The 46475-nt window shown below is 37.8% G+C and carries 44 protein-coding genes and 1 pseudogene (1 of these 45 only partly in view); 35 read left to right on the top strand and 10 right to left on the bottom strand.

The features are described from left to right. Positions 1 to 655, bottom strand: a 655-nt coding sequence (locus L652_RS0120865; RefSeq protein WP_024603628.1) for a M20/M25/M40 family metallo-hydrolase, incomplete at its 3' end; no start/stop codon positions are given. 408 nt (positions 656 to 1063) lie between these two features. On the opposite strand from L652_RS0120865, the gene L652_RS0120860 reads away from it, so the two are divergent. The 3 genes from L652_RS0120860 (at position 1064) to L652_RS0120850 (ending at position 2418) form a co-directional block, all read left to right on the top strand. Then, the gene (locus L652_RS0120860; protein ID WP_024597446.1) at positions 1064 to 1423 is read left to right on the top strand and encodes a hypothetical protein; all 360 of its coding nucleotides are present in this window, start codon (positions 1064 to 1066) and stop codon (positions 1421 to 1423) included. A gap of 255 nt (positions 1424 to 1678) precedes the next feature. Beyond that, positions 1679 to 2200 carry a hypothetical protein gene (locus L652_RS0120855; RefSeq protein ID WP_024597445.1) on the top strand — a complete coding sequence of 174 codons (522 nt, stop codon included), beginning with the start codon at positions 1679 to 1681 and terminating at the stop codon, positions 2198 to 2200. Next, positions 2197 to 2418: a hypothetical protein gene (locus L652_RS0120850; RefSeq protein WP_024597444.1), complete on the top strand. Its 222-nt coding sequence runs from the start codon at positions 2197 to 2199 to the stop codon at positions 2416 to 2418. Before L652_RS0120855 ends, L652_RS0120850 begins: the two co-directional genes overlap by 4 nt. A gap of 122 nt (positions 2419 to 2540) precedes the next feature. Here L652_RS0120850 and L652_RS0120845 read toward each other — a convergent pair whose 3' ends face one another. Together L652_RS0120845 and L652_RS0120840 are read right to left on the bottom strand one after the other, a co-directional pair. After that, entirely contained in the window at positions 2541 to 3221 is a 681-nt protein-coding gene (locus L652_RS0120845; protein ID WP_024597443.1) for an SDR family oxidoreductase, read from the bottom strand. Positions 3222 to 3269: 48 nt separating this feature from the next. Further along, complete coding sequence (locus L652_RS0120840; protein WP_024597442.1) at positions 3270 to 3950, bottom strand: SDR family oxidoreductase; 681 nt, start codon at positions 3948 to 3950, stop codon at positions 3270 to 3272. Between the two features lie 274 nt (positions 3951 to 4224). On the opposite strand from L652_RS0120840, the gene L652_RS0120835 reads away from it, so the two are divergent. Further along, positions 4225 to 5079, top strand: a complete 855-nt coding sequence (locus L652_RS0120835; RefSeq protein ID WP_007586226.1) for a mechanosensitive ion channel domain-containing protein — start codon at positions 4225 to 4227, stop codon at positions 5077 to 5079. Positions 5080 to 5160: 81 nt separating this feature from the next. On the opposite strand, the gene astB is transcribed toward L652_RS0120835, so the two are convergent. The 3 genes and pseudogenes from astB to L652_RS0120815 all read right to left on the bottom strand — a co-directional run bounded on the left by astB (position 5161) and on the right by L652_RS0120815 (position 8720). Further along, positions 5161 to 6507, bottom strand: a complete 1347-nt coding sequence (gene astB / locus L652_RS0120830) for an N-succinylarginine dihydrolase (RefSeq protein ID WP_024603627.1) — start codon at positions 6505 to 6507, stop codon at positions 5161 to 5163. A gap of 637 nt (positions 6508 to 7144) precedes the next feature. Beyond that, positions 7145 to 8240, bottom strand: a pseudogene (locus tag L652_RS01000000124240) (L-dopachrome tautomerase-related protein). A gap of 45 nt (positions 8241 to 8285) precedes the next feature. Continuing rightward, complete coding sequence (locus L652_RS0120815; RefSeq protein ID WP_024595413.1) at positions 8286 to 8720, bottom strand: MarR family transcriptional regulator; 435 nt, start codon at positions 8718 to 8720, stop codon at positions 8286 to 8288. 123 nt (positions 8721 to 8843) lie between these two features. On the opposite strand from L652_RS0120815, the gene L652_RS0120810 reads away from it, so the two are divergent. From L652_RS0120810 to L652_RS0120790, 5 genes are all read left to right on the top strand, one after another. After that, complete coding sequence (locus tag L652_RS0120810; protein WP_024595412.1) at positions 8844 to 9272, top strand: organic hydroperoxide resistance protein; 429 nt, start codon at positions 8844 to 8846, stop codon at positions 9270 to 9272. 176 nt (positions 9273 to 9448) lie between these two features. Continuing rightward, positions 9449 to 9805, top strand: a complete 357-nt coding sequence (locus tag L652_RS0120805; protein WP_024595411.1) for a metalloregulator ArsR/SmtB family transcription factor — start codon at positions 9449 to 9451, stop codon at positions 9803 to 9805. Positions 9806 to 9825: 20 nt separating this feature from the next. Continuing rightward, entirely contained in the window at positions 9826 to 10836 is a 1011-nt protein-coding gene (locus tag L652_RS0120800; RefSeq protein ID WP_024595410.1) for an ArsJ-associated glyceraldehyde-3-phosphate dehydrogenase, read from the top strand. Between the two features lie 24 nt (positions 10837 to 10860). Then, on the top strand, positions 10861 to 12078 hold the full coding sequence (gene arsJ, locus L652_RS0120795; RefSeq protein ID WP_024595409.1) for an organoarsenical effux MFS transporter ArsJ: 1218 nt from the start codon (positions 10861 to 10863) through the stop codon (positions 12076 to 12078). A 106-nt stretch (positions 12079 to 12184) separates the two neighbouring features. Further along, a complete protein-coding gene (locus L652_RS0120790; protein WP_024595408.1) occupies positions 12185 to 14305 on the top strand; it encodes a methyl-accepting chemotaxis protein in 2121 nt (706 codons plus the stop codon). Positions 14306 to 14409: 104 nt separating this feature from the next. On the opposite strand, the gene L652_RS0120785 is transcribed toward L652_RS0120790, so the two are convergent. After that, positions 14410 to 14997 (bottom strand): TetR/AcrR family transcriptional regulator, encoded by a 588-nt coding sequence (locus L652_RS0120785; protein ID WP_024595407.1) that lies wholly within the window; start codon positions 14995 to 14997, stop codon positions 14410 to 14412. A gap of 112 nt (positions 14998 to 15109) precedes the next feature. Between L652_RS0120785 and L652_RS0120780 the strand changes: the two genes are divergently transcribed. Next, positions 15110 to 15652 carry a carboxymuconolactone decarboxylase family protein gene (locus L652_RS0120780; RefSeq protein WP_024595406.1) on the top strand — a complete coding sequence of 181 codons (543 nt, stop codon included), beginning with the start codon at positions 15110 to 15112 and terminating at the stop codon, positions 15650 to 15652. 62 nt (positions 15653 to 15714) lie between these two features. On the opposite strand, the gene L652_RS0120775 is transcribed toward L652_RS0120780, so the two are convergent. Then, positions 15715 to 16245 (bottom strand): hypothetical protein, encoded by a 531-nt coding sequence (locus L652_RS0120775; RefSeq protein WP_024595405.1) that lies wholly within the window; start codon positions 16243 to 16245, stop codon positions 15715 to 15717. Positions 16246 to 16292: 47 nt separating this feature from the next. On the opposite strand from L652_RS0120775, the gene L652_RS0120770 reads away from it, so the two are divergent. Then, positions 16293 to 16664: a DUF1294 domain-containing protein gene (locus L652_RS0120770; RefSeq protein WP_024595404.1), complete on the top strand. Its 372-nt coding sequence runs from the start codon at positions 16293 to 16295 to the stop codon at positions 16662 to 16664. Positions 16665 to 16728: 64 nt separating this feature from the next. Here the strand turns inward: L652_RS0120770 and L652_RS0120765 are convergent, their stop codons facing one another. After that, on the bottom strand, positions 16729 to 17085 hold the full coding sequence (locus tag L652_RS0120765; protein WP_024595403.1) for a PEGA domain-containing protein: 357 nt from the start codon (positions 17083 to 17085) through the stop codon (positions 16729 to 16731). Positions 17086 to 17255: 170 nt separating this feature from the next. After that, a complete protein-coding gene (locus L652_RS0120760; RefSeq protein ID WP_024595402.1) occupies positions 17256 to 19229 on the bottom strand; it encodes a serine/threonine-protein kinase in 1974 nt (657 codons plus the stop codon). 476 nt (positions 19230 to 19705) lie between these two features. Between L652_RS0120760 and tagH the strand changes: the two genes are divergently transcribed. From tagH to L652_RS0120645, 24 genes are all read left to right on the top strand, one after another. Beyond that, on the top strand, positions 19706 to 21034 hold the full coding sequence (gene tagH / locus L652_RS0120755) for a type VI secretion system-associated FHA domain protein TagH (RefSeq protein WP_240915844.1): 1329 nt from the start codon (positions 19706 to 19708) through the stop codon (positions 21032 to 21034). 15 nt (positions 21035 to 21049) lie between these two features. Beyond that, positions 21050 to 21514 (top strand): type VI secretion system lipoprotein TssJ, encoded by a 465-nt coding sequence (gene tssJ, locus L652_RS0120750; RefSeq protein ID WP_024595400.1) that lies wholly within the window; start codon positions 21050 to 21052, stop codon positions 21512 to 21514. Positions 21515 to 21529: 15 nt separating this feature from the next. Continuing rightward, complete coding sequence (gene tssK, locus L652_RS0120745) at positions 21530 to 22858, top strand: type VI secretion system baseplate subunit TssK (RefSeq protein ID WP_024595399.1); 1329 nt, start codon at positions 21530 to 21532, stop codon at positions 22856 to 22858. 21 nt (positions 22859 to 22879) lie between these two features. Continuing rightward, positions 22880 to 24160, top strand: coding sequence for a type VI secretion system protein TssL, long form (gene tssL, locus L652_RS0120740; RefSeq protein WP_024603626.1), 1281 nt, complete (start codon positions 22880 to 22882; stop codon positions 24158 to 24160). 9 nt (positions 24161 to 24169) lie between these two features. Then, positions 24170 to 27682 carry a type VI secretion system membrane subunit TssM gene (gene tssM / locus L652_RS0120735; protein WP_024595079.1) on the top strand — a complete coding sequence of 1171 codons (3513 nt, stop codon included), beginning with the start codon at positions 24170 to 24172 and terminating at the stop codon, positions 27680 to 27682. Further along, positions 27664 to 28392, top strand: a complete 729-nt coding sequence (gene tagF, locus L652_RS0120730; protein ID WP_024595080.1) for a type VI secretion system-associated protein TagF — start codon at positions 27664 to 27666, stop codon at positions 28390 to 28392. Before tssM ends, tagF begins: the two co-directional genes overlap by 19 nt. Next, positions 28385 to 29182, top strand: coding sequence for a protein phosphatase 2C domain-containing protein (locus L652_RS0120725; RefSeq protein ID WP_024595081.1), 798 nt, complete (start codon positions 28385 to 28387; stop codon positions 29180 to 29182). Before tagF ends, L652_RS0120725 begins: the two co-directional genes overlap by 8 nt. A gap of 220 nt (positions 29183 to 29402) precedes the next feature. Continuing rightward, positions 29403 to 30137: a type VI secretion system ImpA family N-terminal domain-containing protein gene (locus tag L652_RS01000000124235; protein ID WP_253951861.1), complete on the top strand. Its 735-nt coding sequence runs from the start codon at positions 29403 to 29405 to the stop codon at positions 30135 to 30137. 92 nt (positions 30138 to 30229) lie between these two features. Beyond that, positions 30230 to 30523, top strand: coding sequence for a hypothetical protein (locus L652_RS1000000125565; RefSeq protein WP_253951860.1), 294 nt, complete (start codon positions 30230 to 30232; stop codon positions 30521 to 30523). Between the two features lie 16 nt (positions 30524 to 30539). After that, positions 30540 to 31043, top strand: a complete 504-nt coding sequence (gene tssB, locus L652_RS0120715; RefSeq protein ID WP_024594566.1) for a type VI secretion system contractile sheath small subunit — start codon at positions 30540 to 30542, stop codon at positions 31041 to 31043. Then, positions 31040 to 32530: a type VI secretion system contractile sheath large subunit gene (gene tssC / locus L652_RS0120710; RefSeq protein ID WP_024594567.1), complete on the top strand. Its 1491-nt coding sequence runs from the start codon at positions 31040 to 31042 to the stop codon at positions 32528 to 32530. Before tssB ends, tssC (L652_RS0120710) begins: the two co-directional genes overlap by 4 nt. A 36-nt stretch (positions 32531 to 32566) precedes the next feature. Beyond that, positions 32567 to 34093, top strand: coding sequence for a type VI secretion system contractile sheath large subunit (gene tssC, locus L652_RS0120705; protein ID WP_024594568.1), 1527 nt, complete (start codon positions 32567 to 32569; stop codon positions 34091 to 34093). A gap of 2 nt (positions 34094 to 34095) precedes the next feature. Next, the gene (locus L652_RS0120700; RefSeq protein ID WP_024594569.1) at positions 34096 to 34863 is read left to right on the top strand and encodes a type VI secretion system accessory protein TagJ; all 768 of its coding nucleotides are present in this window, start codon (positions 34096 to 34098) and stop codon (positions 34861 to 34863) included. Between the two features lie 17 nt (positions 34864 to 34880). Next, a complete protein-coding gene (gene tssE / locus L652_RS0120695) occupies positions 34881 to 35366 on the top strand; it encodes a type VI secretion system baseplate subunit TssE (protein ID WP_024594570.1) in 486 nt (161 codons plus the stop codon). Further along, a complete protein-coding gene (tssF, locus tag L652_RS0120690; RefSeq protein WP_024594571.1) occupies positions 35363 to 37189 on the top strand; it encodes a type VI secretion system baseplate subunit TssF in 1827 nt (608 codons plus the stop codon). The genes tssE and tssF overlap by 4 nt, the downstream gene beginning before the upstream one ends. Further along, positions 37186 to 38175: a type VI secretion system baseplate subunit TssG gene (gene tssG / locus L652_RS0120685; RefSeq protein ID WP_024594572.1), complete on the top strand. Its 990-nt coding sequence runs from the start codon at positions 37186 to 37188 to the stop codon at positions 38173 to 38175. The genes tssF and tssG overlap by 4 nt, the downstream gene beginning before the upstream one ends. 22 nt (positions 38176 to 38197) lie before the next feature. After that, positions 38198 to 40801, top strand: a complete 2604-nt coding sequence (tssH, locus tag L652_RS0120680) for a type VI secretion system ATPase TssH (RefSeq protein WP_024594573.1) — start codon at positions 38198 to 38200, stop codon at positions 40799 to 40801. Between the two features lie 250 nt (positions 40802 to 41051). Further along, positions 41052 to 41531 (top strand): type VI secretion system tube protein Hcp, encoded by a 480-nt coding sequence (locus L652_RS0120675; RefSeq protein ID WP_024594574.1) that lies wholly within the window; start codon positions 41052 to 41054, stop codon positions 41529 to 41531. 73 nt (positions 41532 to 41604) lie between these two features. Then, on the top strand, positions 41605 to 43482 hold the full coding sequence (gene tssI / locus L652_RS0120670) for a type VI secretion system tip protein TssI/VgrG (RefSeq protein ID WP_024603625.1): 1878 nt from the start codon (positions 41605 to 41607) through the stop codon (positions 43480 to 43482). A gap of 7 nt (positions 43483 to 43489) precedes the next feature. Continuing rightward, positions 43490 to 43846, top strand: coding sequence for a hypothetical protein (locus L652_RS0120665; RefSeq protein ID WP_024595245.1), 357 nt, complete (start codon positions 43490 to 43492; stop codon positions 43844 to 43846). Positions 43847 to 43881: 35 nt separating this feature from the next. Next, positions 43882 to 44172 (top strand): PAAR domain-containing protein, encoded by a 291-nt coding sequence (locus L652_RS0120660; protein WP_024595244.1) that lies wholly within the window; start codon positions 43882 to 43884, stop codon positions 44170 to 44172. A gap of 2 nt (positions 44173 to 44174) precedes the next feature. Next, a complete protein-coding gene (locus L652_RS0120655; protein ID WP_024595243.1) occupies positions 44175 to 45203 on the top strand; it encodes a hypothetical protein in 1029 nt (342 codons plus the stop codon). Continuing rightward, positions 45200 to 46051, top strand: a complete 852-nt coding sequence (locus L652_RS0120650; protein WP_024595242.1) for a hypothetical protein — start codon at positions 45200 to 45202, stop codon at positions 46049 to 46051. The genes L652_RS0120655 and L652_RS0120650 overlap by 4 nt, the downstream gene beginning before the upstream one ends. Then, positions 46051 to 46475: part of an RHS repeat-associated core domain-containing protein coding region (locus L652_RS0120645; protein WP_024603624.1), annotated on the top strand (this coding region is incomplete at its 3' end). 3728 nt of the annotated region lie beyond the right edge of the window; the window shows 425 of its 4153 annotated nt. The genes L652_RS0120650 and L652_RS0120645, both read left to right, overlap by 1 nt.

The following is a 46475-nucleotide window of genomic DNA, read 5'->3' as shown; positions in this document are numbered from 1 at the left end:
GCGCCGCCATAGCTGTTTTTATATTGTTATCGCCATTTTCATAGCCAAGCGCTACGTCAGCCCAAATTGCTGCATCAACAATAGCTTGTTTAGATAAGCTAAGTGGGCGACCGCTGCTTTCTTCATCGCCAGTCAGCAATACTTTTATGCTTACATTTTCGAGTAAATTAAGGGCTTGTAAGCTTTTAAGTGCGGTAATTATTATCGTGTTACCGCCTTTCATATCGGCAACGCCTGGGCCACTGGCTGTATCGGCATCAAGTTGTTTGTAGGTAGTAAAGTTATCGTTTTTGGCAAATACCGTATCTAGATGGCCGATCATCAGTATTTTTATTGCATCGGGGTTTTTACTCTCATGGGCTGCTAATACATGACCTGCGCGGTTAAACGCACTGCCATCCAGCCATTCTACTTTAAAACCTATGGCTTTAAGCTGCTCGCTTGTCAGCGCACCTACTTTTTTTACACCTTCAATATTAAGCGAACCGCTATTAATATTTACGGCTTGCTCTATTTCTTTAAGTGCTTGGGGAATGTTTTTATCGACCTGTTTTACTATTTCACGCTCGTTTTTATCAAGCGCCGCATGGCTTGTAAGCGGTAAGGTACTAGCAAGTGTGAGGATAAGTGCATGGCTAAATTTTAAAAATGACATAACAGCATAATAAGTGAGAAATAAGAGTATTTAATATGAAGTAAAAATACACAGGATTCAATAGAAGGTGATTGTGATTTTTAACTAATTTTATAAGCAATAACGAGTTACAAGTTTAAGAGTTTTGGGGTGTACGCGTTGTTGGTTTAAACACAGATATTTAAAATATAACCTTTTAACTAACAACCAAGCTGTATAAATAAACAACGATTTGTCTGGTATTACTGATCTCCACCATTTTGGGGTTTTGCTGCATTTAGAAAAGGTAAGGCGAAGCTAACTAACTGTTTACAGTTGTTTATTTTATAGCTAGGATAAAATCATTGTAATATAAAGACATTTGTCGGTTTGTAAAACGACAAATGTCGTAGACTAAATTGTCAGGTGTAAACGGATATCATCAAGTATATGGATATTTTCAAAGGTATAGATTTCAATGATTCGTTTGTTCTCGGTTGGAGTTCAAATACAACTGAAATCACATTCAAAATTGAGGCTAGCATTTGGCCTGATTCACCTCATTATCTAAATCCAAAACCTGATGAATATACTTGCTACCGTAAATGTGAAATTCAATTTACGGGTTTTACTTCATATTCAGGGCTTGTTGAACAAAGTAGTGTTAAACCAAACAATGATATAGATGGTTCATTTGATTATGGCAATATAGACTCGTTAATTGAAACAAATCAGGGCTTTAAGGTTGTAGGTGAGTTTGGTAACTTAGAAATTATAAACGGCAAAGTTCAGTTAAAAATTTACACATAACAAGAGAATGAATAGTGATTCACTTTAGTTTGTCATTTTTAGTTGCAAACGACGCAATAAAACGGCCAAACTAGCTCACACATTATTCAGGCGTTGAGGCTGTAGAATTACTATTTTTCAAGAAAAACAGCCTCGTTTATGGGCTCCAAATGTATTACCTAATGCTTTAAAAACGCTTATAGTTAATTGCAGGAGCTAGTTTTTTAATTGAATTTGGCTGTTGGAGTTATTCTACAGTCTAGTTATAGGTTCAAGATGACTTCACACAGAGATTTAAATCCCACACATGAAATTGCTGTTCTAGATTCATATAAGAATCTCCTTTCATCACAAGGTAAAGTACTTGAATTAATTAACAGACCAGATCCGCCTGATGCAATTGTAAAGATTGATGGCGTAGATACTTGGATAGAAATAACAGATGCACATTTTAGCCAAGAGACTGCAATCAGCATAACTTCTCATGCCGCAGATGATAAAGTTCACATATCGTCAAAAGGCGATTTAGTTGGAGATTTTGATTCAATTACTAATGGAAGAGTTGAGTCAGCAATTAAAGCTAAGTTACAGAAGAAAACAATGCAAAGCATTGCTACATTAAATAAACCAGGGATATTACTTGTTGGGTTATATGGGCCATTCTTTGACATACTTCAGGTTGAAAGTAATTTTTCTGATGAATTTAAAGCTGAGTTAAAGACCCAGAATATTTTTAGTTCTATTTATGTTTATCAAACCTGTAACCAAAACACTCATGCGTGCCATAAAATCAAATGAAGCAATACTCTGTCGTAAAAGTGATATCTCTTAATAAAAAATTTATCCATTCAGAAAAAAGCTTTGGCTCTAGAGTTCCTCAGGTCGGTGATATTGGAACAATAGTTGAAGTTTATGATGGAGCCTTTGATATTGAATGTAGCGATGAAAATGGTGTTACCATTTGGCTTGAAGTATTTGAACCTAGTGATGGAGGTTTAGAGTTACTGTATATATAACAAGCTTTTATTAATGCTGAATATTTTCCCTTCATTCTATCTAGCCGGTATTTAGAATTAACAACCATCAGGTTTAATACCATTAGCATTAAACCTGACAGCTCAAACTCAACCAATCAACGTTAATTAGTCGGCATTAAATAAATCTCACGTACGCTGTTGCGCTGGTTTGCTTCAATGGCAAAGAGTACGGCGTCGGCTACATCTTGTGGGTCGAGTTTGTCGGGTTTAGCTTCATCAAAAAATGGGGTGTTTACCATGCCTGGTGCTATGGTTGTGCAGCGGCCATTCCATTCGCTCATTTCCTCAGCTAAGTTTTGTCCAAAGCCATAAGCAAACCATTTAGTTGCACCGTAAATAGAGCCACCAATTGGCTTACGGCCAGCGGCAGAGCTGGTTAATATAAAGTGACCTTTATTTTGGCGTAAATGCGGCAGTGTTAGTTTTGCAGTCCATAGCAGCGCTTTAATGTTTATGTCGATCATGGTTGACCACTCATCTGGGTCACCTTTTTCGGTGCCAGCGGTTGAAACACCCATGCCTGCGTTAGCAAAGGCTACATCCAATCGGCCAAACTTTTCAATGCCTTTTGTTACTACGTTTTCAAGTGCGGTAAAGTCTGTGGCATCTGCAGCTACGCTAAGTGCGTTATTTGAGCCTAATGATTCAACTAATTTAGTTAATTTGTCTTCGCTTCTGGCGGTTAAAATGACTTTGTGGCCATTGTTAACCAGCGTTTTTGCGGTTGCTTCGCCAATACCGCTTGAAGCACCTGTAATGAGGACTATTTTTTCTTTCGCCATGATTATTTCTCCTATGTTTACATATTCAAAATTATGAGAATAGTTTTACTAATGAGTGGGTCTTAAATGTATTTCTCTGATGTTATTACGCTGATTTGCCTCAATGGCAAATAGCACAGCATCGGCAACATCTTGCGGGTATAACTTGTCAGGTCTTGCTTCATCAGTAAAAGGGGTATTTACAGCGCCAGGGGTGATGGTTGTACAACGCCCATCCCATTCACTAATTTCTTGTGCTAGGTTTTGAGAAAAACCATAAGTAAACCATTTGCTTGCACCGTATATAGAGCCTTTAACAGCTCTGCGACCAGTTGCTGAGCTAGTAATAATAAAGTGTCCTTTGCTTTGGCGTAAATGCGGCATTGTTAGTTTTGCAGTCCACAGTAGGGCTTTAATGTTTATGTCGATCATGGTTGACCACTCATTGGGGTCGCCTTCTTCAACCCCTAAAGTGTCTAGCCCTTTACCTGCATTAGCAAAGGCAACATCTAAACGACCAAATTTTTCAATGCCTTTAGCAACTACGTTTTCAAGCGCGGTAAAGTCGGTTGCATCTGCGGCTACGCTAATGGCGTTATCTGAGCCCAATGACTCTACTAATTCAGTTAATTTATCTTCGCGTCTAGCGGTAAGTATTACTTTATGACCATTGTTAACCAGCATTTTTGCGGTTGCTTCGCCAATACCACTTGAAGCGCCGGTTATGAGTACTATTTTCTCTTTTCCCATAGATAACCTCTTTTGTGAACATTGTAAGCTTAAAATAACCATACCAATAAACGATTAACCTATATTGAATAGGCGCTATAAATTAGCCGTAAATAGGTGGGCTCTACGTATCAAAAACCATAGTTTTAACGGTATTTTTAAAGTTGAAATAAGTGATTAAAAAAGATAGGTTTAAATTTTTTATTCTATATACTCGCGCCACTTCTTTTGAAGTCGGTTTTATTAGATTTAACCATTATTTTGCTGAGTGTCAGCAATATTTATCGGAACAAACATGAAAGATAAACTTTTAGCGTTTTGGCAAAGCCATTCAGAAACAATCATCACTTTAGGGTACAAAGTGATTTTAGCGTTGGTGATTTTAGTTGCGAGTGCCTTAATTGCACGCTCGGTTAAAAAAGCGATTAAAAACTCTAAATCGCCATTAAAAAGAGTAGATAGTACGCTACTCCCGCTTTTATCGAGTATTGCTGGTTATTTAGTTTATATAATTGGCGGGCTATTTATTTTAGATATTTTTGGCGTTAATACGGCAAGCTTAATTGCGCTAATGGGCGCTGCGGGTTTAGCGATTGGTTTAGCCCTTAAAAATACGCTGAGCAATATTGCTGCGGGTATTATGCTGCTAATACTCAGACCTTTTAAAATAGGCGACTTTGTTGATGCCAGTGGCACACTTGGTACTGTGAGTGAAATAAACCTATTTACCACTATTTTTAAAACCACCGACGGTCTTTATATAGCATCACCTAACGGCAAAGTGTGGGGTGGTAATATTAAAAACTTTACCCGTAATGGCAAAAGACGAATGGACATAGTGGTGGGTATTTCGTATGCCGACTCTATTGATGTTGGCTTAAATGTACTCAAAGAATTAGCTGCATCAGAGAGCCGATTACTCGCAGAGCCTGCACCTAAAGTAATGGTGACATCAATAGGCGAAAGCGCAGTAAACATTCAATTACGTGCGTGGGCTGTTAATGGTGATTATTGGCAAACTGTGTGGGATTTAAATAAACGTGTTAAAGAAGCTATTGAAGGCGCAGGGCTGAGTATTCCGTTTCCGCAGCGTACGCTGCATATATCTGAGTCTATGGCATCGGCCATAACTGTTAACAAAGATGCTTAAGTATGTATTAACATAAACATAAATAAAAATAGCGAGCCTTGGCTCGCTATTTTTGTATTAGCCTTTGTGTAGGCTGAGGTATTAACCTTCTAATTGAAAGTCGTACACTGAGCCTAAATTAAGTAGTTGTGTAAGCTCATCAAGTGCTTGGTAGCTTTCGGTGAGTAGGGCTAAATCTGCAAAGTCACTTGCGCCTAATTTGTCGCGGTAGTTACGTTTTGCCCAGTCACACAGTTGTGTGTATTTAGTATCAGTTAAAATAACCTCAGGGTTTACTGCAGCAAGTTCTTGCTCGTTAAGGGCTACACGTAAACGCAAGCAAGCTGGGCCGCCACCATTTTGCATACTTTGGCGTAAATCAAAAAACTGCACTTGGTTTACTGGGTTATCAGCCATAATCATTTCTTCAATGTAGGCGTTAACCGCGCTGTTGCGTTTACACTCTTGTGGTGCCACTAACAGCATTGAACCATCTTCAAGGCTCACTAACTGGCTATTAAATAAGTAACTACTTACAGCATCGGAAATACTTACTTTGTCGGTAGGTACTTCAATAATGTAAAATTCTTTATTGCCTACATACGCTTCGCGAATATCTTGCAGTGCCAGTGCTTGGTTTAAAAATGCTTGCTGGTGGCACAGTAATACGTTGGCGTTACCTACTGCAATTACATCGTTATGAAACACGCCTTGATCTATTACGTCTGGATTTTGCTGTAGTAAAATTTGGCTTGAATCTTTTAAGTTATGTAAACGGCAAATTGCTTCTGAGGCTTCGAGTGTTTGCCTTGCAGGAAATTTAGCTGGTTTTGGTAATTGGCTGTTAAACGCGCTGGCACCAAATACAAACATTTCAAGGCCTTGCTCGCCGTGGCTGTCACAAAAACGAGTATGGTTTGCTGCACCTTCGTCGCCAAAAAAGCCTTGGTCTGGTAAATGGGTATGGTGCGCAAAGTATTTGTCGTTATTAAACATCGCTTTTAATAAGCGCGTAGTGGTTGCAGGCTCTAATGAACGATGAAACTTATTATTTAAATTAGCTGAAGTAAAATGTACTTTGCCGTCGGTTGTATCAGGAGATGGCGATACCGTAGCGGCATTGGCTGTCCACATTGCTGACGCTGAATAACACGCGCGTAATAAAATAGGATCTGCTTTAAATGCTTTGTGAATTACTTGTGCATCATTACCGGTAAAGCCTAAGCGGCGCAGTACGTTTAAGTCGGGGCGCGCATGAGGGGCAAATACACCTTGAGTTAGGCCTTTGTCGTGCATGGCTTTCATCTTTTCAAGGCCTTGAAGCACAGCCTCTTGAGGATTTGAAAAGCTTGCTGCGTTATTTAACGAGGCAACATTACCATACGATAAACCAGCGTAGTTGTGAGTAGGACCAACTAAGCCATCAAAATTAACTTCCAAAGCGTGCATACACGTTCCAACTAAAAATTTTCAATAGGATGCAACAATACAACGCAATAGGGCTGCTTGCAAAGTTATAAACGCAGTGTTTTTACTAATTTTTTCGATGTTTTTAAATGTGGAGTTTATTACAAGGGGGTTGTTTTTATATTGAACGATTAATTTGAAGTTTAATTAAAATGTACACATAAATTTCATAGTGTGCAAAAGCTTAGCCTAAAGTAGGTTTTTACATTTAAGCTTTATGCCAAGCCTTTACACAATACGATGTTACTTAACATAAACGCGCTCTTTGTCAGCGGTGGTATGGGTATTTGTTGGATCATTAACTTGCCAAACGCTAATATCTAAACGCCATAAAAGGTAAAGGGTATGGTATAAGTTGAACATGGTTTTTCCTTGGTATTTTCACTGAACACATCAGTTTATTGGAAGAAGTATGCCAACATTAACTTGAATATTTTATGAATATAAATCAGGTATTTAGTATTTAAGTGTAAATACGTACTAAAGGATTAGCACCAAAGCGGTGAAGTATTTTTAAAATATGCACCAGTGTGGTGTGTTTTTAACAAAAAGCCCTGCAACTATTAGGTCACTTAAATGTGCAAGGCTTTTTAAAAAATACAGTCACTCAAAAAGCAAATTAGCGGCCTACTTTTCCTTTTACTAAAGGCTCGAACGACATTACTTTAAACTTACCGTGGCTTTGATTTTTGCCATTATTAAGTACAGGCGAATTATGTAAGTCGTCAACGGTAAAGTATATTTTATGATCGGGTCCGTAGCTAAAGCCATCAGGCCAGCTCAAACGTTCGTCTTTAAATAATACTTCGTAGTCGCCAGTGGGTTTAACTACGCCAATTGCGCCATTGGTTATGTCGGTTNCCGCCGCCATCAACAATAATACCATCTGAAATTGGCTTAGTGCCGTAACGCGTAACTTTGTCTTCAAGCGCTTTACCCGAAAGGCTCTCGTTATTTATATCGCTGGTGGCAATGCGGTAAACCGACGTACCCGACATTGAGCCAAAGTAAAGCCAGTCTTCGTTAGGGTCAAGCGTAATAGGGTTAACACCTAAGCGGGCTGGTTGTCCGCCAAGGCTCATTATGCGCCCATCAATAACCATATCGATATTTTCGGCGGTGGTGTAATGGCTATTTTGTAACACTCTGCGTGCGACACCTGTTTTAAGGTTTACCGTAATAATAGCGGCTTGGCTGCCTTGGGCTGTGTCGGCAATGTATACAACGCCATGTTTATTATCGATGACTAAATCGTTTAAAAACGAGGTGTCGGTAATGGTTGGTTTAGCCAGATAAATGATTTTATGTAGTTGCTCTTTGTTTGTATCCCAACCTACTAAGCGCCCAGCGTGATCGGGCCCTGAAGTGTCGAGCATCCATAATACACCATCGCTTGATACGTTTATGCCAAGTACGTCGTAAAAACCTTTACCGTTATTGTACGCGTATGCCCACTCTTCATTAGGATAGGGCTTAGTTGTACCATCGCTTAAAAGCTCCATAATTTTTTGCTTTTGGCCAAAAAAGCCATGCACAGATAAAAACTTTCTGCCCGATGGGGTAATAGCAATGTTGCCCGGAGGGTGCTGCGCATCAAATGTGGCTACTGTTTTTAAATCAGCATTTTGATTATCGGTATTAGCAGATACGGCGTTGCTACCTAAAAGAGCCGTGCTACACGCCGCTGCTAATAGTAGTTTTTTAATATGAGTCATTTTTAAAACCTTTTAAAATACGTTTATTGTTTAAAAATTAAGAGCCTAATCGGCTAAGTCGTTTACTACTAAATCGAGCAGCTGCATCAACTGTTTCGCTTGTGTTGCATCTACACTATCAAATTTACATAAAATATTTTTAGGAATATCGGCTGCTTTTAACTTAAGTGATTGGCCATGCTTGGTTAGCTGAACTAGGCGTTTGCGTTTGTCGTGCTCATCTTTAATAACAGCCAGTAATGATTTGTCGCTCATTTTTTTGAGTATTTGGGTCATTGCACCGCCATCTATCGCGGTTTTATCTATTAGCTCTGCAATTGTTATTTCGTCTTGCTCCCACAGCGCCATCATTACTACGTATTGCGGATAAGTTAAATTTAGCTCGTTTAAAGGCTCGCGATACGCACGCGCAATGCTGTTAGATGCCATATATAACCGATGACATAACTGATTTTTTAACTTTAATTGCTCAAACGGCATAACGTTATCCTTTATTTCGATACATGGCATTTTAATTTGCATGCAAAGTATTTGCAATCTCTAATTACTTGTTCTATTATTTTGCATACAAACTAAATTAATTACTAAACTTTGGAGTTCATTATGAATGTATTACAAAACGTAGCTTATACAGCAAAAGCAACTGCAACTGGCGGCCGCGAAGGCGTAGCTAAATCTGATGATGGTCGTTTAGATGTAAATTTATCAACACCTAAAGGTTTAGGCGGAGACGACGGTCAAGGTACTAACCCTGAGCAATTATTTGCCGCAGGTTATGCCGCGTGTTTTATTGGCGCACTAAAATTTGTAGCAGGTAGCGAAAAAATAGATTTACCAAGCGACACACATATTGACTCACAAGTATCTATTGGCGCGATTGAAGGCGGTTTTGGTATTGCAGTAAAACTTGCTGTATCACTAGGTGATATGGATAAAGCTGCAGCGCAGGAGCTTGTAGATAAAGCGCACCAAGTATGTCCATATTCAAACGCAACACGTGGCAATATTGAAGTAGAGCTTTCAGTTATTTAATTAATTGCTAAGTTAACTAATACTGTAATAGCCCAGTGGTTTTGCCACTGGGCTTTTTTGTGCGTGGAGTTTAATAAAAATGAGTCGTTAAATAAACATACAAAAAATCATATATTCACTATTCCATATATTCTGTTTTTGTTTTATTGTATGTGCAATAAAACTGCGAGGACAATATGGAACAATTCAACCCACTTCAATTTTATAAATGCCTAGCGGACGATACGCGTTTAAAAGCAATGCTGCTCATTAGCCATCAAGAAGAGCTATGTGTATGCGAACTGGTTACTGCACTTGAGCTAAGCCAGCCTAAAGTGTCTCGCCATTTAGCGCAGTTAAGACAATGCGGATTGTTGAGCGACCGTAAACAAAATCAATGGGTTTATTACAGTATTAATAAAGCCCTACCAGAGTGGGCTAAAAATGTATTAACGCAAACGCTTACTGCTAACCCTTCATTTTATGAAAACGATTTAACGCGCTTAAATGTTATGGGTAATCGCCCTGAACGTATTACTAGCTGCTGTAACTAACTTATTAAAGGTATTTAATTATGACTATTAAAGTAGGTATTAACGGTTTTGGCCGTATGGGACGTTTAACTCTGCGTGCAGCAGTTGATTGGCCAGAAATAGAGTTTATTAAAGTAAATGATGTAGCGGGCGATGCTAAAACACACGCACATTTAATTGAGTTTGACTCAGTACACGGGCGCTTAGCACAACAGGTTTCTAGTGATGATAATAGCTTTAGTGTGGGTAAGCATACGATTGCAGTTACCAACAACAAAGCCATAAACGAAACTGATTGGTCTGATTGCGATGTAGTAATAGAAGCCAGCGGTAAAATGAAAACCACAGAGCTGTTAAATCAATATTTAGCACAAGGCGTTAAGCGTGTTGTGGTAACCGCACCTGTAAAAGAAGACGGTATTTTAAATGTAGTAATGGGTGTAAACGATGATCTTTATAACCCAAGTGAGCATAAAATTGTTACAGCGGCTTCGTGTACTACTAACTGTTTAGCGCCAATTGTAAAAGTACTGCAAGAAAAAGTGGGCATTAAGCACGGCTCAATGACTACTATTCACGACATTACCAATACCCAAACTATTATTGATGCCCCTCATAAAGATTTACGCCGTGCGCGTTCGTGCGGTACAAGTTTAATTCCTACTACAACCGGTAGTGCAACGGCTATTACGCATATTTTTCCTGAGCTTAAAGGTAAATTAAACGGCCATGCCGTGCGTGTACCTCTTACTAACGCATCAATTACCGATTGTGTTTTTGAGCTTGAGCGAGGTGTTACACAAGACGAAGTAAACACGTGGTTTAAAGACGCTGCAAATAACGAGCTACAAGGTATTTTAGGCTACGAAGAAAAGCCGCTTGTATCTATAGATTACAAAACAGATCCGCGCAGCTGCACTATTGATGCGCTTTCAACCATGGTCATTAACAACACTCAACTTAAACTATACGCTTGGTACGATAACGAGTGGGGTTATGCAAACCGTACTGCTGAGCTAATGCTAAAAGTTGCACAAAGTGATTTGGTTTAATCTCGTTTAAAAAGGTTTAACGCTATGTTTGCGCAGTTGGCTAACTTACCGAGCTCTATAAAACAATATTTAATAATTACTAGTAACTATTGGGCATTTACTTTAACTGATGGTGCGCTACGCATGTTGGTGGTGCTGTATTTTCATCAGTTAGGTTATGGTGCATTTGCAATAGCCATGTTGTTTTTGTTTTATGAAATATTTGGTGTGATCACCAATTTAGTAGGTGGTTGGCTTGGCGCGCATTTAGGGTTGAACAAAACCATGAATGTAGGGCTTGGGCTACAACTTGTCGCTTTAGCCATGCTTTGCGTGCCAGGGGATTGGCTAACCGTTGCCTATGTTATGGCAGCGCAAGCACTGAGTGGCATAGCAAAAGACTTAAATAAAATGAGTGCAAAGAGCGCCATTAAGTATTTAGTACCACAAGACGATGCAGGGCAAAGCCAATTATATAAATGGATTGCCATACTTACCGGCTCTAAAAATGCTTTAAAAGGGGTGGGCTTTTTTTTAGGCGGCTTATTACTAACTGTATTTGGTTTTGTGGGGGCATTAATAAGTCTAATTATTTTACTTAGTGTTGCGTGGGTTATTAGTTTAATTTTTTTAAAAGGCGATATTGGTAAAGCTAAAAACAAACCTAAGTTTAAAGAATTATTTTCTAAATCGCGGGCAATTAACTTACTTAGCGCAGCGCGTTTATGCTTGTTTGCGGCGCGCGATGTATGGTTTGTGGTTGCATTGCCGGTTTACTTAGCCGCTCAGTTTAACTGGGATCACTGGTGGGTCAGCGGCTTTATGGCTTCGTGGGTAATTGCTTATGGATTGGTGCAATCGCAAGCACCGCGAATAACTGGGCAAGGAGATTCAACTTCACATTCGGTCAAAAAAGCATATTGGTGGGTTGCTTTATTAAGTGGCGTAACTGGCATTTTAGCGTTGTTGATGCAATTGGATATAGCGGTACATTTTACGCTTGTAATAGGCTTACTTATTTTTGGTGGAGTATTTGCTGTAAATTCATCGCTGCATAGTTACTTAATAGTAAGTTTTGCAAAAAACGATGGAGTGTCACTCGACGTTGGCTTTTATTATATGGCCAATGCGATAGGGCGTTTGCTTGGTACGGTGCTTTCTGGTTGGTTTTTTCAAGTATATGGGCTTAGTGCGTGTTTATGGGTAAGTGTGTGTTTATTAGTTTTAGCCGCAATTACAACAGCACGGTTAGCTAAACTTTAAAAACCCAACGTATTGTATTAAATTCAATTTGTTTAACGATATTCATAGCTTCATTGATTAGATCTACTAAACTGTATCAGTAGTTTTAATTTAAAGGGTGTAATGAATGCGAGAAATATCGTTAGCAAAAAAGTTACTCTGGCTTAGTGTCGGTAGTATATTTATAACTGTACTAGTGCTATCAGGCATTTTGTGGTGGCAGTTATCATCAAGTAATAAGCAGTTAGCGACTAAATCTGAAGAGTACATTACTGTAGAAGTAGAAGAAAAGCTTAATGCTCATGCAGCTGGATACGGAGAAAAAATTGCAGGCTTTATTAATGAAGCTTACCGCATTCCTTATTCATTAGCGGCTTTATTAGGTGACGCAGCAAAAAGCGAAACCCTTAGCCGCGATACGGTAGTAAGTATAAACCGCTCGATGTTAGAGCAAAATACTTTGCTTTCTTCTATATATTCGCAATTTGAGCCTAATGCTTTTGATGGGCAAGATTCGAGCTTTAAACAAGGTTACAAACATTCGGTTAATGGTAATGGCACCTTAGAGGTGTATATTACTCGCGACCAAAACGGCACTATTGAGCAGCAAAAAGTAGCCAACGCTGCCGATAAATATATTACCTCTTTAAATGAATTTGGTATTCGTGAAGCGCATTGGTATTTGTGTGCAAAAGACACGTTTAAGCCTTGTATTATGGAACCGTATTTATACGAAATCCCATCGGGCGATTCAGTAATGCTAACTTCGTTAACTGTGCCTATTTTAAAGTCAGGTCAGTTTATTGGTTTAGCTGGCGTTGATTTAACGCTCCCAACTTTTCAGGGCTTAACCGAAAAGCTGTCGAGCGAGCTTTACAACGGCCAAGCAAAAGTAACACTTTTAAGTGATATAGGTTTAATTGTAGGCAGCAGTCACTATAAATCTAAATTAGGCCGCCCATTTAAAGAAGCGGTTAGTAGCAACACTTACAGTGAGCTGGTTAAATTTAAAGGCCAACATGGTCTCTTTAAAACGCCTAGCGAGTATTTAGTTAACTACCCAATTAATATAAAACTAGCTAACACTCAGTGGTCATTAATCATAGAAGTACCTACAGAACTAGCACTTGCAGGGCCTGAAGCGCTAGAAAAAAACATGCAAGAAACAGCAACATCACTCAGATTTATTATTTTAATAACAGGCTTAGTAATTGCTGTGGTTGCTTTTGTTATTATGAAATTAGTAATAGCAGGTGTAATAGCGCCGCTACAACAAATTCAACAGCGGGTTGATAACCTCGCAAGTTCTGAAGGTGATTTAACACATACATTGCATGTTGATAGTCACGCAGAGCTTATTGCATTAGCTGGTGGGTTTAATCGATTTTTAGCAAAGCTACGTGATTTAATTTCTGAGCTTAAAACGGTGTCTGATCAAACCAAGCAGCAAGGCGAAATAGCACAACACATAGCTATTGATACAAAGCACAATGTGCAATCTCAATTTCAAGAAATTGAAAGTGTGGTAACGGCTATGAACGAAATGAGCGCAACAGCACTTGAAGTCGCCAGAGCATCAGAGCAATCAGCCCAACAAGCCGATGAAATAAATAGCTTGGTAGTGAGCAGTGAGTCGAGCTTATCTTCAGCGATGACGCAAGTTAAAACGATGTCTGAAGAAATTAAAGAAGCTAACCAAGCCGTTGAAAAAGTCGCTTCGCGTAGTAAAGATATTACGCAAATATTAGATGTAATTCGTACTATTTCAGAACAAACAAATTTACTTGCACTTAACGCTGCTATTGAAGCTGCGCGCGCTGGTGAACATGGGCGCGGCTTTGCTGTTGTTGCCGATGAAGTACGTGCACTTGCTTCTAAAACGCGTTCATCAACAGATGACATAAGCCAACTAATTGATAGTTTATTATCTGAAGTAGGTAACGCATCTACCGTTATTGAAAAAGGCGTAGTACGTGCACAAAATGCCGTTGATGAAACATCAGTAGCTTTTGATGCTCTGCACAGTGTTGTTGTTAAAGTTGATGAAATAACCAACCAAATTACACATATTGCCACCGCTGCTGAAGAGCAAAGTTTAGTGACTGAAGAAATAAACCGTAATTTAACGCTTATATCTGATGCCGCATCGCAACTTGCTGACTTATCTACACAAGCAGGGGATAGCAGCGAAGCGCTTAATGCACTTGTTGCCCAGCAAGATAATGAACTTAACAAGCTTAAAACGTAACTTACAAATTAAGCTTTAAGCACAAAAAAAATGGCCAGTTAATACTGGCCATTTTTATTTAGTAGAATAAATGTAACTTGTTGAGAATGCTCGATAACTGCTATTTATAACTTTTTAATCAACATAAACATTTGGTTGATCATTGGCTCAGCAAATTGCCCTACATTAGGACGATTAAAATAACCGCGTAAACCTGTAAATTGCACTTGAAAAAAGCGCGCATATTCAACAGCGGTCAACGTGTTACGTAACTCACCTTTGTTTATTGCTTGGGTAAATAATTGCGTTAAATAGGCTTCAAATTGAGCCGTTAAATCTAAGCTTAGCTCATACAGGTTTGAGTCTTTTTCTGCAAACTCGCTGTTTGCTTTAACTAGCATACAAATAGCGCTTGGACTGCAATCTTTTGTTTTAATTACCACGTTTTCAACAAACGCACGTAATCCACCAAGTACTGTATCGGCACTTGATAAAAACCCTTCTATTTGGGTTTTCATTTGTTCGGTGTAATCTTTCAGCGATTCGCAATATAGACCTTCTTTAGAGCCAAACGCAGAGTAAATACTACCTGGGCGCATATTAACGGCTTCTTGTAAGTCACGCGTTGAGGTTGCATGAAAACCTTTTTGCCAAAATAGCTGACTAGCAACGCGAACTACATTCTCGCGTTCAAATTTAACCTTATTAGCCATATCATTCTCAATCAATTTGAACATTTGCTCAATTTTAACTTGAACAGTCGCTCAAAATCAAATACTATGTGTCTCGAAGTTACTTAAAACTATTAATTATTAGGAGCTAACCATGGCCGAATTTACTTTATACACTCAAGAAAACGCACCAGAAGAAGCAAAACCGTTACTAGCTGATTCAGTAGCAGCATTTGGTATGCTTCCTAACTTACATGCAGTAATGGCTGAAGCACCAACATTACTTAAAGGTTACCAAGTACTGCATGAGTTGTTTCAAAAAACATCATTCAACGCAGAAGAGCTAACAGTAGTATGGCAATCAATTAACGTAGAGCACGACTGTCATTACTGTGTTCCTGCTCACAGTGGCATTGCAGCGGCAATGAAGGTTGATCAAGGTATTGTTGACGCACTTGTTAACAAAACACCACTTGAAAACCCTAAGCTAGAAACTCTTCGTGAAACTACACTTGCAATGACACGTGAACGTGGCGTGATCAGCGATGAGCAAATCGAAAAATTCTTTGCCGCAGGTTACGCTAAGCAACAGCTACTTGAAATTATTGTAGGCTTGTCTCAAAAAGTAATGAGCAACTACACTAATCACCTTGCTGATACACCAGTAGACGCTGCATTTAAAAAATACGTAAAATAAATACGGTTTTATAAATGACAAAAGGCAGCCTAGGCTGCCTTTTTTGTACTTTTAAATCACAGCTATTTAAACTTAACCGTTTTTGTACTGCGTGTATAAATACGTTGTTCGGGCTTTGTCCACTCACCCTTTTTTAAATAAGAGGTCGATACAATAAATTTATCGTCTTTTAGTTCACTCATCGATTTAACCTTTGTAATACCATCTTGGCTACCAGTTACATCTTCATAAGCTACAAATTGAGTGGGGCTGAGGACTTTCATAGTCCCTTTTGTATAAAACCCTGCTGTTGTGAAATAGTAAAATACCAAAGACTCTTTTTTACTGTCGTAAAAAATCATCGACTCGCCGCCATACTCACCTTCATTAATAGAGTGCTTGGTATGTATCGCTTTACCGTTTAAAGCACGCTCCCAACGGCCAACATCTTGTATTTTTTTAGCACCTTCAGGTACTTTAAAGTCAGCCTGCCAAGTTCCTAAATAGGGCTTAAATACGGCAAGTTCTTTATCAAGGTTGGTGGATGTATCGGATGCATAGCTACTAAATGTTAATAAGCATAACACTAAGAATATCGCTTTAAAATATGTCATAATTTGGCTCTTGTTTTTGTAATACCAATGCCAAGTATAGGCGATAATTGATAAAGAAAATATTAATCACATTCTCATTACTTTATTTAGCCGCCATTTGGCAGGCTTACCTACTGCAATACTTACCTGTTTATATACCTATATATGTACCTGGTTATATAAGTGTATTAAGTGCTATCACTTTTTTAATGTACGCGTGGGATAAGCGACAAGCTAAGCGCTCTTCACATAAAAAAGTAAACCGCACGCCAGAGCGCACACTGCAACTACTTGCATTATTTGGAGGATGGCCGGGGGCATTACTTGCTCAACAATTACTTCGTCATAAATCGCAAAAGCGGCGTTTTATAGTGGTGTTGTGGTTATGTATTTTAATAAATGTAGGGGCTGTGGGGAGTTTATTATATTATTTGGGGTAGTTTAAAATTATGCCTTTAATACATGTGAAATGTTTAAAGGCATAATTAAAGTTTAGATACTGGACTAGTTAGCCGCTTCAGTTGCTGCTACTTCATCTAAATTTACTGTTAAAATTGTCTTTTTATCGACTACAACCCACTTGCGGTAAGTTAAGTAACCTGGCTTGCTTACTTCAACGTCGTACTTACCTTCTTTAAGTTCAATGGCATCTTGGTACACAGGCGCAATGTTCATAATGCGTACGCGTGCATCACTAGGGTTAGTGATTACAGTTAATGAAATAGGTGCTACAGCTTCGACAATTTCTTCTTGTACTTGAACTGCTTCTTCTTTTGCAAGTTGCTGCGTTTCATCTACAGACGATGTAGTTGAACAACCACTTAGTATTAGTAATGCCGCTAGTGCGCTTATCTTTTTCATAGGTACTCCATAAACTCATTTAAATAGTGATAATTACGAAAAATCTTGGAGGAGTTTATGCAAAATGATCGCTCAACCCGTCGTCCTTGACCTTCGTTTGTTAAAACAAAACGTTTGTTAGTTTAATATATTTTTAGTTATTTGGTGATGCTCTCGCAATAAATAGCTTTTTAAAGCATTACATTATCAAGAGACTGAGTAATAGCTTCGCTTCTTTCAACTAGTTGCTCTGCTGTACGGTACATCTTTCTTTTCATTAACGTATTTGCCATAGTGATATAACGTCTAGATAATTCTTGTTTTAAAGAAACGAGTAATGAAAAGTCTTTAGGTAATGTTGCAGACTCGGTATTGATTAATTCTTCAAAATCTAATAAATCTCTGTACTCTTCAATCGTCTCTAGTTTTTGTGTGTATCTATCAAATCTAGGACCGTAAAATACGACGGCATCTTCAGTAGGAAAATCAGCTGGTTCACCTAGGTTTACTTTCTTTTGGTAAAGCGTTAAAGCATCTATCGCCGACTCTCTTTTTAGAAGGTCTGCAAAGCCAAGTTCATTTTTTTGATTATTGGTGAAAATAGCTTTACCAACATTAAGTAAAGATTTTTGCGTGATAACATCATCTTCTTCAATCGCTTTATCTAAGGCAAGTTTATAGTTATCAAAATGCACTTCAGACGGGCGATAAACGTAGGTGCTATCGACTACACTTAAATCATTGATTAATTGTGGAATACTATTATTGTCTAGTTCACTATAGCGAGATTGCTCAAGTAACAAATCAATACGAGAAGTAATATCTGAGATTATTGATTGACGCTCTCTTAAAATGCTTTCGAGTTGTACCGATAGCTTTTCTGAATCTGGGTAATACTCCAAGGCTTTACTATAAACATTAATTGTTTCATCAAAGTCTTTAAACTTGTTAGCGCTTGTATTGATTTGATTCGCTCTGTAATCAAAACTTTGTAGAATATTAGCTTGATTAGATCTTAATAATCCCTGTTTTAATACCTCGTATTGAGGTGGAATTTCTGCAAGCTTGTTTAGAATCTCCGGCCCATCCCAAGACATCCATGTTTCTACTTGTTGGTTAATTGCTTTTGCATTATCTAATTTTGCTTCAAGCTGCTTTATATTATTTGTATTTGATAGATAGTACTGACCAGCCAAAAGGGCTAACACAACAGTACTGGCTGCAAGTGCTATTGCCGGTTTAAAGTTACTTTGAAGCTTATCTAAAACAGGCTTTAACGAATCAGTTCTTTTTGCTGCATCTAAAGAAATTGCTTTATTAAGTGTGCCCCATAACCATAAAGGGCAGTTACTAGGACGTTTTGCCGATGTATCTTTAGGGAGTGTGTCTGCTGCAACACGATTATATGGATGTTTGCTACTTAATAACTCTAGGGCAATACACGCATAAGAAAAAACGTCATCTTTAACGGATGCTGCAGCACCTTTTAATTGTTCAGGACTTGCATAGGTTGGCGTATAACCACCTACAGTGCCTAGGCTTGATTCACTATTAACTGCATAGGCATCTTCAATGGTTTTGTGTTTAGCAATACCAAAGTCAAGTACCTTGAGGCTACCATTTGAATCGAAGATTATATTCGATGGCTTTAAATCGTTATGAATGACGCCACGAGAATGGGCATAAATTAAAGCATCGGCAAGTTGATTAAGAATCACGCTCGCTTTTTTGAAAACCATTCCAGAGGGTTTGTTGCGTTTAATTATTTGCTCTAGCGTTTCGCCTTCTACTAATTCCATGGTTACGTAATGTAAACCGTTATCAGAACCTGCAGAATATACTTTTACAATATTTGGATGGGAGAGCTGTTGTGTTTTAGTTGTTTCATCCTTAAGAAGTGAAATAGCTTCTTCAGAATGAGAAAACTCTTCTAATAATACTTTAATCGCTACGAAAACTTCAGGACGACTCGCACTTTCTAAAAATAAATCTCTGGCTCGGTAAATGTAACACATGCCACCTTGGCCAATAAGTTCTTCAACTAAGTAGCGATCGGATACTTTTTTACCAATAAGGTTTAATTTATTTATTGCTTTTGACGTGCGAAGATTTGAGTCAAGCGAAGCTATCTGCGTTTTATCATTAGAACTGTTGACACCGCTCATTATAAATCCTTTTATTGTGTATATTAAAATAATCGCAAAGGTGAGTTTTTTATTTTTATCAATTCTCCCTTTGATAAGCGTTGTATTTTTACAAAAATTAGCCAACTTAGCAATGTTTCTAAAGCAGAACTTTCGTACAAAACTTTAAAAAATTAAGGGCTTTTATATTAATTATTGAAATATCGTTTATTTACTGTTTATTTTTATAAACAGTGTAAGCCTACAGGCATTGTTTTATAACACTTCTAGGGGCTTAAAATGAATAAAATGTAATGCTAATTATTAAATAGCAATTTTTTTAAATGGGAACATACAAAATATCTTTTGTAAGCTTTGAAAGGGCTTTTTTATAGAGGTTTTGTTTAATTTAATTTATTTAAATTTGAGCTTTTGTATGGTTGAGTATATTTTTATATATTAATTTCAATGTTGACAATAGTTTCTCTTCTACTTTATCCTAATGGGAATGTAGATTTATGGGACTAACTTATCAAATGGAACTGATACTAAACATCACTAGTTATCATAGACTCTCTCCAGAAATTGAAGCAACTAAAACAGTAAAAGACTCTCTAATATTTGGCCGTTCAGAAGCATGTGATTGGCATTTTCCTGATCCTGAAAAAATCATTTCTAGTAAGCACGGACGCATAGTTAAAGAGGGCGACTCTTTTTATGTTTACGATACATCTACAAATGGTACTTTTGTAAATTTTGGTGTGGCTCCATTAGGTCAAGGCAATAAACAACGCTTGTCAAATAGTGATACGATCACTGTGGGTGATTTTCAGATAGAGGTAAAATTAGCGACTAATGAAAAAACAGCTGACACCGATTATGGTAATTTAAGCGCTGCAGCTAGTATTAGCAAAGAGCCAGAAAGGTCTTATCAGCATCCTACGGAGCATTTTTCTGAGCCAGAACAGTACTTTAATGAATCAATAATGGATGAGTCTATGCCTGCAGTTTCTATGACTCAGGCCAGTGACCTTAATTCAGCTAACCAAATACCGGAAAACTGGGATGAGCTTGCTCACTTAATGAACCCAGAAGCTGTAACTCAACAAGCACCTGTTGTAAGTAAACCACAACAAAAACCAGCTGTTGAGCAGCAAACTTCAGTTAATACACCAGTACTAGATACGCCTGTAACTAAACCTCAAGCAGTAAAGCCTGCTCCTAAACCAGTAGTGCAAAAAAATCCAACATCGCTTAGTGAAGATACCGCTTTAACTGATGCTTTTTTAAACGGGCTGGGGGTTAAAGCTGAGTTACAAAATTCATTAAACTCACAAGAACTTTGGTTTGAAATGGGCCAAGGGTTAAATCTATTACTGACCGAGTTGATGGAGTCTCTTCGCCAAAGAGCGCTTGTAAAAAACCAATTACGTTTAAACCAAACGATGTTTCAAACTCAACAAAATAACCCAATTAAGTTTTCGGCAGATATTGATGACGTTATTCAGAATTTATTCATCAGAAATAGTGCAAGCTTCCTGTCGTCTCAAGAATCAATCAAAGAAAGCTTTGTTGATACGCGAAGACATGAACATGCTTTATTAGCAGGAGCTGACGGCGTATTAAAAGGGATGTTAGAGCAAGTTTCTCCCCAACATATAAATCAACAAATAAATGATAATTCTAACGTATTAAAAATCATCCCTGGTCAAACAGAGGCTAAGTGCTGGAAGCTATACAAAAATTTATATGATGAGTTATCTCATGATGTAAATAGTAAGGGAGCTATGGCGTTGTCAGATGATTTCTTAAAAGCATACAACGATAGAATTAAAGAATCGTTCTAGAAAGGAAAGTAGATAATGAACAAATTTAAGCTCTTTTTAATGAGTTTCAGTTTACTGTTTTTAGCCATGGGTTGTTCAACTGTTAATAAGTTTGTGCCTCCTTCTACGGATCTAAAAATTAATGTGTCTAAAAATGTAAATCCAGACACGTCAGATAGACCTTCACCGGTAGTAATGAAAATTTTTGAGCTTAGCTCGAGAACAATTTTTGATACTCAGGATTTCTTTAGCCTGTATGAAACACCTGAAAAACTATTAGGCCCGGACTTATTAAAAAAAGATGAATTAGAATTACAGCCAAACTCTGTTCAAAAATATAAAATGAGCTTAAACCGCAATACACGATATGTTGGTGTTGTTGTCGCGTACAGAAATATCGATCAAGCACGATGGAGAGCTGTAATCGAAGTTGACCCAACTGGCTATGACGATATAGATGTAAATGTTGAAGCAATTGCTACATACATGAGAGAGCAGTAAAAAAGGATTTGTACAATGAGTGATAACACTCGTGTTGCTTGGACCGAAGGAATGTTCTTAAGGCCGCAACACTTTCAGCAGTCAGATAAGCATTTTTCGCATTTAATTAAGCAAATTTGTAATGGGAATTTAGCAGATCCTTGGGGCATACTTGATATAAGTATCGATACTCAGCTATTAAGCTCAGGCCAATTTGCTATTGAGTCATTGTCAGCTATTACCCCTGATTTGCTACCTATCGATATGCCTCAATCTACCTCTTTGCCTGAGCCTTTAGTGGTGGGCAAAGATGTTTATGATGAAATAATTTATTTAGCGGTTCCTGCACTAAAAGCCAGTGGTATTAATATTTCATCTTTAGATGAGGATATTGTTACGCGTTATAAACTAAACGACTTATCTGTAAGTGATGACTCTTTAGGTGCACAAGCTCAAGAAATTATTCAAGTAGCTAAGGTATTTAGTAAGCTAGTATTGTCATCAGACGACCATGCAGGCTATATATTATTGCCACTTGCACGCATTGTTGAAGTTAGCAGTGAAGGTCAAATTAAGCTCGATCCAAAGTATATACCAGCATCGTTAAAAGTCGGTCAGTGTAAGCCATTACTTGGTTTAGTGAGAGAGATTGGCTCAATGATCAAGCAGCGCTCAGAGAGTATTGCTGTTAGATTGTGCCAAGGTTATGCGGGAAGTACCTCTGTAGCTGATTTTATTATGCTGCAAACATTAAACAAGTATGACGCTGTTTTTGAAAACTTATTATCAGTTAATAATCTTCATCCAAGCGTTCTTTATACTCGTCTAATAGAGCTTGCTGGTGAGTTATCTACTTTTAGTACCGTAAACAAAAGAGTGCCTAAATTACCTAAGTACGATCATAAAAACTTAGGCCCGGTATTTAGTGAAGTAATAAACTTTTTATACCAATCTTTAAGTCATGTAATTGAGCAAACTGCTACGGAAATAAAGTTAGAGCAAAGCAAGTTTGGTATTTCTTTTGGTGCGCTCAAAGACAAATCAGTACTTAGCTCAGGTCAATTTGTATTGGCTATTAAAGCCAGTGTTCCTCACGAGGAGCTTCGTAAGATATTACCTTCTCAAATTAAAATTGGTAGTGTTGAGACAATCCGAGATTTAGTAAATAATCAAATCCCAGGTATTACAATCAGTAACTTACCAACGGCACCGCGTCAAATTCCTTACCATGCAGGTTTTCATTATTTTGAATTAAATAAACATGGCGAGCATTGGGCAAAACTTCATTCAAGTGGTGGTATTGCTATTCACTTGTCAGGAAATTACCCCGAGTTACAACTAAGCCTGTGGGCAATAAGAACTTAACTTTTAAAAGGAAGAGTTTCAATGGACGAAACCATTATAAAACCACGTCCTGGTCGATTAGGGCGTGATGCCTCAAATAATCCTCAAGTAGATAATGATCCAGACAAAACAGTCATGTCTGTTGAGCCTGTTGCAAGTAGTATTCCTAGTAATGCAAAGGTTTCTATATTTAGAAACCCATTAATGGAAGCCGCAACAGACTGTTTCTCTTTGGTTATTTCAATTAGAAAATCAGTTGAGATGACTAACTTAGCTGCGTTAAAGCATCGATGTGTAGAGGCTATCAAACGTTTTGAAGTCGAACTACGTAATCAAAATTTATCAAAAGATGTAATCAAAAACTCTCGTTATTGTTTATGTGCAATTTTAGATGAATCAGTTTTAAACTCTAAATGGAGTTCTATGGAATGGGCTGACGAAAGCTTGCTTTCGACATTTCATAAAGAAACTTTTGGCGGTGAGTACTTTTATACTTTACTTGATAATGCATTGGCCCAGCCTGAGCAACACAAAGCCTTTTTAGAGCTGCAATACCACTGTTTAAATTTAGGTTTTAAAGGTAAGTACAGACTAGATACTGTGGGTGACAATAAAGTAGAAGAATACCGCTCACAAATGTATCACTTATTAAATCAATTAGATGGGCCAATCAATAATAAGCTTTCTCCTAACTGGAAACAAAGAGTAGCCGCTGGCGTAGAATTAAGAAATCAGGTGCCATTATGGGTTATTTTTTCTGTTTTAGGCTTACTTTTACTTACCGTTTATTTATTTATAAATATGAAGCTAAATGATGATGTTATGGCTGTTAGTGACAAGCTTGCAATCATTCATCCTGTAGCTGAAGACCAAGCAGTAGATAAAAAAGATCAGCAGTTACTTGTACTAGAGCAGCTATTACAAACTGAGATTCAAATGGGGATTGTGACGATAAAGAAAAATATCGATAGGATCAGAATCTCAATTAATAGTGAGAGCCTTTTTAATCAAGGTGACTCTAAATTGTTACCTTCATTTCAGCCTATTTTAGAAAAACTAGCGTTAAGCCTTGAAGGAACCAAAGGACGTATTTTAATAACCGGCCATACAGATGACACACCAATTAGAACTGATAAGTACCCTTCTAATTGGCACCTTTCTTTAGCGCGCGCAACGCAAGTTGCAAACTCTATGGCTAAAAGTACAAACCTCAGTGGGCGTTTATGGCCCGAAGGTAAGGGCGCAGCAGAGCCTATTGCCAGTAATTCAGATTCAGCTTCTCGGTCATTAAACCGACGAATTGAAATCGATTTATTATTTTAAGAGGCTGAAATGAGTTTTTCACAAAAAATAAAAAAAGTGACCTACGCACTTACATCTCGTACGGCAATGCTAATTATCGGCTTTTTAGCTTTATCATTATTAATTTGGTTTGGCGGCCCATTAATCGCGATAGCTGACTATGTACCACTACAAAGTATTGCAGCAAGACTGTTTACTATTATATTGGTTTTATTGGTTTTCTCTGTGTCTAAAATTTATCGTCTTGTGCAACAAAGCAAACGAGACGAAAAAATGGCTGATGAGTTAATTGATAGTAATAACGATACAAATAGCTCTGAAGTAAATGAAGAAATTACTACGCTTAAAACGCGAATGAACGAAGCTATCGATCATTTAAAAGACGTAAAGCTGTTCAAAGGTAAAAATATTTACCAGTTGCCATGGTACATAATGATAGGCCCACCAGGGGCTGGTAAAACTACCGTTATTCATAACTCAGGACTTGATTACCCGCTAAAAGACAAGCTAGGTGTTGACTTGGTTCATGGTGTTGGCGGTACTCGTAATTGTGATTGGTGGTTTACCAATAAAGCAGTTTTAATTGATACAGCTGGGCGCTACACAACGCAAAGCAGCCATGCAAAGCATGATTCACGTGCATGGGAAGGCTTTTTAGGATTACTTCGTAAGTACCGTCCACTTAGGCCTATTAATGGTGTAATGATCAGTATGGGTATTTCTGAGCTTATGAGCCAGACCAAAACTGAGAGAAACCTACATGCTCGCGCTATTAAACAGCGCTTACAAGAACTGCAAAGCCAATTAGGTATGACCTTTCCTGTTTACGTTATTTTTTCTAAAGTTGATTTAATTGAAGGTTTTAGAGAGTTTTTTGGCGAACTAACAGAAGAAGAGTGTGAGCAGGTTTGGGGCGTAACCTTTGAACTTGATTTAGATAAAGACACGCAAGTAGATGCTTTCAACAAAGAATTTCACTCATTAATTTCTAAATTAACTGAAATGTTAAATCGTAGATTAATTAATGAAAGAAACGAAGAAATTCGCGCTAAGATATTTGAATTCCCTAGGCAGCTTCGTGTTTTACAAGGTGTAGGAGATGCTTTTTTAAAAGAAATATTCACTCCTAATGCATACGAAGAACTACCAATGTTTCGTGGTGTTTACCTCACAAGTGCAACGCAAGAAGGTACGCCATCTAGTTTTTTAAACGAAGCAAACGCAGGCGAATCTGGATACATTAACCAATCTAAAAGCTTTTTTATAAAGAATGTATTAGAAGGTGTAATTTTTCCAGAGCAAAACTTAGCAAGTACTAACAAACATCATGACAAGCAAAATAAATGGCTTCGTGTTGGTAGCATAACGCTTGCATGCATAGCTTTACTTGGTTTTTCAACATCGTGGTACTTTAGTTTTGCTTGGAATAGTAACTTAATTTCAGAGACTGAAGATGCGATTGCAACGTACCAAGAACTTGATACAGCCTCATTTGACCGTAATAACTTACTAGTACTAAACGATAGATTAAAGGCTCTTAGAAACTTACCTGCAAGCAACCCTGAACTTGTTAATACACAAGAGTCTAAATCAATTGGGTTTGATAAACTAAATGAAATAAAAATGGCTTCTACACAAGCCTACGACCGTTCATTACAAACGTATTTAGAACCGTTTATTGCAAGTACCTTAATTAAAGAAATGGAAGCTCATCCTGAGCACTTAAGTTATTTATACGAAACACTTAAGTGTTACCTCATGTTGTTTCAGCCTGAATACTTTGAAAGTGAAGATATAACGGTTTGGTTTAACGCTTATTTAGAGCGTAACTTACCAGGCGATAAAAATATGCAAACCAGAGTAGAGCTGATGGAGCATGTAGCTACATTACTTGAAAACGGTGTTAGCCAAATTGAAATTGATAATCAAGCAGTACGTGTTGCGCGAGCTGAGCTAACTAAGCTACCAATTGCTGAGCGAGCATATCAACGATTACAAGCCGACTTCCTAGATAGCAGTATTCCGCCATTTAGGCTTACAGACATTATTAGTTTTGAAAGTGCGCAAAAATTTACTTTTAGAAATGACGGTGAGCTTACGCGAAGTATCCCTGGCTTATATACATTTAATGGTTTTCACGGCATTTTTAATGTTGAGAAAAGTAAAATGCTTGGCAATTTAATGGCAAGTAGCTGGGTGTATGGTGAAGAGGCAACGGGCACTTACGATATTTCTAAAGATGAGATTGAGAAGAAGCTAGAGCAGCGATACTTTCAAGATTATATTTATTATTGGCAATCATTTATTGATGATCTGAGCCTGAATCAATATAGCTCTCCGGCTGAGGGAGTTAATATTACTGATGCCTTAGCAGGCTCTGAAGCGCCTATTAAAAATATTATCACTGCAGTACAAAAAAATGTGCAGCTAACTAAATTACCAGTATCTGATAACCAAAAGGCTGCAGGTAAAGTTGCAGCAAATGCTGCTGAAATAGCTATGCAAACCAAAGCTAATCGTATCAAGCGATTTTTACCTGACGAAGCCCCTAAATTTGATATTAAATTACCGGGTCACCAAGTTGAAGAAGCCTTTGAAGATGTAATAAAAATTGATGCTCAACAATTAGATAATATTCAGAAAAATCTAAGAGAGTTAAACGTTTACTTAACCAAACTTGATAGAGGCGATCAATTAAAGTCGTCAATTAAAGACCAAATTAGCGGTAAAAGTAAGCCTAGCTTTATTCGTCAGCTTGAGTTTCAAAGTCGAGATTTACCTTACCCGTTTAATAGTTGGCTGTTAGATATAAGTAGAGATACTAGTAACATAACTAAAAATAGTGCCAACAGACATTTAAACGAGATGTGGAAAAGTAAGGTGCTACGCGAATATAACGCTGCAATTGTTGGCCGTTATCCGTTTTCTCCATACGCAGATAAAGAAGTGAATATGAAAGATTTTACTCGATTTTTCGGCCCAGGTGGAACAATTGATAGCTTTTTCACCAATTATATTGCGCCAAGTGTAGATATGAGCTCAACGCCATGGAAATTTGAAAAAGATATAGGTATTAGCCGAGATACATTAGCGATGTTTGAACTGGCAAATCAAATTCAAACAGTCTTTTTTGATGGCGGAAGTGCAACACCAAGAATTGAGTTTGGCTTAAAACCATTAGAATTAGACCGCACCATCTCTAGCTTTATGCTCGAAATTGACGGTCAGTCAATGACTTACAGGCATGGTCCACTTAGGGTAACAAATTTTGTATGGCCTGGAGCAAGTGGCCAGAGTAAAACACGAATTGTATTTACTCCTCCAAATGGTGGTCGTTCTATAAATACAACTTACCAAGGTGAATGGTCGCTATATCGCATGTTAGACGAGTTAAGTGCTAAAAGAGCAAAAACACGTGAAGACTTAGAGTTACATTTTTCACTCATGGGAAACAATGCGAAAGTCGAGTTATTGCCTAAATCAATCAGGCATCCATTTTGGAATAAAAGTGTAGAGAAGTTTTCATGTCCGACCCGATTATAAATATTGGTTATCTTGGCAAGGTACCTAGTTTAGGTGATTTTGTACAAGATAGCGTTTCGAAAGAATTTTCAGAGCATTGGGAGCAGTGGCTGCAAGCAGCCATTGCAGTGAGTAAAGAACAGCTAGGTGAAGTATGGCAAGATAATTACTTAATTGGACCAGTATGGCACTTTGCATTATCGCCAAACATTGTTGGTGACAAAGGTGTTATGGGGACTCTATTACCGAGTATGGACGCAGTAGGTAGGCACTATCCCTTCACAGTTGCTAGCACATTAGAATTTGCACCTATTGATGTTTTAAACTCAGGTGTGTTTTCTTTAGAGTATGAAGACACTGTATTAAAAGTGCTTGATAGTTCGGTTGATTTATTTTCTTGGCGTAAAGAGGTTGCTAAGTCTCTAAGCTCTATAGCAGGAGTTAAAAAGCAGGTTAGTTTTTTAAATTCTGTAGATAAAAATAAAAGTGCAGAAGCATTTGAGTTCTCAGGTGATGAGTTATCAAGTCAAGCCCTCCAAGATGCAATGCATGCTCTTTTGTTAAAAAAACACGGTGATTACAGCGTTTGGTGGACACATGGCTCTTATAATATAAAACCTATGGTACTCATAACGCCTGGCTTGCCTGCGGTAAATCAAGTTGCAGCAATGTTAGATGGAAGGTGGAAACACTGGGAATGGAACTTTACACAGGTAAAAAATAGTGATTAGCAAGTTTAGTACAAGTTATGCAATTACCCACCGAGGCGCTGTGAGGCAGCTTAACGAAGATGCGCATGTAGAGATAAATAACCATAACTTATGGGTTGTCGCAGATGGGATGGGAGGTCACGAAGCAGGTGAAGTTGCCAGTCAGCTTGTTGTAGATGTAATAAGAGCAAAAGTTGAAGAGCTACCACTTGAGAAGCTTGAAGTATCTCACATAGTTGAAGCCATTGAAGATGCGAATAGGCAATTAAACGAATATAGCGCCCAATATTTAGGTAGCAAAACCGCAGGAAGTACAGTTACTGCCTTATTTCTTAAAAATAATAAGTACTATGTTTTGTGGGTTGGTGATAGCAGAGCTTATATGCTTCGAGATGGTCAACTTAAACAGATATCGAGAGATCACAGCCAAGTAAACGATTTAATTGATGAAGGGATTATTTCAGTAGAAGAAGCCAAGACACATCCATTATCAAATGTAATCACAAGAGCTGTGGGTGTAACTGCGGATGTAAAAGTAGACGTTATTCAAAATGAAGTAAAAACGGGCGATATATTTTTACTTTGTTCAGATGGGCTCACCGGTGAGTTGTCTGATGAAGACATATGTTTATCACTAGAGCCTAGTAGCATTATTGATTCTGGTATGGCGCTTATGCATTCATCATTAGTTAGAGGTGCAAGAGATAATGTGACCTGTATTTTAATTAAGTACGATGAAGGATACGCTGGTCATAAATCAGAAACATTCAACATTCAAGATGAAGCTACTATCCCGCTTTTTTCTAAATAACGATTTTAATTTAAAAAATTTGGTTTGTATTTTATATTTGAGTTTTTACTTTAATTACATCTATTAATTAATAAGTATATTAAATTTTAATTGTTTATATAAAGGCAATAATTAAGGTTTAAACTCAATTGTAACTAGGCTTGTAATTTATTATAAAGAATGTAATATGAAATCCGCTCCGCTTTATTGGAGTTTTATGGATAATTATTAGGACGACGGAATGTTTTTATTTGAAGAGTATATTTCCCCTATTTCAGACACCGAGGTTGCAGGTATTGATCCTCGCTCAGATGTCTCGCCTACGTCGACTTATTACGCCTTAAAAGATTTAAGAAACCAGCTTCGCGCAGCAGAAAGAAATGCATTAGTGGATGAAGAAGGTATTTCCTCACTAGCAAGAGATTGGCTTCCTTTATTAGAGCAATGTAGCAAAGCAATAAAAACACAAAGCAAAGATATCGAATATTTAGCTTGGTTTATTGAAGCACTTTGTCGAATTCATGGCTTCAAAGGCTTAGCTTTTGGTTTTAAAGTTGCTCATAACTTGCTCGACAATTATTTTGATGAATTATACCCGTCACTCGATGACGATGATGAAGTGTCAGACAAAGTATCTGCATTGGTTGGCCTTAATGGTTCAGCAGGCGAAGGTACATTAATAATCCCGATAAAAAGTATCTATCTGACCGATAGCGCCAGTATGGAGTCATATTCTTTTTGGGAATATCAGCAAGGCTATGATATTTCTCGTTTAACAGATGAGAAAAGAGAGAAAAAGCTTAATTTAGGTGCTGTTGACTATGAGCTCATTGAAAGAAGTGCTGCAGAAACAAGTACTGAATTCTTTGTTACTTTAAAACAAGACATTGAAAACGCGATTGAGCAATTTGCTTTATTAAGCGAAGTATTGGATAGAGTAACTGGACAGCNCAGCCACAGCCAACATCAAATATAAAACAAGCATTAGCAGTTAGTCTTGCTGCTGTTGAGCATGTTGCTGCAGATAAGCTTGAAGCTGCTGATAAGGCAAAAGCTGCATTAAACGAAGTGCAAGAAGTGGTTCAAAGTGAAGACGACGACGGTCAAAGTGTTACAGAGCAAGTTGTAAAAGTTAATCACGAAATTAACTCAAGAGAAAGTGCGATTAATAAACTCAAAGAAATCGCTACTTTTTTTAGAAAAACAGAGCCGCACTCACCTATGTCTTACACCATAGAACAAGTAATTCGATGGAGCGAATTGTCGCTGCCTGAATTATTAAATGAATTAATTACAGATAGTGATGCTAGGACTGGGTACTTTAAGTTGTCTGGCATTAAAATCAGCGAAACTGAAACATAAGTAAAAGGAGTTCTCTATGAGTATCCATGATAAATTAAAACGAGTTCGTAAGCCTCGCGTACACATCACTTATGATGTGGAAACTGAAGGCACTGCAGTAAAAAAAGAATTACCATTTGTTGTTGGTGTTATGGGCGACTTCTCTGGTGATAACACAGAAGCATTAAAACCACTTAAAGATAGACGATTTGTGCAAATAGATCGTGAAAACTTTAATGACGTTTTAAAGCGCATGAGCCCTTCACTAAAATTATTAGTTGATAATACGCTTAATGATGATGGTTCTGAATTTGAAGTAAAACTTAACTTTAAATCGATTGATGACTTTGAACCAGCAGCTGTTGTAAATCAGGTTGAGCCATTACGTAAATTAATGGAAACACGTAACAAGTTACGCGATTTAATGACTAAGATTGACCGCTCTGAAGAATTAGAAAACGTGCTTGAAGAAGTACTAAGCAACACAGCAAGCTTAGATACAATCGCAAAAGAGCTTAAAATAGAGGAGACTGAAAAATGAGTACAGAGCAACTAAGTACTGAATTAGAGTCTACCTCAGAAGCAACGTCTTCACTATTAGAGCAAGCTATTGGCGCAACTAAGCAAACCGATGCAAGCCGTGCAGAAGAGTTACTTAAAACACTGACAGAAGAAGCCTTAAAAGGGACTGTTCAGTGGAACAAAAACATGACAGTGACGTTTAATGAAGCAATTCAATTAATCGATCAAAAGATCTCAAAACAGCTAAGTGTAGTAATGCACAGCGAAGAGTTTCAAAAGTTAGAAGGCTCTTGGCGTGGATTGCACCATTTAGTAATGAATTCTGAGACAAGCTCTACACTTAAAATTCGTATGCTAAATATGAAGAAAAAAGAACTTCATAAAGATTTGAGCAAAGCTGTTGAGTTTGACCAAAGCCAAACATTCAAAAAAATCTATGAGTCTGAGTTTGGTACTCCAGGTGGCGAACCATACGGTACTATCGTTGGTGACTTTGAGTTTACTAATCACCCTGAAGATGTTGAAACATTAAGTCTAATGTCTAATGTTGCAGCCGCTGGTTTCTGTCCATTTATTTCAGCTTCATCGCCATCATTATTTGGTTTTGATAACTGGGAAGAGCTAACCAAACCACGTGATTTAGAAAAAGTATTTGAATCTCTAGAGTACACTAAGTGGCGTTCATTCAGAGACAGCGATGATTCGCGTTTTGTTTCATTAACTATGCCTCGTTTCTTATCTCGCCTACCTTATGGTGCGGCTTCTAAACCAGTTGAAGAATTTAACTATGAAGAGTTTGAAGTTGAACCAAAAGATGGCCGTTCAGTAAGTACTGATAACAGTGATTACTGTTGGAGTAATGCAGCCTACGCTATGGCAACAAATATGACCAAAGCATTTGCTCAATACGGTTTCTGTACTGCAATACGTGGTGCTGAAGGCGGCGGTAAAGTAGAAGGTCTTCCTACGCATATCTTCACAAGTGATGATGGCGATCCAGATCTTAAATGCCCAACTGAAATTGGCATTACAGATCGTCGTGAAGCTGAATTAAGCAAGTTAGGTTTCTTGCCTCTTTGTCATTACAAAAATACAGATTATGCAGTATTTTTTGGTGGACAAAGCTGCCAAAAGCCACAAATTTATTCAACTCCAGATGCCACAGCTAATGCGGCAATATCTGCACGTCTACCTTACCTTATGGCAACGTCTCGCTTTGCTCATTACCTAAAAGTAATGGCGCGTGATAAAATTGGTAGCTTTATGGAAGCTGAAGACGTTGAGTCTTGGTTAAACCGCTGGATCCTTTCGTATGTAAATGCGACTGAGGGTGGTGGTCAAGATATCAGAGCACGTTATCCTCTAGCAGATGCAAAAGTATCAGTTAAGGAAATTCCAGGTCAACCAGGTGCATATAATGCAGTTGCATGGTTACGACCTTGGCTACAAATGGAAGAGCTTACTTCTTCTTTACGCCTTGTAGCTAAAATTCCAGAGATCGGTTAATTAACTGATCTCGAGCGTTAAGGATAATGCAGTAGAATGAATCACGAAGAGTTTTCATTTATAAATCAAGACTTCGCTTTTGTACAAAAAGCGCAGTCTAGAATAAGTGATAATGAGGCTTTACTCGATAGGTTTTTAAACGAAAAAAACCTAGATAAAGCCTTGTTGTTATGGCTTGAAGGCTCTTCAGATTCACCTATATCTTGGACTAAAGAATCACTTGGTCCTTATTTACAGCGCGTAATTGTTGAACTCGATCAACTCATTTCAGAACAATTAAACCTCATAATTCATAATGATAGATTTCAAAAGTTAGAAGCCAGTTGGCGTAATCTTTGGTGGCTGATACTTCAAAGCGAACAATACGACAAAGAAAATAAAGTAAAAATAAAAGTATTGAACTGCGATTGGGCAACACTCTCTAAAGATGTAAACAAAGCTATTGATTTTGACCAAAGCCTATTTTTTCAACTACTTTATCAAAGTGAGTTTGATAGCGCAGGTGGCGAGCCATTTGGTGTAGTAGTGGGTGATTATGAAATTAGTAACATGTGCTCAGCAGGCACAATTTATAATGACATAGACACAATAAAAGAAATATCTAGAACCGCTGCCGCTGCTTTCTCTCCATTTATTTGCTCAGCTTCTCCTAACTTATTTGGTGCAGATAACTTTTCTGATTTAGGCTATTACGCAGACTTATTTGACCAGTTTGAACAACCCGAATACGCTAAATGGCAAAGCTTTCGAGCGATGGAAGAATCTCGTTTTATTGGGCTTACGCTTCCTCATATATTAGTTAGACCGCCATATAGCAATGATGGAAAACGTCATCAAGATTTTTACTTTAAAGAACAAATTAAAGACCCTGAAAGCGATATGCTTTGGGGCAATGCAGCATATCAATTTGTATCTACCTTAATAAGAGCATATTGCGATAGTGGCTGGTTTGGGCACATTCGCGGTATTGAGCCGGGTAAAATTTCAAAGGGTCTGGTTACAGGGCTTGCGAGAGACAGTTTTGCAAACGACACTTATCAAAAAGAAGCAAAGCCACCACTAAACTTATTAGTAACAAGCAAATTTGAAAAGCAATTTTCTGAACTTGGCTTTATTCCAGCATCATCAGTGACTAATACAGAACACATTGTTTTTTATAGTAATGCATCGGTTCAAAAAACCAAAAACTATGAATCAAGCGCCGCTAATATTAATGCGCGCTTATCTTCAATGCTGCAATATATTTTGTGTGTATCTCGTTTTGCTCACTATTTAAAGCTATTAGCTCGAGACCGTGTCGGCTCTTATAACACGGCACAAGCTTGTGAGCGAGACCTACAAGCGTGGATAAATAATTATACAACGGCTTCAGATTCCTCCTCCGAGCATATAAGAAGTAAGTACCCGTTAAGTAATGCCAGAATAAAAGTCAGTGAAAATAAAGCCAATCCAGGGCATTACTTTTCTGTTTTACAATTACAGCCACATTTTCAATTAGATCAGATGATCTCCAGTATTAAATTAATTACAGAGCTCAGTCCTCATCATAAAATAAAGGAATAGTCATGAAAAAAATACATAGCTTAATTCGCGAGGGGAAACTTACTGATGCATTATCTTGTTGTGCTACAGAGCTTCAAGATGAGCCATTAAACTTTGATATCAGAAGTATTTACGCCGAATTACTTTGCATAAATGGTGAACTTGAAAAAGCCGATAAACAGCTAGATTTCATGGTACAAAAAAATCCAGAATTTGCAGTAGGTGCAGTAAATTTAAGGCACTTAATTCGTGCTCAGCAATCTCGTGTAGATTTTTATCAAGGTAAAGGCATTCCTAAGTTATTTCATGATGCGAATGAGTTAGACACACTATTTTTGAAAATGCATGTTGCTCTGTTAGAAGACTCAACCGACGAAGCAGCTCAGTTAGCTCAAGAGATGGAGTCTTTAAGAGTTAGCACAGACGAGGCATCAACAAGAGATCTTGATGATTGCTTAAACCCGTACCTAGAGGTTTTAGGTACTAATGGTGAGTTTTATCTAGCAAACTTTAACGAAATTGAATCGTTAAAAATGGAGCCTGTAGAATCTTTATTAGAAAGTATTTGGTTACGTGTTGAAATTACAATTAAAGATGGTCCATCAGGTACAGCTCATTTACCACTTGTTTATATTAACTCTGAATCGGAGCTTGAAAAGCTAGGTCAAGTGTCTGATTGGGTTGAGTTAAAAGATGAATTTATTATTGGTAAGGGCATGAAAATGCTGTTTGTTGATGATGAGGCTATCACCATCCCAAATTTAAAAATAAGCTCACTTGAAACAGCATAATTTCAGCTTAAGCAACCATGATAGAGCATAAACAACAGCTTCAAGCATCCATCATAGATAGGCTCATTGACGATGAGCCCGACTTCCAGGATGCGCCATCACGTACCGAAGGCATCACTATTAGTGAGCTTAGAAAAAACGTGCGCAGAGATATTGAAGCTTTGCTAAATGCTCGAATTCAATGGCATACATGGCCAACTCAATACACCGAGCTGGCTACTTCATGTTTGTCTTATGGTTTACCTGACTTTTCGAGTATGTCTGTAAGCTCTCACGAAGGGCGCGCATTACTGTGTGAAACCGTCAGAAATACAATTTTAAAGTTTGAGCCACGGTTTCTTGAAGTAGAAGTGTTTACAGATGAAGAAGTGCCTTTAAACAGAGTGTTAAATTTAAGAATAAATGCGCTTTTATACGCCGACCCTGAGCCAGAGTTTATTAGTTTTGATTCAGAAGTAGAGCCCGTGAACTTGGGTATGAAGATTATTGAGGCATCATTATGAACGATGAGTTATTGAAGTATTACAATCGTGAATTAGCATTTGTGCGTCATTTAGGTAAAGACTTTGCTGAAAAATATCCAAAAGTTGCAGGGCGTTTAAAGTTAAGTGAAGATCATATTGAAGACCCTCATGTCTCAAGATTAATAGAATCTTTTGCATTTTTAACTGCCAATATAAGGCAAAAGCTCGACGATAGTTTCCCGGAGTTAACGGATGCTTTGCTAGGGCAAATGTTACCAGATTACCAAGCGCCAATCCCATCAATGTCAGTTGTTAAGCTCGAAGCTGAGAACTTATCTACGGCAGGGGTGGTTATACCAAAGGCAAGTGAAGTAGAAACTAACGTTGACTCAATGAAGCAATGTAAATTTCAAACGTGTTATGAAACCTACCTTTGGCCTGTTGAAATAACAAATGTGCAATTTGATAATAGCCCATTTGTAGCGCCTAAGCCTCGCTGGCAAGAAAAAGCAAAATCTATTTTCAAAATAGAATTAACAGGTGAGTATAAAGGGGTTTCGCTTGCAGAAACCGGCCTTGAAAAATTACGGATTTTTATCAATGGCCAATGGCATCATACACTTAAAGTTTACGAGCTACTGTTCAAACATAGTATTGGTATTGCTATAGACAATGGCGATGAAGGTATTAGATATCTGTCAAAAAACCAATTAAAAGCAGTGGGCTTTGATTCTAACGAGGCTGTGGTTCCTTATTCGCAGCGCTCATCTGCCGGATATCGTTTGCTCGTCGAAAATTTTACTTTTCCTGAGAAGTTTAGGTTTTTTGAGCTTGAAGGCATTCTTTCATCACTGCCTAAGCAATCTAATAAATGTAGTATTTATATTTACCTAGATACTGAATCTGCTGAGCTTGAAAAGCAAGTAGATAAAGATATGTTCTTATTAGGCTGTACACCAATAATAAACTTATTTGAACAAGAGCTTGAGCCAATACGACCTGAGATCAGTGAATATGAATATCAGTTAACACCGCGTTATATGGACTCGGAAATATCAGAAGTAATTGGTATATCGGAAGTTATTGCATTTGATCATAAAGGCAATAAACAAATTGTTTCGCCTTTTTATGGTCAAACACATCCTAAATATCATGGACATGATGATTTGTTTTGGCATATTCGTCGAGAAACTGCTTCTTGGGCTGGCGGTTATGTAGAGTCAGGAACCGAAACATTTTTATCGTTAGTTGATGCTACTTTTGAAAATAGTGCGATGGAATATGGTGACGGAAACTCTGTACTTACTGTGCGCGCAAATTGTAGTAATCGCAACCTACCAGCAAGCATGCCATTTGGTGATGACGAACTTGGTTTATTAATGCCTGAGCGCGGCGATGTAATTAAAAAAATAAGATGTTTAACGCCATTTACTCATGCAGTGAGACCTATATTAGCTGATGCAACCCGGTGGCAGTTAGTTAATCATTTAACGCTTGATACTTTTAGTGGTGAAGACGCATGTAATAAGCTTAAAGAAGTTTTGCGTTTATACGATTTTAGAGCATCACCACAAACTAAAGGCATGATAGATAATATTTATAGAGTGGTAATAGAGCCCTCAACTGCCCGTGTGATTCAAAAAGGTAAAGTAAGCTTTGCAACAGGCAGCGAAATTGAAATTACATTTGCTAACGATGATTTTTCTGGCAGCGGCATGTTCTTCTTTGCATCAATACTTGATCACTTTTTTGCTCAATTTGCAGCAATAAATAGCTACACGCGTTTAAGTTTAAGGCTTAAAGAGCAAGAACAAATTTATTATCAATGGCCTGCAAGAGTGGGTGACTGTCCGTTATTATGATAAAGCAAATAATCTCACAAGCTTCTCAAATTGACTTTTATAAAGCTGTTTTCATAATTGAAAATCAGCTAAAAAAGCGTGGCTTAGATTATCGACATGTCGGTTACGACAGTAATCCAAAGCAAGAGTTGATTAAGTTTACAGCTACCCAAAAGTTTGGTTATCCAGGTAATGCAATTACCAAATTAGAAGAAACTGGTTTTGAAGACGGTATGCATAAAGTAACTATGCAGGTTTCTTTTATGGGACTGACGGGTTGTTCAGGCGCTTTGCCCCAGTTTTATAGCGAACTTGTGATGCAGCGTTTGCGCTATAAAGATACAACCATGCGTGACTTTTACGACATGTTTAATCATCGTTTAGTCTCACTGTATTACCGCGCTTGGAAAAAATATAAGCCTTCGCTTAATCACGTTAATAAAGAAAAAAACAAAGACCCATACACACAAATACTTGGTTTATTAAGTGGTGGCTATAACGAGCACCAACTGCATTTTTCAGGTTTATATAGCCGTAAAATTAGAAATGCATTTGATTTAAAAAATGTACTTTCGTCATACCTAGGTTGTGATGTATCAATCAAACAAATGGTTGGCCAATGGCACGAGTTAAAAGAGCAAGAACAAACCCGTTTAGCAAGCCAGGCATTATATGAAGGCCAGCACGCCCGTTTAGGTGTTGATACCATGATTGGAAATAAAGTATGGGACGTATCTTCTAATATCGAAATCCACATAAAATCAGATGATCCAGATAAAGCAAAACAACTTTTGCCCAAAGGTCCGCTTTTCGAAATAGCGAATCAAATAACAAAAGACTATGTAGGAAATGCTATTAACTTTCGCTTAGTCATTGAGTCAAATTTTCAAAATTTAGGTGCCGCTAAACTTTCAAAAAATGAGTGTCAGTTAGGCGCTAATAGCTTCTTATCTGTACAAGATAACAAATTAAAATCTAACCCTACTAAGTTATCGTTTAAGGGATAATTAAAATTAAAAGGAAAAAAGTATGTCTTCGATGACACTGAATAAACTAGTTGAAAAACTGAGTCCTGATTGCAGAAAAAGCCTAGAAGGTGCTGTTGCTATATGTAATAGTCGCAGTCATTTCACGGTTGAACTTGAGCATTGGTTACTTGCAATGATTGAGCAGCAATTAGATGATGTTAGACTAATTTTTGGCTCGTTCGATATAGATATTGATAAAGTTCAACAGGATTTAAATCAATCATTAGAGTCGTTTAAAACGGGTAGTGAGTCATCTCCTAGTTTGTCAGTGCATGTTACGAGTCTTCTTAAGCAATCTTGGTTAAGTACCAGCATTGAGTTTACAGATAATCAAATTCGTAGTGCATACGTTATTTATACCCTTACTAAAGACGATACATTATCTAGCTTAGTAACACGTTGTAGTAAGTTATTTAATAAAATAGAGCCTGGTCAATTGCTTCATGCATGGCCTGAAATAGTTGCGCAATCTCAAGAGCGCAACCATTCAGTACAAAATGCGTCAACTCAAGCAAATGTTGGTTCTAAAACTCCAAGTTTAGATCAATTTACTGTTGATTTAACTGCCCAAGCACTCGCTGGAAAAATAGACCCTATTCTTGGTCGTGATTTCGAAATTCGTCAAATGGTTGATATTTTAACCAGACGCCGCCAAAACAACCCAATTTTAACTGGTGAAGCGGGCGTAGGTAAAACAGCTGTTGTTGAAGGGCTAGCATTAAGAATTGCTCAAAAAGACGTACCAGCCGTATTACAAAATGTAAAAATTCACAGCTTAGATTTAGCACTATTACAAGCTGGTGCAGGTATGAAAGGGGAATTTGAAAATCGCCTTAAATCGCTTATCAATGAAGTAAAAAATGCGGTAAATCCGGTTGTTTTGTTTATTGATGAAGCACATACCATGATTGGTAGCGGTGGTGCAGCGGGTCAAAATGATGCGGCAAATCTATTAAAGCCTGCTTTAGCGCGTGGTGAATTACGCACAATAGCTGCAACTACTTGGGCTGAATACAAAAAGTTTTTTGAGAAAGACGCCGCATTAACACGCCGATTCCAAGTTGTAAAAGTTGAAGAGCCAACCCCTGAAAAAGCGGTGGCAATGTTACGAGGCTTAGTGCCTGTAATGGAAAAACACCACAAAGTGTTTATATCTGAGCAAGCACTTGAAGGCGCAGTGCACTTATCACACCGATATATTACTGCAAGGCAGCTCCCAGACAAAGCCGTTGCATTACTAGATACAGCTTGTGCACGTGTTGCAATGAGCCAAGCATCTACTCCAAATACTATAGAGCAGCTTGTAAATCGCTTAAGCGAAATAGAAACACAAGTAAAAATGCTTAACAGAGAGCAAAAAACGGGTTTAGATCATTCACAGCAACTAGACACATTAAAAGCAGAGCTAATTACAATTGAAGAGCGATTAGCGCCGTTAAATGAGCAATTTAGTGCTGAAAAAGAAATTGTAGCTGAGCTTAATCAAGCTTTAGAGCTTATTAACTCTCAAGATGAAGAGTCATCACAAGAAATACTCGATAAGCTAAGACTTAGTAAAGAGAAGCTAGCCTCTTTTGAACATAATATGGTTCATTGGCAGGTTAATGAAGAGCTTATAGCGCAAGTTATTTCAGATTGGACAGGGATACCTGTTGGCAAAATGCATGAAGATGAAATACATGGCATTTTAAATTTAGCACAGCAAATGAAGCAACGAGTTGTAGGGCAAGACCACTCTCTTGATTTAATAGCTAAAGTTGTTCAAACATCTCGTGCTCAGCTAGCAGATGAAAGCCGTCCTAACGGTATATTTATGTTAGCAGGGCCAAGCGGTGTGGGTAAAACAGAAACTGCACTTTCGCTAGCCCAAGAAGTGTATGGTAGTGAAGAAAACGTCACGGTAATTAACATGTCAGAGTTTAAAGAAGAACATAAAGTTTCTTTATTACTTGGCTCTCCTCCAGGGTATGTAGGTTACGGTGAGGGAGGAATATTAACCGAGGCTGTAAGAAGAAAGCCATACAGTGTTGTACTTTTGGATGAGATGGAAAAAGCACACCCAGGCGTACAAGATATTTTTTATCAAGTGTTTGATAAAGGTACAATTAAAGACGGTGAAGGTCGCGATATCGACTTTAAAAACACAATCATTATTATGACCTCAAACGTGGGCACAGATACCACAATGAGCTTATTTGAAGACGAAGAAAGTAAACCAAGCATCAAAGGTTTATTAAAGGCATTACAAGATGATTTACTTGCTTCATTTAAACCGGCATTTTTAGGTCGTATTAATGTAATACCTTACATTCCATTAAGTGACGATATTCTTACTGAGATTGCCGCTATTCAAATAAATAAAATAATTAAACGTGTTAAAAAACACTACAATGCAGAGTTAATTTATAATGACGATGTAATTGAATATATTATTGCTAATTGCCAAAATGCAGGCTCAGGTGCACGTAATATTCACACTATACTTCAAAATAGAGTGCTGCCATTGTTGTCTGAGGTTTTACTTTCTAGCATGATTGACGACAAAGAAATTAATAGTATATCGCTATTAGTAAAAGATAATGAATTTGAACTAGAGCTGAATTAAAGGTTAATTAAAGTTAATTTGAAATAACTTGTTATTAAGGTTGTTTCTTTAGTTTGAGGGCATTATAATTTTGGTGCCTGATATCACTACATGGAATTTTTGAGACATTGTCTTCATCTAAGGAAAGGAATCAGAAGGCCTTTTCATTGCTGTATTAAAGATAATGGTTTCAAAGGAATTTTGGTATATACCAAAGTAAAGAATCCAGTATTAATGGATAACATTGTTTAATAAAAAGGAGCATTATCAAATGCAAGCAAATACATATTTAAAATACGGTTCAATCAAAGGCGAAACTACTGCTGAGTCTTTTAAAGATTTAATTACAGTTTTATCTCTTGATTGGAATGTAAGTCGCGAAATTAGCTCAGCTACTGGTACAGCGATGGACCGTGAGTCAAGCTCTACTCGCCTTGGTGACGTAACAATCACTAAACTTCAAGATAAAGCATCTCCGGATCTTTTCAAAGAAGCGACAATCGGTAAAGGTTTACCAGCTGTTTTCCATATCACTAAGCAAGGTGATAAGGTTGAAGAAATCATGAAAATCGAACTTACAGATGCAATGATTTCTAGCTACTCAGTTTCAGTACAAAACGATCGTCCAATCGAAACAATCACTATCAGCTACACAGAAATGATGATGACTGTTACTCCAACAGACGACAAAAATAACATTACTGCTCCTCTCGTATACGGTTACAGCGGTGTTAAAGGTCAACAAATGTAATATTTGTTACCTTATAATGGCTCTGGGCATTGCTCAGAGCTTTTTTTGATCTTTAGGACGGGAAAAGCAAGGAATGCAAAAAGCAACACAAGATAAAAACGTAATTCAAATTAGCACCCCTGTTGGTAAAGATGCCCTCTATTTAACTCGTTTTGTTGCCCAAGAGGCAATGTCTGATTTGTTTGTTATGTCTGCCAATATGTACACTATTGGTAAACAAATCGCGCACGAAGACTTAGTGGGTAAACCTGTATCTATTAAAGTAAAAAATGCAGATGGCGGTGGTGAGCGTTACTACCACGGCATTGTTAGTCATTTGGTTTCAAATGGCAGCCGTACGGCTGATGTTGACGAGCAAAAAAATTATATAGATTATCAAGCGACGATAGTTCCATTCGCAGCTTCAATGCGCAATCGTAAAAATAGCCGCATTTTTCAAAAGAAAACAATTAAAGAAATATTTGCTGATTTATTTGGCCAACACAATGTTGCCTTTAGCGATAAAACCAGTAAAACCTACCCTAAATATGAATATTGTGTTCAGTATCAAGAGTCTGATTTTGATTTTATTCAGCGCTTATTCCAACAAGAAGGTATTTTTTACTTTTTTGAACACTCAAACAGTAACCATACGCTTGTATTAGCTGATGATATTACGGCTTATGAAGTATGTAATGAAGGCAAAGTTGTATTTTCAACTGGCCATTTAAGCGAATCACACGTATCGCGCTGGCAAGGTGGCTTAAGCATTGCCCCTGGTAGTTTTAAACGTGTTGGTTACGATTTTAAACAGCCATCACGATACCCAGATGGCGAGCAAGCAAACGCTGAACTTCCTACTCAATCGGTCTCTGAAATTTTTGAATACACGGGCGAGCAAGAGTGCCACCCGCGCGCTGCTAATCTAGCGTCTGTGCAGCTAGAGTCACTGCAAAGAGACATGAAGCTTTCTAGTGGGCGCAGTGATTGCCGCTCATTTACTGTAGGTAAGTTATTTAGTTTTAAAAAGCACGAAGACCCTCGTCTTGAAGGTAAAACATTTGTTATTACCTCTATGATGACTTCAATTACAGTACCCAACCAATCAGGTTCGCAGCAGTCATCGGTAGAAGAAGTTTATTCAAATCACTTTGAATGTGTACCAAAAGAAATCCCTTACAGAGCACAAATAAATAAGAAAAAGCCTGTAATAAATGGGGTCCAAACGGCAATCGTAACTGGCGATAGCGCTGATGAAATTATGATTGACCAATATGGTCGTGTAAAAGTGCAATTTGATTGGGACAGAGAAGGCAAAAAAGATTCTAAAAGTTCGTGTTGGATCCGCGTTGCCCAAAACTGGGCTGGTAAAAAGTGGGGGGCTTTTTTCTTCCCTCGCGTTGGCCAAGAAGTACTTGTGGATTTTATAAATGGCGACCCAGATCAACCTATAATAAGTGGGGCCGTGTATAACGCAGACTTAATGCCTCCGTATGCATTACCGGCAGAAAAAACGCAAAGCGGCATAAAAACGCGTTCTACAAAAGAAGGCGGAGCAGATAATTTTAACGAGCTTAGGTTTGAAGATAAAAAAGGCAGTGAGCTGGTTTATCTTCAAGCAGAAAAAGACAAGCAGCTCTATGTTAAAAACGATCAAAACGATAAGACAGATCACGACCACAACATTGAAATTGGCAACGACAGAAAAACAGATATTGCTAACAACGACACCCTTAATGTTGCTAAAAATCGTATTGTCGAAATGGGTGAAAACGATACTTTAAAAGTAGGCAAAACATTAAATATAGAAGCGGGTGATGAAATAGTTATTAAAACAGGCTCTGCACAAATTAAAATGAGCAGTAATGGTAATATAACTATTGAAGGCACTAATATAAATATTAAAGGTAGTAATGTTAAAGTTGACGGCAGTGCTATTACTTTATCAGCTGGAATGATTAAATTAAATTAGTGCAAATATGGAAATAATAAATAGCTTTCATTCAGGACTTAGAAACGGCATTAATAATAACGGATATGTTGTATATTGCCGTTATGGGCTTGCGCATTTAATATGTTTGCCAATTAATAGACCAGACGATCCATTGCTAAATCCAGCATTAAGTCACCTAAAAGCAATGAATGGTTATTACGCTAGTCAGTTTTTAAATAATTTACACCCAGTATTAAATAGTGAAGATGTTGTGTCGGGATTATACCAATATGCTATGCAAAGCCCTGTTGCACTTTCAGATTATTCTCAAAGTGAATTAATAGAGTGTTTATCTCTATTAGTGGCGCACAGCAAGTTATTAATTATCCCTTTATTTGATTAGTTTTATTTAAAAATATAAACAGACAAGGAGTCTTTATGGGCAAGCCCGCAGCTACAATTGGTCACATGCATGTGTGTCCCAAAACAACCGGCACAGTGCCGCATGTAGGCGGCCCTGTAGTTATTGGTTCAACTAATGTCTTAATTGGTGGAATGCCTGCTGCGCGCAAAGGCGACATGATGGTGTGTATTGGCCCACCAGATAGTATTAAATCGGGTTCTGGCTCGGTTAAAATTAACGGTAAGCCTGCAGCTAGAATGGGCGATGACAGCTCCCACGGCGGTAAAATTGTTGTTGGCAACCCTACAGTATTAATAGGTGGCTAACCTTGCTATCTACATACCTAAGTAATCATAAAGCGCAACTGCTAGCAATTAGTGAAGCACAATATTGCCCTTTTACATGCGTAGGTTTTATTAAAACGCTTAAAACAAAGCTATTAGAAGCATGTTGGTTAACGGCTAAGAAAAATAACGTCCCACAAAAATTTAGCCAGCCAGATTTAGTGCAATTAATCACTTTTTTACAAAGTGACCCCAATATTGATTCCACTGCACAAGCATGCGTTGAGGTAATGGCTAATTTGCCTCAAAACATTAACTTAGCGTTTATTAACGCTTTAATGAACGAGCCTACCTTACATAGCCTAACTAAATTAATTATTTATAAAGTGTTATTACAACAGCACAGCTTGAATTTAATCGCTTATATTGACTTAAAAACTTTGTGCTTTGCATTAACCACTGACAAAGAGTCACTTGAGCATTTACAGCCAGCGTTGGAGCAAAATTTATTAATAAGTAGCCAAGCCAAAAATACCGAAGTAATAAATACGTTTAAACACTTATGCAATGCTGGGCTTATTAATTCTCCGTTAATGTCGCTTTTTTTATTATCACTAAGTTGGGAACAGGTAAATGTAGTTGGCAACCATGCAAGCAACACTTTAACGGTTGACCAAACTATGCAGGTATTACTGCAAAGTAGCTTTGCAAAATTAATTCCATTAGCTAATACTTTTTTAAATAAAGTTGAAGAACCACATACCATTATTGCTTTAATAAGGCGCTTGCTCGGCGATAAGCTTGATTTATTAGTGAGCTTTGAAACACAACTGCAAGCATGGCAAGGTGATGAGTTATCGTGTAGTGAATTTAAGCGTCAGTTACACACTAACTGGCCAAAGTTTGAGGGCGAGCTTTCATCTTCGCGCTTAATAGCAGGTAAAGCGCTAAATACTAAGTTAAATGCTATAGAAATGTCTGCTATGGATAGCTATAGCCAAGCTGTATTTAACTTATATAACTACTACCAACACGCTACTGCTAAAAAGTTAGCTGCGGAGGCCGTGTTGTGAGTGCTTTTAATATTAATATGGAGTGTTTTTTAGCGCCATTTTCTCAAGACATAGATGAGCTTTTATACGGCGAAGAGTCTGCATCAAATGAGTTTAAAGAATGGCAATCGTGGAATGCATGCATTTACGATTGCATATTAAAAGCAAAAGAATTATTTGCAAAAGTTGAAGACTTACAAGCACCTTTAGTTTGGTTGCTTCCTGCGCTTGAATACCAAGGCGAGCTTAAGCAACTTTTGGCAAATAGTTTAAAACAGTTATTTCCACAGCATGTAAGTCATATTTTGTTTTATGGTGCTACAGGCGCTAATACAATGATCGAACTTGTGCAAAAAAATCAGTGGAAAAAGGTTAACGTACTTGCAGTAGACGCAACATACAAAGCAAATATAAATGGTGAATATGCCTATCGAGGTGTTGGTGGTGCATTTGCAACTGTTACAGCGGTTAAAACTGGTTGGATGCAACAAAGCCACGAACTGGCTCCATCTGTAGATTTTATAAAGCATAACCAATTAAGTGGGATTTTTTCTAACATTGCGCTTAATAGTAAAAAACGAATAGATTTTATATGTGCGCCAGGTAATGGCGTAAACCACGAAAGCGATGTGTGGTTAACAAATTTACAATTGCTCAGTAATTTAATTAGTGAGCATACACATTATGAATTACCTAATTACAAATTAGGTAAAATTGGTGCGCTTGAAGGACTCGTCAATTTATATCAATTGACCTCAAGCCCGGCTATTGTAAATCACTTTAAACATGCGTTAGTGATTTCTCAAGAACAATCAAAATACCAGGCCGCAGCATCATACTTATGGATAAGTGAGGAAGTACACAACTAATGCAAAGTAATACAGTTGTTTTACAAGGAACAAGTTACCCCATTTGCCTCGTTGCTGGTAAAGGCCAAACGCCCTCTGGCTATGCACCTGCAGTAGCAAACACGGCACAAAGTGCTAAACAGCAAATAGCTGAAATTGGTGGTGCGCTAACTGGCGATGCTGCCAAACGCCTCGACGTAATTAACTTATTAAATAGCGCAGGCGTTAGCTGCCCACGCAGCGCCTCTGCCCGCGAAACCGCAAGTGCACTTACCCAAGCTTTAATAGCTGGCGCTGTAACGTGTTATCACCAAAAAGCAAAGTCATCTATTCAAGTTAGTGATAACACCAATAGTGGAGCAGCTGGCAAAAAGTCGAGCAAAAAATCAAGCTCAACAGCATCAGGGAAAAGCGCATCGCAAGCACCCGCTAAAAACACTGGCGG

Origin of the sequence: Pseudoalteromonas sp. TB25 (assembly GCF_000497995.1) — a bacterium.
GTDB classification, from domain to species: Bacteria; Pseudomonadota; Gammaproteobacteria; order Enterobacterales; family Alteromonadaceae; genus Pseudoalteromonas; species Pseudoalteromonas distincta.
The sequence above is the reverse complement of the archived record's forward strand: the minus strand, read 5'-3'. Positions and strand labels throughout refer to the sequence as shown.

Coding starts and splice junctions, on each gene's coding strand:
- tssI (WP_024603625.1), top strand. CDS start 41,605: ATGCAAAAAGCAACACAAGATAAAAACGTAATTCAAATTAGCACCCCT.
- tssL (WP_024603626.1), top strand. CDS start 22,880: ATGGACGAAACCATTATAAAACCACGTCCTGGTCGATTAGGGCGTGAT.
- L652_RS0120860 (WP_024597446.1), top strand. CDS start 1,064: ATGGATATTTTCAAAGGTATAGATTTCAATGATTCGTTTGTTCTCGGT.
- arsJ (WP_024595409.1), top strand. CDS start 10,861: ATGTTTGCGCAGTTGGCTAACTTACCGAGCTCTATAAAACAATATTTA.
- tssC (WP_024594568.1), top strand. CDS start 32,567: ATGAATCACGAAGAGTTTTCATTTATAAATCAAGACTTCGCTTTTGTA.
- tssK (WP_024595399.1), top strand. CDS start 21,530: ATGAGTGATAACACTCGTGTTGCTTGGACCGAAGGAATGTTCTTAAGG.
- L652_RS0120785 (WP_024595407.1), bottom strand. CDS start 14,997: ATGGCTAATAAGGTTAAATTTGAACGCGAGAATGTAGTTCGCGTTGCT.
- L652_RS0120790 (WP_024595408.1), top strand. CDS start 12,185: ATGCGAGAAATATCGTTAGCAAAAAAGTTACTCTGGCTTAGTGTCGGT.
- L652_RS0120815 (WP_024595413.1), bottom strand. CDS start 8,720: ATGCCGTTTGAGCAATTAAAGTTAAAAAATCAGTTATGTCATCGGTTA.
- tssC (WP_024594567.1), top strand. CDS start 31,040: ATGAGTACAGAGCAACTAAGTACTGAATTAGAGTCTACCTCAGAAGCA.
- L652_RS0120765 (WP_024595403.1), bottom strand. CDS start 17,085: ATGAAAAAGATAAGCGCACTAGCGGCATTACTAATACTAAGTGGTTGT.
- L652_RS0120780 (WP_024595406.1), top strand. CDS start 15,110: ATGGCCGAATTTACTTTATACACTCAAGAAAACGCACCAGAAGAAGCA.
- tagH (WP_240915844.1), top strand. CDS start 19,706: ATGGGACTAACTTATCAAATGGAACTGATACTAAACATCACTAGTTAT.
- L652_RS0120805 (WP_024595411.1), top strand. CDS start 9,449: ATGGAACAATTCAACCCACTTCAATTTTATAAATGCCTAGCGGACGAT.
- tssJ (WP_024595400.1), top strand. CDS start 21,050: ATGAACAAATTTAAGCTCTTTTTAATGAGTTTCAGTTTACTGTTTTTA.
- tssG (WP_024594572.1), top strand. CDS start 37,186: ATGATAAAGCAAATAATCTCACAAGCTTCTCAAATTGACTTTTATAAA.
- L652_RS0120660 (WP_024595244.1), top strand. CDS start 43,882: ATGGGCAAGCCCGCAGCTACAATTGGTCACATGCATGTGTGTCCCAAA.
- tssE (WP_024594570.1), top strand. CDS start 34,881: ATGATAGAGCATAAACAACAGCTTCAAGCATCCATCATAGATAGGCTC.
- astB (WP_024603627.1), bottom strand. CDS start 6,507: ATGCACGCTTTGGAAGTTAATTTTGATGGCTTAGTTGGTCCTACTCAC.
- L652_RS0120810 (WP_024595412.1), top strand. CDS start 8,844: ATGAATGTATTACAAAACGTAGCTTATACAGCAAAAGCAACTGCAACT.
- L652_RS0120760 (WP_024595402.1), bottom strand. CDS start 19,229: ATGAGCGGTGTCAACAGTTCTAATGATAAAACGCAGATAGCTTCGCTT.
- L652_RS0120775 (WP_024595405.1), bottom strand. CDS start 16,245: ATGACATATTTTAAAGCGATATTCTTAGTGTTATGCTTATTAACATTT.
- L652_RS0120845 (WP_024597443.1), bottom strand. CDS start 3,221: ATGGCGAAAGAAAAAATAGTCCTCATTACAGGTGCTTCAAGCGGTATT.
- L652_RS0120840 (WP_024597442.1), bottom strand. CDS start 3,950: ATGGGAAAAGAGAAAATAGTACTCATAACCGGCGCTTCAAGTGGTATT.
- tssB (WP_024594566.1), top strand. CDS start 30,540: ATGAGTATCCATGATAAATTAAAACGAGTTCGTAAGCCTCGCGTACAC.
- tssH (WP_024594573.1), top strand. CDS start 38,198: ATGTCTTCGATGACACTGAATAAACTAGTTGAAAAACTGAGTCCTGAT.
- L652_RS0120665 (WP_024595245.1), top strand. CDS start 43,490: ATGGAAATAATAAATAGCTTTCATTCAGGACTTAGAAACGGCATTAAT.
- L652_RS0120850 (WP_024597444.1), top strand. CDS start 2,197: ATGAAGCAATACTCTGTCGTAAAAGTGATATCTCTTAATAAAAAATTT.
- L652_RS0120855 (WP_024597445.1), top strand. CDS start 1,679: ATGACTTCACACAGAGATTTAAATCCCACACATGAAATTGCTGTTCTA.
- tagF (WP_024595080.1), top strand. CDS start 27,664: ATGTCCGACCCGATTATAAATATTGGTTATCTTGGCAAGGTACCTAGT.
- tssM (WP_024595079.1), top strand. CDS start 24,170: ATGAGTTTTTCACAAAAAATAAAAAAAGTGACCTACGCACTTACATCT.
- L652_RS0120700 (WP_024594569.1), top strand. CDS start 34,096: ATGAAAAAAATACATAGCTTAATTCGCGAGGGGAAACTTACTGATGCA.
- L652_RS0120675 (WP_024594574.1), top strand. CDS start 41,052: ATGCAAGCAAATACATATTTAAAATACGGTTCAATCAAAGGCGAAACT.
- tssF (WP_024594571.1), top strand. CDS start 35,363: ATGAACGATGAGTTATTGAAGTATTACAATCGTGAATTAGCATTTGTG.
- L652_RS0120835 (WP_007586226.1), top strand. CDS start 4,225: ATGAAAGATAAACTTTTAGCGTTTTGGCAAAGCCATTCAGAAACAATC.
- L652_RS0120800 (WP_024595410.1), top strand. CDS start 9,826: ATGACTATTAAAGTAGGTATTAACGGTTTTGGCCGTATGGGACGTTTA.